Annotated in this window: 54 protein-coding genes and 1 pseudogene; 21 read left to right on the top strand and 34 right to left on the bottom strand. The window is 61.0% G+C overall.

What is annotated here, in order from left to right; genetic code table 11:
• Positions 1-8: 8 nt before the first annotated feature.
• From NTD89_RS16635 to NTD89_RS16625, 3 genes are read left to right on the top strand one after another with little or no spacing between them, the layout of a single operon-like run.
• Positions 9-1,544 (top strand): flavin-containing monooxygenase, encoded by a 1,536-nt coding sequence (locus NTD89_RS16635; RefSeq protein ID WP_262208666.1) that lies wholly within the window; start codon positions 9-11, stop codon positions 1,542-1,544.
• Positions 1,541-2,431 (top strand): SDR family NAD(P)-dependent oxidoreductase, encoded by an 891-nt coding sequence (locus tag NTD89_RS16630; protein ID WP_145164432.1) that lies wholly within the window; start codon positions 1,541-1,543, stop codon positions 2,429-2,431. The genes NTD89_RS16635 and NTD89_RS16630 overlap by 4 nt, the downstream gene beginning before the upstream one ends.
• Before the next feature lie 15 nt (positions 2,432-2,446).
• Entirely contained in the window at positions 2,447-3,295 is an 849-nt protein-coding gene (locus NTD89_RS16625; RefSeq protein WP_242197269.1) for a metal-dependent hydrolase, read from the top strand.
• On the opposite strand, the gene NTD89_RS16620 is transcribed toward NTD89_RS16625, so the two are convergent.
• Positions 3,292-5,364, bottom strand: coding sequence for a PTS sugar transporter subunit IIC/EAL domain-containing protein (locus NTD89_RS16620; protein ID WP_145164435.1), 2,073 nt, complete (start codon positions 5,362-5,364; stop codon positions 3,292-3,294). The genes NTD89_RS16625 and NTD89_RS16620 overlap by 4 nt on opposite strands.
• A gap of 248 nt (positions 5,365-5,612) precedes the next feature.
• Here NTD89_RS16620 and NTD89_RS16615 point away from each other — a divergent pair, with 248 nt between their 5' ends.
• The 3 genes from NTD89_RS16615 (at position 5,613) to NTD89_RS16605 (ending at position 7,019) form a co-directional block, all read left to right on the top strand.
• Positions 5,613-6,278, top strand: coding sequence for a serine hydrolase (locus NTD89_RS16615; RefSeq protein WP_262208663.1), 666 nt, complete (start codon positions 5,613-5,615; stop codon positions 6,276-6,278).
• Positions 6,279-6,399: 121 nt separating this feature from the next.
• Positions 6,400-6,639, top strand: coding sequence for a hypothetical protein (locus tag NTD89_RS16610; RefSeq protein WP_145164439.1), 240 nt, complete (start codon positions 6,400-6,402; stop codon positions 6,637-6,639).
• A 50-nt stretch (positions 6,640-6,689) separates the two neighbouring features.
• Positions 6,690-7,019, top strand: a complete 330-nt coding sequence (locus tag NTD89_RS16605; RefSeq protein ID WP_106577839.1) for a DUF6388 family protein — start codon at positions 6,690-6,692, stop codon at positions 7,017-7,019.
• A gap of 8 nt (positions 7,020-7,027) precedes the next feature.
• On the opposite strand, the gene NTD89_RS16600 is transcribed toward NTD89_RS16605, so the two are convergent.
• From NTD89_RS16600 to tssA, 16 genes are all read right to left on the bottom strand, one after another.
• Positions 7,028-7,870: a serine/threonine-protein kinase gene (locus NTD89_RS16600; protein WP_262208661.1), complete on the bottom strand. Its 843-nt coding sequence runs from the start codon at positions 7,868-7,870 to the stop codon at positions 7,028-7,030.
• Positions 7,867-8,598 (bottom strand): PP2C family protein-serine/threonine phosphatase, encoded by a 732-nt coding sequence (locus NTD89_RS16595; protein WP_262208659.1) that lies wholly within the window; start codon positions 8,596-8,598, stop codon positions 7,867-7,869. The genes NTD89_RS16600 and NTD89_RS16595 overlap by 4 nt, the downstream gene beginning before the upstream one ends.
• Positions 8,595-11,963, bottom strand: coding sequence for a type VI secretion system membrane subunit TssM (gene tssM / locus NTD89_RS16590; protein ID WP_262208657.1), 3,369 nt, complete (start codon positions 11,961-11,963; stop codon positions 8,595-8,597). Before tssM ends, NTD89_RS16595 begins: the two co-directional genes overlap by 4 nt.
• Before the next feature lie 16 nt (positions 11,964-11,979).
• Positions 11,980-12,840, bottom strand: a complete 861-nt coding sequence (gene icmH, locus NTD89_RS16585) for a type IVB secretion system protein IcmH/DotU (RefSeq protein WP_262208655.1) — start codon at positions 12,838-12,840, stop codon at positions 11,980-11,982.
• Between the two features lie 5 nt (positions 12,841-12,845).
• Entirely contained in the window at positions 12,846-14,174 is a 1,329-nt protein-coding gene (gene tssK, locus NTD89_RS16580; RefSeq protein ID WP_262208654.1) for a type VI secretion system baseplate subunit TssK, read from the bottom strand.
• A gap of 1 nt (position 14,175) precedes the next feature.
• Positions 14,176-14,661, bottom strand: coding sequence for a type VI secretion system lipoprotein TssJ (gene tssJ / locus NTD89_RS16575; protein ID WP_262208652.1), 486 nt, complete (start codon positions 14,659-14,661; stop codon positions 14,176-14,178).
• Positions 14,662-14,666: 5 nt separating this feature from the next.
• A complete protein-coding gene (gene tagH, locus NTD89_RS16570; RefSeq protein ID WP_262208650.1) occupies positions 14,667-15,857 on the bottom strand; it encodes a type VI secretion system-associated FHA domain protein TagH in 1,191 nt (396 codons plus the stop codon).
• Between the two features lie 17 nt (positions 15,858-15,874).
• Positions 15,875-16,006 (bottom strand): type VI secretion protein, encoded by a 132-nt coding sequence (locus tag NTD89_RS16565; RefSeq protein WP_145164452.1) that lies wholly within the window; start codon positions 16,004-16,006, stop codon positions 15,875-15,877.
• Positions 16,007-16,089: 83 nt separating this feature from the next.
• Complete coding sequence (locus NTD89_RS16560) at positions 16,090-17,622, bottom strand: sigma-54 interaction domain-containing protein (RefSeq protein WP_262208648.1); 1,533 nt, start codon at positions 17,620-17,622, stop codon at positions 16,090-16,092.
• Positions 17,619-20,057, bottom strand: a complete 2,439-nt coding sequence (locus tag NTD89_RS16555; RefSeq protein ID WP_262208646.1) for an AAA family ATPase — start codon at positions 20,055-20,057, stop codon at positions 17,619-17,621. Before NTD89_RS16555 ends, NTD89_RS16560 begins: the two co-directional genes overlap by 4 nt.
• Before the next feature lie 12 nt (positions 20,058-20,069).
• Positions 20,070-21,077 (bottom strand): type VI secretion system baseplate subunit TssG, encoded by a 1,008-nt coding sequence (gene tssG, locus NTD89_RS16550; protein WP_262208645.1) that lies wholly within the window; start codon positions 21,075-21,077, stop codon positions 20,070-20,072.
• The gene (gene tssF / locus NTD89_RS16545; RefSeq protein ID WP_262208643.1) at positions 21,041-22,828 is read right to left on the bottom strand and encodes a type VI secretion system baseplate subunit TssF; all 1,788 of its coding nucleotides are present in this window, start codon (positions 22,826-22,828) and stop codon (positions 21,041-21,043) included. Before tssF ends, tssG begins: the two co-directional genes overlap by 37 nt.
• A complete protein-coding gene (gene tssE, locus NTD89_RS16540) occupies positions 22,818-23,219 on the bottom strand; it encodes a type VI secretion system baseplate subunit TssE (protein ID WP_262208642.1) in 402 nt (133 codons plus the stop codon). Before tssE ends, tssF begins: the two co-directional genes overlap by 11 nt.
• 14 nt (positions 23,220-23,233) lie before the next feature.
• Positions 23,234-24,712 (bottom strand): type VI secretion system contractile sheath large subunit, encoded by a 1,479-nt coding sequence (gene tssC / locus NTD89_RS16535; protein WP_242197319.1) that lies wholly within the window; start codon positions 24,710-24,712, stop codon positions 23,234-23,236.
• Positions 24,713-24,739: 27 nt separating this feature from the next.
• Positions 24,740-25,237, bottom strand: a complete 498-nt coding sequence (tssB, locus tag NTD89_RS16530; RefSeq protein ID WP_242197322.1) for a type VI secretion system contractile sheath small subunit — start codon at positions 25,235-25,237, stop codon at positions 24,740-24,742.
• 32 nt (positions 25,238-25,269) lie between these two features.
• Entirely contained in the window at positions 25,270-26,823 is a 1,554-nt protein-coding gene (tssA, locus tag NTD89_RS16525) for a type VI secretion system protein TssA (RefSeq protein ID WP_262208641.1), read from the bottom strand.
• A gap of 477 nt (positions 26,824-27,300) precedes the next feature.
• On the opposite strand from tssA, the gene NTD89_RS16520 reads away from it, so the two are divergent.
• Positions 27,301-27,816, top strand: coding sequence for an Hcp family type VI secretion system effector (locus tag NTD89_RS16520; RefSeq protein ID WP_106577823.1), 516 nt, complete (start codon positions 27,301-27,303; stop codon positions 27,814-27,816).
• Positions 27,817-27,870: 54 nt separating this feature from the next.
• Here NTD89_RS16520 and NTD89_RS16515 read toward each other — a convergent pair whose 3' ends face one another.
• A complete protein-coding gene (locus NTD89_RS16515; protein WP_262208640.1) occupies positions 27,871-28,692 on the bottom strand; it encodes an aldo/keto reductase in 822 nt (273 codons plus the stop codon).
• A 106-nt stretch (positions 28,693-28,798) separates the two neighbouring features.
• Between NTD89_RS16515 and NTD89_RS16510 the strand changes: the two genes are divergently transcribed.
• Both NTD89_RS16510 and NTD89_RS16505 read left to right on the top strand, forming a co-directional pair.
• Positions 28,799-29,293: a DUF1543 domain-containing protein gene (locus NTD89_RS16510; RefSeq protein ID WP_262208638.1), complete on the top strand. Its 495-nt coding sequence runs from the start codon at positions 28,799-28,801 to the stop codon at positions 29,291-29,293.
• Between the two features lie 102 nt (positions 29,294-29,395).
• Positions 29,396-29,704 carry a hypothetical protein gene (locus tag NTD89_RS16505; RefSeq protein WP_262208636.1) on the top strand — a complete coding sequence of 103 codons (309 nt, stop codon included), beginning with the start codon at positions 29,396-29,398 and terminating at the stop codon, positions 29,702-29,704.
• A gap of 4 nt (positions 29,705-29,708) precedes the next feature.
• Here the strand turns inward: NTD89_RS16505 and NTD89_RS16500 are convergent, their stop codons facing one another.
• Complete coding sequence (locus NTD89_RS16500; protein ID WP_262208634.1) at positions 29,709-30,914, bottom strand: TPM domain-containing protein; 1,206 nt, start codon at positions 30,912-30,914, stop codon at positions 29,709-29,711.
• Between the two features lie 54 nt (positions 30,915-30,968).
• Complete coding sequence (dapF, locus tag NTD89_RS16495; protein WP_262208632.1) at positions 30,969-31,769, bottom strand: diaminopimelate epimerase; 801 nt, start codon at positions 31,767-31,769, stop codon at positions 30,969-30,971.
• A 109-nt stretch (positions 31,770-31,878) separates the two neighbouring features.
• Here dapF and NTD89_RS16490 point away from each other — a divergent pair, with 109 nt between their 5' ends.
• Together NTD89_RS16490 and NTD89_RS16485 are read left to right on the top strand one after the other, a co-directional pair.
• Positions 31,879-32,919 (top strand): alginate lyase family protein, encoded by a 1,041-nt coding sequence (locus NTD89_RS16490; protein WP_262208631.1) that lies wholly within the window; start codon positions 31,879-31,881, stop codon positions 32,917-32,919.
• 42 nt (positions 32,920-32,961) lie between these two features.
• Positions 32,962-33,501 (top strand): AAA family ATPase, encoded by a 540-nt coding sequence (locus tag NTD89_RS16485; protein ID WP_262208629.1) that lies wholly within the window; start codon positions 32,962-32,964, stop codon positions 33,499-33,501.
• 55 nt (positions 33,502-33,556) lie between these two features.
• Here NTD89_RS16485 and NTD89_RS16480 read toward each other — a convergent pair whose 3' ends face one another.
• Positions 33,557-35,143 carry a murein L,D-transpeptidase gene (locus NTD89_RS16480; protein ID WP_262208628.1) on the bottom strand — a complete coding sequence of 529 codons (1,587 nt, stop codon included), beginning with the start codon at positions 35,141-35,143 and terminating at the stop codon, positions 33,557-33,559.
• Positions 35,144-35,182: 39 nt separating this feature from the next.
• Here NTD89_RS16480 and NTD89_RS16475 point away from each other — a divergent pair, with 39 nt between their 5' ends.
• Together NTD89_RS16475 and NTD89_RS16470 are read left to right on the top strand one after the other, a co-directional pair.
• Positions 35,183-35,896 carry a murein L,D-transpeptidase catalytic domain family protein gene (locus tag NTD89_RS16475; protein ID WP_145164484.1) on the top strand — a complete coding sequence of 238 codons (714 nt, stop codon included), beginning with the start codon at positions 35,183-35,185 and terminating at the stop codon, positions 35,894-35,896.
• 30 nt (positions 35,897-35,926) lie between these two features.
• Positions 35,927-36,673, top strand: coding sequence for a creatininase family protein (locus NTD89_RS16470; RefSeq protein WP_119741790.1), 747 nt, complete (start codon positions 35,927-35,929; stop codon positions 36,671-36,673).
• Between the two features lie 131 nt (positions 36,674-36,804).
• Here NTD89_RS16470 and NTD89_RS16465 read toward each other — a convergent pair whose 3' ends face one another.
• Together NTD89_RS16465 and NTD89_RS16460 are read right to left on the bottom strand one after the other, a co-directional pair.
• Positions 36,805-37,146: a hypothetical protein gene (locus NTD89_RS16465; protein WP_145164486.1), complete on the bottom strand. Its 342-nt coding sequence runs from the start codon at positions 37,144-37,146 to the stop codon at positions 36,805-36,807.
• Between the two features lie 46 nt (positions 37,147-37,192).
• Complete coding sequence (locus NTD89_RS16460; protein ID WP_145164487.1) at positions 37,193-37,837, bottom strand: ATPase; 645 nt, start codon at positions 37,835-37,837, stop codon at positions 37,193-37,195.
• 143 nt (positions 37,838-37,980) lie between these two features.
• Between NTD89_RS16460 and NTD89_RS16455 the strand changes: the two genes are divergently transcribed.
• Positions 37,981-38,226: a hypothetical protein gene (locus NTD89_RS16455; RefSeq protein ID WP_145164489.1), complete on the top strand. Its 246-nt coding sequence runs from the start codon at positions 37,981-37,983 to the stop codon at positions 38,224-38,226.
• A gap of 4 nt (positions 38,227-38,230) precedes the next feature.
• Here the strand turns inward: NTD89_RS16455 and yfcF are convergent, their stop codons facing one another.
• Positions 38,231-38,863 carry a glutathione transferase gene (yfcF, locus tag NTD89_RS16450; RefSeq protein ID WP_262208627.1) on the bottom strand — a complete coding sequence of 211 codons (633 nt, stop codon included), beginning with the start codon at positions 38,861-38,863 and terminating at the stop codon, positions 38,231-38,233.
• 174 nt (positions 38,864-39,037) lie between these two features.
• Between yfcF and NTD89_RS16445 the strand changes: the two genes are divergently transcribed.
• The gene (locus NTD89_RS16445) at positions 39,038-40,471 is read left to right on the top strand and encodes a lipase family protein (RefSeq protein ID WP_262208625.1); all 1,434 of its coding nucleotides are present in this window, start codon (positions 39,038-39,040) and stop codon (positions 40,469-40,471) included.
• On the opposite strand, the gene NTD89_RS16440 is transcribed toward NTD89_RS16445, so the two are convergent.
• Positions 40,468-41,019 (bottom strand): DUF924 family protein, encoded by a 552-nt coding sequence (locus tag NTD89_RS16440; RefSeq protein ID WP_262208623.1) that lies wholly within the window; start codon positions 41,017-41,019, stop codon positions 40,468-40,470. The two genes, NTD89_RS16445 and NTD89_RS16440, sit on opposite strands and share 4 nt — an antisense overlap.
• Positions 41,020-41,137: 118 nt before the next feature.
• Between NTD89_RS16440 and NTD89_RS16435 the strand changes: the two genes are divergently transcribed.
• Positions 41,138-42,172, top strand: a complete 1,035-nt coding sequence (locus NTD89_RS16435; RefSeq protein ID WP_262208622.1) for a HoxN/HupN/NixA family nickel/cobalt transporter — start codon at positions 41,138-41,140, stop codon at positions 42,170-42,172.
• A 79-nt stretch (positions 42,173-42,251) separates the two neighbouring features.
• On the opposite strand, the gene metE is transcribed toward NTD89_RS16435, so the two are convergent.
• Together metE and NTD89_RS16425 are read right to left on the bottom strand one after the other, a co-directional pair.
• Positions 42,252-44,540, bottom strand: coding sequence for a 5-methyltetrahydropteroyltriglutamate--homocysteine S-methyltransferase (gene metE, locus NTD89_RS16430; protein WP_262208620.1), 2,289 nt, complete (start codon positions 44,538-44,540; stop codon positions 42,252-42,254).
• Positions 44,541-44,638: 98 nt separating this feature from the next.
• Entirely contained in the window at positions 44,639-45,244 is a 606-nt protein-coding gene (locus NTD89_RS16425; RefSeq protein ID WP_262208618.1) for a LysE family translocator, read from the bottom strand.
• A 178-nt stretch (positions 45,245-45,422) separates the two neighbouring features.
• On the opposite strand from NTD89_RS16425, the pseudogene NTD89_RS29550 reads away from it, so the two are divergent.
• The 3 genes and pseudogenes from NTD89_RS29550 to NTD89_RS16410 all read left to right on the top strand — a co-directional run.
• Positions 45,423-45,794: pseudogene (locus NTD89_RS29550) on the top strand (hypothetical protein); the annotation flags it as partial.
• Positions 45,795-45,827: 33 nt separating this feature from the next.
• Positions 45,828-46,214, top strand: a complete 387-nt coding sequence (locus NTD89_RS16415) for a GFA family protein (protein ID WP_262208617.1) — start codon at positions 45,828-45,830, stop codon at positions 46,212-46,214.
• Positions 46,211-46,693 (top strand): GNAT family N-acetyltransferase, encoded by a 483-nt coding sequence (locus tag NTD89_RS16410; RefSeq protein ID WP_262208615.1) that lies wholly within the window; start codon positions 46,211-46,213, stop codon positions 46,691-46,693. The genes NTD89_RS16415 and NTD89_RS16410 overlap by 4 nt, the downstream gene beginning before the upstream one ends.
• Positions 46,694-46,712: 19 nt before the next feature.
• Here the strand turns inward: NTD89_RS16410 and NTD89_RS16405 are convergent, their stop codons facing one another.
• The 7 genes from NTD89_RS16405 to NTD89_RS16375 form a co-directional block, all read right to left on the bottom strand.
• On the bottom strand, positions 46,713-48,032 hold the full coding sequence (locus tag NTD89_RS16405; RefSeq protein WP_262208613.1) for an OprD family porin: 1,320 nt from the start codon (positions 48,030-48,032) through the stop codon (positions 46,713-46,715).
• 137 nt (positions 48,033-48,169) lie between these two features.
• The gene (locus NTD89_RS16400; protein ID WP_262208612.1) at positions 48,170-49,003 is read right to left on the bottom strand and encodes a phosphodiesterase; all 834 of its coding nucleotides are present in this window, start codon (positions 49,001-49,003) and stop codon (positions 48,170-48,172) included.
• Positions 49,004-49,012: 9 nt separating this feature from the next.
• Complete coding sequence (locus NTD89_RS16395; RefSeq protein WP_262208611.1) at positions 49,013-50,044, bottom strand: ABC transporter ATP-binding protein; 1,032 nt, start codon at positions 50,042-50,044, stop codon at positions 49,013-49,015.
• A complete protein-coding gene (locus NTD89_RS16390; RefSeq protein ID WP_262208610.1) occupies positions 50,041-50,835 on the bottom strand; it encodes an ABC transporter permease in 795 nt (264 codons plus the stop codon). The genes NTD89_RS16395 and NTD89_RS16390 overlap by 4 nt, the downstream gene beginning before the upstream one ends.
• Positions 50,832-51,650 (bottom strand): ABC transporter permease, encoded by an 819-nt coding sequence (locus NTD89_RS16385; RefSeq protein WP_145164516.1) that lies wholly within the window; start codon positions 51,648-51,650, stop codon positions 50,832-50,834. The genes NTD89_RS16390 and NTD89_RS16385 overlap by 4 nt, the downstream gene beginning before the upstream one ends.
• On the bottom strand, positions 51,651-52,655 hold the full coding sequence (locus tag NTD89_RS16380) for an ABC transporter substrate-binding protein (protein ID WP_242197398.1): 1,005 nt from the start codon (positions 52,653-52,655) through the stop codon (positions 51,651-51,653). It abuts the gene before it with no gap.
• Positions 52,639-53,658: a LacI family DNA-binding transcriptional regulator gene (locus NTD89_RS16375; RefSeq protein ID WP_262208608.1), complete on the bottom strand. Its 1,020-nt coding sequence runs from the start codon at positions 53,656-53,658 to the stop codon at positions 52,639-52,641. The genes NTD89_RS16380 and NTD89_RS16375 overlap by 17 nt, the downstream gene beginning before the upstream one ends.
• A gap of 276 nt (positions 53,659-53,934) precedes the next feature.
• Here NTD89_RS16375 and NTD89_RS16370 point away from each other — a divergent pair, with 276 nt between their 5' ends.
• Both NTD89_RS16370 and NTD89_RS16365 read left to right on the top strand, forming a co-directional pair.
• A complete protein-coding gene (locus NTD89_RS16370) occupies positions 53,935-55,032 on the top strand; it encodes a carboxynorspermidine decarboxylase (RefSeq protein WP_145164522.1) in 1,098 nt (365 codons plus the stop codon).
• A gap of 28 nt (positions 55,033-55,060) precedes the next feature.
• Positions 55,061-56,305 carry a saccharopine dehydrogenase family protein gene (locus NTD89_RS16365; protein ID WP_145164524.1) on the top strand — a complete coding sequence of 415 codons (1,245 nt, stop codon included), beginning with the start codon at positions 55,061-55,063 and terminating at the stop codon, positions 56,303-56,305.
• The last annotated feature ends 110 nt before the right edge of the window (positions 56,306-56,415 follow it).

Below are 56,415 nucleotides of genomic sequence, written 5' to 3'. Positions count from 1 at the left end.
GACAAGCCATGAATGCCCACAGCGATTCAATCGACATCGCCATCATCGGTTCCGGTTTTGCCGGCCTGTGCATGGCGATCAAACTCAAGGAAGCCGGGCTCACCGACTTCTTTATCGCCGAACAGGCCGAGACGCTTGGCGGCACCTGGCGCGACAACCATTACCCAGGCTGCGCCTGCGATGTGCAGTCGCATGTGTACTCGTTTTCGTTTGCGCCCAACCCCAACTGGACGCGGCAGTTCGCACCGCAGGCGGAGATCCGCGCCTACCTTGAACACTGCGCGCAGCGTTTCAAGCTGACGCCCTACCTGCGCTTCAACATGGGCCTTGAACGCGCGGTGTTCGATGAACAGCAGCAACGCTGGCAACTGAGCTTCAGCGATGGCCGCAAGGTCAGCGCGCGGGTGCTGGTGTCAGGCATGGGCGGGTTGTCGCGCCCGGCGTTGCCGGATATTGCGGGGCTGGACAGCTTCAAGGGCAAGCGCTTCCATTCCCAGCAGTGGGACCATGAATATTCATTGAAGGGCAAGCGCGTGGCGGTGATCGGCACCGGCGCCAGTGCCATCCAGTTCGTCCCGCAGATCGCGCCGCAGGTGGCGCATCTGGACCTGTTCCAGCGCACGCCGCCCTGGATCATGCCCAAGCCCGACCGCGAAATTTCGCGCGTCGAGCGTTGGGCCTTCAAGCACCTGCCCTTCACCCAACGCCTGGTGCGCGGCGCCTTCTACTGGGCGCTGGAAGGCCGCGTGGTGGGGTTTGCCCTGCACCCGAGGTTGATGAAAATGGTGCAGAAAATCGCCCTGCGCCATCTGCGCAAACAAGTGGCGCGCCCTTCCCTGCGCAAGACCCTCACCCCGGACTACACCATCGGCTGCAAGCGCGTGCTGATCTCCAATGACTACTACCCGGCGCTGTCGCGCAGCAATGTCGAGGTGGTCAGCGACACGGTGCTGCGCATCGAAGCGGACGGCGTGATCACGGCCGATGGCATCAAGCACCCGGCCGATTGCCTGATCTTCGGCACCGGTTTCCAGGCCACCGACCCGCTGCCCCGCGATTGCATCATCGGTCGCGACGGCATCGACCTGATGGACGCCTGGCGCGACGGCGCCCACGCGTACAAGGGCACCACCGTGCCGGGTTATCCAAACCTGTTTTTGATCGTTGGGCCGAACACCGGCCTTGGGCATAACTCGATGATTCTGATGATCGAGGCCCAGGTCACCTACATCCTGGATGCCATTACGCAAATGCAGCGCCAGCGCATCGCCACGGTCGAGGTCAAACCCACCGTGGAGCTGGCCTATAACCAGCAGCTGCAAGCCCGGCTCAAGCGCACCATCTGGAACACCGGCGGCTGCCAGAGCTGGTACCTCGACCCGCGCACCGGCAAAAACACCACGTTGTGGCCCGGTTCAACCTGGCGGTTCAAGCGTGACACGCGGCACTTCGCGCTCAAGGACTACGTCGCCGAGCCGTTGCCCACCTCGACACCCCGCCCTGTTTCGGCGCCCCACTCCACCGCAGAAGGCAGCCTGTCATGAAGTCATTCAACGGCCGCGTGGCGGCAATCACTGGCGCGGCGTCCGGCATGGGTCGCGCATTGGCCCTGGCGCTGGCACGCGAAGGCTGCCACCTGGCGCTCGCGGACAAGAACAGCCAGGGCTTGGAACAGACCTTGGCGCTGATCAAGACCTCGACGCTGTCCCCGGTGACGATCACCACCCACGTGCTGGACGTGTCCGATCGCCAGGCCATGCACGACTGGGCCGCACGCTGCGTGGCCGACCACGGCCAGGTCAACCTGATTTTCAACAATGCCGGCGTGGCGCTGTCGAGCACCGTCGAAGGCGTGGACTACGCAGACCTGGAGTGGATCATCGGCATCAACTTCTGGGGCGTGGTGCATGGCACCAAGGCATTTTTGCCGCACCTCAAGGCCAGCGGCGACGGACACGTGGTCAACACCTCCAGCGTGTTCGGCCTGTTTGCCCAGCCCGGCATGAGCGGCTACAACGCGAGCAAGTTTGCGGTGCGCGGCTTTACCGAATCGCTGCGCCAGGAACTCGATCTGCAACGCTGCGGGGTGTCCGCCACCTGTGTACACCCCGGGGGAATCCGTACGGATATCTGCCGCAGCAGCCGCATCGACGCGAACATGACCGGTTTTCTGATCCACAACGAGCAACAGGCCCGCGCCGACTTCGAAAAGCTCTTCATCACCGACGCCGACCAGGCCGCCAAGGTCATCCTGCAGGGCGTGCGCCACAATAAACGCCGCGTGCTGATCGGCCGCGACGCGTATTTCCTCGACCTGCTCGCCCGTTGCCTGCCTGCCGCTTATCAAGCTCTGGTGGTGTTTGCCAGCAAGCGCATGGCGCCCAAACAGCGCACGCAGGTGTTTGAAACCAACGACGAACCTCGTCTCTGAACAGGAGTACCCACGATGCTGCCCATCCGTCGCGATATCCGTTTTGCGTTGCCTGCCGAGCGCATCAAGAACTGGCACGAACAAGGCCCGTTCATCACGCACTTCTTCAACGCACTGTCGCTGTTGTTTCCCCAGGGCGAACTGTTTTTCATGGACAGCGTGCGCCACTACCGCCAGCGCATCGACGATCCGGAGTTGAAAAAGGAAATCCAGGGGTTTATCGGCCAGGAAGCCATGCACAGCCGCGAGCACGTGGCCTATAACGACCTGATGCAAGCTGCCGGCCTACCGGCGCACACCCTGGACCGGCGCCTCAAATTCATCCTCGACCTGCAAAAAAAACACCTGCCACCGTCGTTCAACCTGGCGGTGACCATCGCCCTCGAGCACTACACGGCAATGCTCGCGGAAATCCTGCTGAGCGACCCCACGCGCTTTGGCGAGTCACTCAAGGGCTACCAGCAAATGTGGTACTGGCACGCCCTCGAAGAAACCGAACACAAGGCCGTGGCGTTCGATGTGTGGAACACCGTGATCAAGCCTGGTCCTGGGCGCTACTTGCTGCGCACCGGCACCATGCTGACCACCACGGTGTTGTTCTGGCTGGTGGTGATGGATTTCCACCTGCGCCTGCTGATTGCCGACCGCAAGGCCGGCGGGCACGTGAAGGGCTTCTGGCGCATGCTCAAGTTTCTCTACGGGCCCAAGGGCGTGTTCCCGCGCATGCTGCGGCCATGGCTGCACTACTTCAAACCGAGTTTTCACCCCTGGGACCACGACAACCGCGCGCGGCTGGCGCAAATCGACAAGCTGGTCGAAGAAATCGAGCAGACGCAGCGTGAATTCGCCGCCACGCCAGCTTAATCCCGAGTGGCCGCACGCTCGCGCACAAAGCGCTCCAGCTGATCGCCGGGCAGCGCCTTGCTGAAATACCAGCCCTGAACAAACAGCTCGGTGCCGGTATTGAGGAAGGCCAATTGCTCGGCGGTCTCTACGCCTTCGACCACCACCCCCAGGTTCAGCGCCTCGCAAAAACGCAGCATGCCGGTCAGCACACGGGCGCCTTGGGGGTCGTGCTGGGCCACCACAAAGCTGCGGTCGATCTTGATGAAGTCCACCGGAAACTGGTGCAGATAGCTCAACGCGGAAAACCCGGTGCCGAAGTCGTCGATGTAGACCTTGGCGCCGATCGCCTGCAATTTCTGGATCGTCTGGCGTGTGGCCGGGACATCGCGCACCAACGCATCTTCGGTGATCTCCACCGACACTTGCCCATGGGCCTGGGCGAGAATGCCCACCAGGCGCTCGCCATAGGCCGCATTCGTCAGGGTGGTACTGGAGATATTGATGGTCATCGGCAGGGCAAAGCCGATTTTCTTCCAATGCTGGTACTGGCGCACGGCCTGGGAGGCCACCCAGACATCCACGTCCGGCATCAACCGCGCCTGCGCCAGCCACTGCAGAAACTCCCATGGTGAGTGCACTGTGCCCTGGCTGTCGCGGGCGCGCATCAGTGCTTCGCAGCCGGTGCACAACCCAGTGCGCGTCGAGACCTGAGGCTGGAATTCGAGGTAGAACTCATAGTCGCTGATCTGCTGGATACGGCTCAGCTCGACGGCCTGGCGCGCCAGCACCTTGTGGGATGCCAGCACCGGGTCCAGTTCCAGCAGCCGGCCCTTCTCCTCCAGGCCGCGAAAGGTCATGTCCAGCGACTTGAGGTACACGGTGCTGCCGCCACTGGACTGGCGATGAATGGCGCGCACATAAGGCGCATACACCAGCGTGCCGATGCCCAGTAGCGCCACTTGCAGCACCACGGCCGCCAGGTCGCCGTGGGTACTGAGGTAGGCGTTGAGCAGCACCGGTGCAGTAAACGGCACGCTGGCCACCGCCGGTGACACCCAGCCCAGGTGTACCGCCGTCAGCGCCAGCATGGCATTGAACGCCGGCACCAGTAAAAAAGGAATGAACAAGCGCGGATTGAGAATGATCGGCAAGCCGAACAGCAGCACCTCGCTGACATTGAATAACGACAACGGCAGACTGGCCATCGCCAGCAGACGCATGGACTGGCTCCTGGAAAACAGCAGGATCGCCAGCAACAGGCACAGTGCACCGCCCGACCCACCGATAAACGCGAAACACCCCAGCAGGCCGCTATTGAGCGCGTATTTGATCGGCTCACCCGCCGCCAGCGCGGCGCCATTGAGCAGCACCGCCTGGTCCAGCACATCGAACAACGGCTGCAGGGCATACGCGCCGTGAATGCCAAAAAACCACAGCAGAGAATTCATCAGGGTCACAAACAAGCCGCTGCCGTAGGGCGATTGCAGCGCATCGAGCACCTGCGGCCCTTGCAGCTGCGCCACGGAAGGTATCTGCAACAGCAACGACAACATCGCCACCAGCGACAGCGCAGTGATAGTCCCCGGCACCACCATGTTGATGGTGCCCCGCAGGTTATGGCCCACCAGGTCTTCGTTGACCAGACGCGTCCAGCGAAAGCGATGCAGCCAGGCCACCGCCGGTACATTCAGCAACGGCGAGGCGATGGCGATAAACAGTACAAACGTCGCCGACGCCCGCGGGTAATCGCGCAAGACGAACGTGGCGACCACCACATGCGCCAGGCACAGGAACGCTACCGGCAATTGCGGCAGGCGATACTGGATCGCCAGCATGTAACCAATGGAGGCTGCCACCAACAGCGGGATCACCGAGCTGATCTGGTTATGCAGCCCAGACAAAAAGGCCACCACCTGCGGATCAAACCCCAGCGCCTTGGCGCACTCGGAAAGAATCAGGAAACCGGCCGACACCAGCAAACACGGCAAAATCCACAACAGGCCTTCACGGATGGCCCGTAACGATTCCGTGCTGGCCAAGGCCGCAAGGCGCTGGGTGAGGAAAAGTTTGAACAGCGTTTGCGCCATGACCCGTCCCCCTGCCCATCGCCCTCTGCCCGTGGTCGGCAGCCTCGAAATCCCCTGCAACGCTACACGGCCAGAGACCGGGAGCGAAAGGCTTTTGCCGTGACACGCGCAATTATTCAGAATTAATTTAACCCCCCTGATCCTTGTTGGTCAGGGTGAGTTAGCCCATCCTTTGCAGCTTAATTCTCAAACGGACTCGAGCCCAGGCCTTGCTCCCTGTGCTTTATACGCCATCAAGGTGCCTGCCGATGCGAGCAATCCTGCCGCTGACCTTTGTATTACTGGGTTTTTCAAGCGCCGCCGTCTACGCCAGCGTTACAGATTTTCCTGACGCCCAGGCCAGCGGTCCTGCTCGCCTCAAATGGATGGTCGGCGCCCCGCCGCCGCCGGACCGCACCGTGCGTTTTGACGATGGCAGCTATTTTCGCTTCCCCGCCATGCGCTGGAGCGTGGCGAACTGGAGCCGACCGGGCAGTGAACAGGACGTCTATTTCAGCGTGGACTCCATCGGCACACCGTTTGCCGGTGGCGGCTTGAACGCCGGGCTGCGGGACATGGCCCGTTTCGGTGAAATGCTGCGCAATGGCGGCCGCTTCAATGGCCAGCAGATCGTGCCTGAAAGCGTGGTCAAGGATATTCGCCAGGGCGGCGATAAAGAGGCTTTTGCCAAGGCAGGCTATAGTCAACTCAAGGGATGGAGTTATCGTGCCATGTGGTGGGTCACTCACAACCCCGATGGCGCCTATATGGCCCGCGGCGTCCACGGCCAGAGTATCTACATCGACCCCGCGGCCGAGATGGTGATTGTGCGCTTTGCCTCCCATCCGGTTGCGGCCAATGCCGCGGACGACGGTGTCACCTTGCCGGCCTATGCGGCCCTGGCACGCTACCTGCTCGAAAACCCGAGCACCTGAGCAACATCCATCATCGGGCAACATGATCTGCGCCAAGTCATGAGCCCCCCTCAAAATGTACTATCGGCGTGTTTTGGCTCCCGCGGGAAAAGGAGCCCGACATCAAGGAGAACTGTTCAAGATGCAATACAAGCTGTCCCACAACCTGCGTCCACTGATGTTCAACGCCCTGCTGTGGGTCGTGGGCGTCACCTTGCTGTTCATGGCCAGAAATGCCATCGAACACCTCACCGGGCCCGTCGAAGAAACCTGGCTGGACTTGGACCTGGCAGTGATGCTGGGTGCCTACCTGTTATTTTTCTTGCTTGAGCCGATACGAAATCGCATAAGCCGCCGCTTACGCAAATACCTGCGACGCTGAACACCTCACCACTGGCCCGCTACCGGCGCCCGAGCCCCAGGAGTTTTACCTTGTCCCAACCCGGCGATAACCACCAGCGCGCCCTGGACAGATTCTTGACCGAACATCCGGAGGTGGCCACGCAACTGGACACCCTGAACCCGCTGGCCGCTCAGGCCAAGCGCGAAACCCTGGAGCAGTATCGCGCCGAACGCCTGCATGAAGCTTTCGAAGCCGAAGCTGAACGACAGAACCTGTTTGCCTGGGAGCTGACACTCAAGTTGACGGCCGATTCACCCGAGGCCTTCGAAGCCCAGCGTCTTGAAGTGCACAAGGAAGTCGCACAAATGGCCGGGTTGAGCTGGGCCGACTATTGCCAACTGCATGGCCTGGCCCATTGAGCCCTGGGTTACAGCCACCCGCGTCGAGGGTGGCTGGCTATGGCCTCGCGTAACTCGGCGACGCTCAGCACTCGACGTTCAGGATCAACCGCCAGGGCCGAGCGCAAGGCGGGCCAGCAGCGCTTGGGCAGTTGCCGAGGCCGAACCAACGCGTGCATGGGCTGACGTCCACCCAGGCGTTGCCCATGGGCCAGCTCGTACACGACGCAAGCCACGCCATACAGGTCGGCGGCGGTGCTCAGCGCCCCGCCGGCGAGTAATTCCGGGGCAACATACGCGGGTGTCCACGCGTTGAAACGGTCGCGATTCAAACTCGGCAACCCCACCGTCCCCGGTACTTGCTGATGGCCCAGGCCGAAATCGAACAACCGCACACCTTCTTCGCTGACCATGACATTGGCGGGTTTGATATCGCCGTGCAGGACGTTTTGCTGATGGATGTAAACCAGTGCATCCAAAAGCTGTAGGACCATCGGTTGCAGTTCTCGCCAGGGCAACCCAGCGGGGCACTCGGGCAGCAGCCGGTCGAGCGTGATGCCGTGCATCAATTCCATCGTGAAAAACGCGGCCTGGCTGGTTGTATCAACCTCGAACGAAAATGCCCGCACCACACCGTCGTGGCGCAGGCTGCGGGTCAGGGCAAACTCGCTGTAGAGCAGCACATGCGCGTCCGGGCACTGAGACAAAGTCTCGCCCAAAAGCTTGATTGCCACGCTGGAGCAGGACGCGCCAAATTGCTCGTGCAACAAGTCACGAGCGCGATAAACCACGCCCATCCCGCCCCTGCCCAATTCGCGTTCGAGGCGATAACGCCCGGCGAGTAAGCCTGGCGCCATTGATGTGTCATTCATGGCTGTACCACCACGGCGGTCAAATCATCCCGCGCGGGCCTGCGCAATACCGTTGCAAATAAACGGTCCACCACCTGCTGCGGCGTGCCAACGCTCAACGCACGCCCCAGGTCTGCGTGACTGAGCGCCTGATACAACCCATCGCTGGCCAGCAGAAATACGTCCCCTGGCCGGGTGCTGAGTTCCAGCACCTCAAGCTGCAGCAGCGCTCGCGCACCGATGGCCCGGGTCAATGCCCTGGCCTCCGGGTGGGCCCGAGCTTGCGCCACACTCAATTGGCGCTCATCCATGAGGCGCTGCTGCAGTGAATGATCGCGCGATAATTGGTAAAGCCTTTGCTCGCGCCACAGATAACATCGACTGTCCCCCGCCCACACACAGGCGGCACGCCCCTGCTCAAGCAGCAATGCCACCACCGTACTGCCCATCGTGACGTCGCCGCGCGCGTCAGACCTGATACCCGCCTTCGCCAACTGCTGGCTGACGTGTTGCAAACGTTGCCGAGCCGCGTTGACGCGTTGATCAAGGTTACCTGTGGCAGACAGCGAAGCGAGACTGCGAACCACCCACTGGCTGGCCACATCACCGCGCTGGTGACCGCCCATGCCATCCGCCACGGCCCAACAGCTTTGTCGCGCACCGTCCAGGAACGCATCCTCGTTACGCGGCCGGGCCTGGCCCTGTTGTGTGCGCCCGGCACTGCGCCACTCAATAGGCCGACTGCTCACAGTTGCTCAGGCAGGCGGAAAGTGCGCCACGCCTCCATGTCAAACGGGCTGGGCGTACGCTGACTGGTCAACAGGTAATTGGCCCGCAGCCCGGCAAGGTCGGCCTTGAATATCAGCGCGTTCCTGCCGCTCGCCGGCTCTCGCTGCATCAAGTCAAAAAACCTGAACAACGACCAGGCGCCGGTATCTTTCTCGATACCCAGGGGGCGTTGCTCCGTGCCCCGCTCCAGTACCAGGCTGCTGCGACCGTTGTCGGCCACCATCGGCCAATCAAACACCATGGGCACGATGGGTCCATGGCGATATTCCAGCTGTTTATCGCCAAAGCGCAGGGTCGCCCGACTGACCGACTGATCCAGGCTGTAGGGCGCCACGGTAAATCGAACCGACACCTCACCCTGCGGTTCAGTGAAAAACACCTGGCGGATAACCTCGGCTTTCGTCAGTTGATCCAGCACCGAACGCGAGACCGGCAACCCACTGCCATCCAGACCACGCAACCTGTAACGGTTGCCGTCAACACTGACGAAAGGCCGCAGGTAGCTTTCATAAAAGCGCGCCATGACGCCCTGGGGTTTGAAGAACTCTTGAAAGTCATTGAGGGCGACATCGCTGCTCGCATGAGCATTGAACGGGTAACGCTGGCGGATCGCCTTGGCATACAGCCCATACACCTCACTGTGATAGCGCTGGTTGACGTGCGAATAGGCCCCGTCCAACAAGTGACGCCAGCTGTTGTCAGCCACCCCCTCAAACCAGCCTGCGAGCGGCAACGGCAACCGTGCAGCGGCGTCACGCAGAGTGCCGAGCACATCCTGCTGCCCCTCCATTCGCCGCTTTACCCGTTGAAAAGCCGCCTGCTCGGGCGAGCTTTCGCGGTTGAGCGCAGCCAGTTGCAGGTGCAGCTCGTCGAGCAAACGCAATGCCTGCGTCAACTCGACGCCAGGGTTGTGCTGCTCGTCGAGCAACTGGTGCAATGGCTCAAAGCGTCGTTGCAACGCTCGGCGGGCAGAGTCTGGAAGGACGACCTTCGCCCCTTCAGCCACAGCCGTCTGAGCGATCACCCCCAACGCTCCCGTCTGAGCGGGTACGTTGGCCAAAGGGTCATGACCGGGCAGCAAACGCGTGTTTTCACGCAACAGCAGCAACAAGTGCATCAGCGGCGACTGGGCTGACGTCAAGCCCGCGAGCTGTTCGGCATCCTGCCTGAGGCTGTCGCTCTGTTGCAGGCTGACGCGGCCAAGGGCGGCACTCCAGGTATCGGCATACTCACTGAAATAGCGCTGCTGCAGCTCAATCATCAGCCGCCGCAAATCCATGACACTGAGGTCGGCACCCTCCCCCAATACCCAGTTGTCCTGCGCAATGGCATTCACCAGCCGCGGGCCCTGTGCCTCAAAGTACTGCCAATACCTTTTGGTGTAGAAACCGGGAATAGGTGGATCAATGGCCGCGAATACCTTGCCCTCGACAAGCCGCAAAGGCTCGAGGTTGCGTGACTGTTCGCGCAACGCCCGATAAACCACATCCGCCAGGGACTCACCCCGCAGTGCTTCGCGAGCCTTGGCCACAAGGGCTTCATCGAGCGGCGCAATGAACGGTTGCTCAAGCAGCCGCGCCAAGTGTTCATTCAGGCGTTTGTGCACCGACGCGTCACCTGGATAACGCGCAGACCAATGGTCTGCAATATGCTGTGCCAGCCACCCGGTATCACGGCGCTCCCGCAGATTGAGCATCAGGTAGGCGCGCAGGTTTTCCAGCAGTCGTTCGCGATTGCCAAGGTTGGTGCGAACTTGCTCCTCGAGCAGCACTGTTAGGCGGTCCAGTAACAGCTGCTGCACGGCCAACTGATACGCGTGGGTCAAGGGTGGGCGGCTCAAATCACCCTGAAAAAGGCCAGCGCGCTCGATAAACCGTGCGTCTTCTGTTGCAGGGAAAACCTGCGTCGCCGCCCAGCGGGCATCCAACAGCGCCAGCAGTGTGAGGGTGTCGTCAGCATTCTGCGCAGCGGGTGCAGGTTGCACCGCCAGTGCAGCCACTTGCGCCAGGCGTTGCTGGTTGACGGTGTAGCTGTGCGTCCACAGCCACCCGGCGCTCCCGATAACCAGCACAACGGCGATGGCCAGTAACCCCTGGCGCAAATGGATGCGCCGTTGCTCCGGGGTCTGCAGACCGGCGAGGTCTGCCTCGGCAAAGATCACCCGACTGAACAGGCCCTGCACGAAATGACTGTGCCTGTCGCCGGCGCAGGTCAAATAGAAGCCCCGCAACCCGCTGATGCGCTGATAACGATGAGCGGAAAAAGCCGACTCCACGAACAGGCACAAACGCTCGCCGAGTTGCGCCGCCTGCTGGGGGAAGTCGAGCATAAGGCCACGGCGCTCGACATTACGCTCCTGATGCAATCGCGTAATCAATTCACCGCTCAAACGCTGCAGCAGCTCGTCGAACGCGCGGCGCACCTGTGCGATGTCAACGCCGCCCTTGCCAACATCGAGTGGCTGGCCAAGCACGCTTTCTGCCTCCTCTCCCTGGGGCGCATCGAAGAACTCGGCAAACCCCGGCACGCGGTCAGCCTGGGTCAGCACCAGATACACGGGAACGTCCACGTGCAACCTTTGCTGGACCTCTTGCAGGCGCGAGTGCACCTGGCGAGCCTGCAGGTCCAGATCGTGCTCGTTACGGCCCAACAATGTTTCGACCGACAAAGCCACCACCACGCCATTAAGCGGGCGCACTCGGCGCCGCTGCCTGAGCAGACGCAACAGCATCGACCAGCCGGCGGCGTCCAGCGTGCTGTCAGGTTGTGTCAGGTAACGCCCCGGGGTATCGATAAGTACGCTTTCGCCAGTGAAATGCCATTGCGCATGAGCCGTGCCTCCCACTGGCATTGCCTCTACGCGGTCAAACGGCAGTTGTAAGCCCGCCGCCGCCAACAGCCGCGTTTTGCCGCTGGCTTGCTCGCCGATCAACAAGTACCAGGGCAAGTTATTACGCCATCGCTGGTTATGCCCTGCGTATCGCGGCGAGGTTTTCAAGCGCTGGAGGGCCTCTTTGAAGCGACCGCGTACCTGTCGCTGCTCGCCCTCAACCCATCCCAGTTGCTCATGGTGTGCCTGGCGTTCAGGTCTCTTGAGCTCAGCTGCCCGGCGTACGCCGACGAGGACCATCGCCAGCCCCCACAGCAGAAACAACACGCTGATGGTGACCAGGCGAGCACTCGCGCCTTGCCAGAAGCGGTGATCATCCACGGCCAGCAACGGCCCGAAACACCACACCAACACCGCGCAGGAAAGCACCAGCAACAAGCTCCAGACCCAAATCGTGCCCAGCACAGTGCGCGCGTTCTTGAGGAATGCGTTCATTCATTGCTCCCAGCGTTTACAAGGGCGTCTGAGTCAGTTCCGACGCCGAAAATTGAAAGGGTTGCAGCGCCCTCGCGGCTTCTTCGCCCAGCCGCCAGGCAAATCCTGTGTACATCGCCAGCAAACAGGCCAGGGTAAAGACTGCGACCCAAGTCACCGGGATAACGGGGAGCCGTTTACGGCGCGCACGCCCTGCTCGCGTGGGCTGCAAAGGCGCCGACAGTGGCTCGCCTCGCACGTGCCTGATCTGTCGGTACAAGGCATCGCGTACGGCTTCAAGTTGGCTGACACCTCGCTCCATGATTCGGTATTTGCCTTCGAATCCGAGGGAGAGGCACAGGTACATCAGCTCCAGCATTGCCAGGTGCTTGACCGGGTCGCGGGACAGCCGCTCCAACAGTTGGAAAACCTTCTCCCCACCGAAGGTTTCGTTGTGAAAGCGGCTCAACAGGCTCATCTTCGACCAGTCGCTGCGGCTGCCCCACGCCGTAGTGACTACAGCTTCATCGACGACGCTGCACAACACATAACGGGCCGACATCACCTGGCTGCTCTCGACACCACTCTGCAAGGCGCGGGCTTCAAACTGAGTGACCGCCAATACCATTCTGTCGTTGACCGTGCCCAAGCTTTCGCGGCCAGAGGCGCTCTTGAGCTGAACCACTTGCGACAACAACGCCCATGCGGCCTCAACGAGAGGGTTGAACCCCATCTTGAAGCGCGGGGTACCTTGCTCGTGGGCGGCGTAGATCATTCGATCTTCCAACTGCTCAAAGCGTGGCGGCGCAGGGAAGTCCGTGATCGGGCCGTGGCCCGGCCCACGGCCCTGATGGTCGAGCAAAACAGTCTTTTCATCCTGCAGGTATTCACTGTCCATTGTGTTCAGTTCCTGATGGCCCAGAAGTTGAGTTCGAGCGCTGTAAATTCACCGCCTACATGGAAGGCAAACCCACCCGACTGCTCCAGCTGCGTGATGTCGCGGGCACTCAGATCCAGCATGAAATAGGTTTTGCCTGCATGAAACGGAATCTGCCGTGGCGCCACAGGCAACGGCCTGACCTTGATTCCCGCCAGGTGCAAGTTGACCAGCTCGCGTATGCGCTCCACCGGCCCGACCTTCAAATGCGAAGGCAGGCGATGGCGCAATTCCTCCGAATCACACTGAGCAGTGGCCGCCAGAATAAACGTCGCAGTGCCGAGCAATTTCAGGTCGCTCACCGGGCATACCAACACCCCGTATTGGCGTTGCTGCAACGTCAACTCGATGGCGTGTTGCTCAAGCACCATTGACAGCACGCCACGCACGCCCTCCATCAACCCGCGAAAACTTTCACCTTGGTCTTCATGTCGATAACGCACATCCAGGTGCGCGCGTTTGCTGTCGTTGGCGAACGTTGATAACTCACCGAACAGCGACAATAATGCCCGGAACAAGGCTTGCGGGCGCACGTGGGTCTGGCTCAGGCAGTGACGCAATTCCAACTCGGTACGATTGATCAATTGCAGCATCAGAAAGTCGCCTATTTCCGTACCTGCGGCGGTGCCTTCACCCCGAATACGCGCTGCAATGGCATCCCCACGGCTGGAGAGCAAGCTGATCACCTCCTTGAGGCACGACGGCAAATAGCCGTGGCCCTGAAGAAAAATGAAGGATGGAATGAAGTCGGCATCCAGGCTCACGCCGCCTGCATCGGTCGACTCCAGCACTTGAGCAACCTTGAGTTTGACGAAACTCTGCTCGCTTGGAGGGTCGCCCAGCAGCAGACGCAGGTCAGGACGCGCGCAACTGATGTGACAACGGGAGTCGACGCCGGCATTCGAATCCCCCACCTCAATGTCACACGCCAGATAGCGGGCCAGGACGTCGGTTTGCTGCTGGCGGCGAACTTCGCTCTGATTGCCGGTATCCAGCGGCAGCGCGAGATAAATCGGCTGTTTGCCGGCGTTGGGGGGCACCTGCAAGACCAGCGGCTCCATCGCCCCGTCCAACTCGAACAGACTACCGTCCGGCAATACGCCACTGGCCCGGTTGACCACCACCTTGCCGAAATTGAGGTATTGCAAATCGACTTCCAGCGTCAGAAACCCCCACGCATCGGCCCCCAGCAAGCGCGTCCGATTGAGCTGCTGGTGGTAATAGCGATCGTTGTGCTGCAAATGCTGCGGCCGTAACAGCATGCCTTCCTGCCAGATAACTTTATGAACCTGCATATCACTCGGACTCCTGACCATGCATGGACGACGAAACGCGAATACCGGCCTGGTCCAGCACAAGATCGGCACGGGTTAACTGCTGCGGGGTAATGGGCACGACCCACCGCCATTGAACATGGGGCAGATCTCGATAGGCTGCCAACACGCCCAAGAAACGCGTGCCGGGCTCGAGCCCGAGCTTGAGCGCCAGCCGCTCACCCGGTCGCAGTTCAAGTTCCTCACTGCGCAGCCAGTCCTTGGGCAGCGACTGCTCGGCATTGCTGTACAGACTGAAGAAGTCAGCATTTTCAAACGCCACGGCGTGACGCAATTCAATCAAGTGCACCACCACCGGAGACGGCCTGCCGTGCAGGTCGGGGTTGACTTGCTCGCTGGCGGCCAGCGCCATGTCCAACTTGGTCAAGGTAGAAAACGGCGATAGGCTGCTGCAGCCGGCCAACAGGCCGAGCAAAAGCAGCGTTGTTGCAAGCGCGGCTCGAAACATAATGTTCATCCTGGATAATCGACGTGCAGGGTTGAGATCAAGCGCACCTGCTCTTCGTAAGCCTTGGCGAAGTCACTGCCCGGCAGGCGATCGGTGAACTGCTCATCCTCGAGCAAACGCTGGTAGTGACGCTGGTAAGCCCGCCAATACCCACCGTCGGTGAAAAATCGGCGCCGTTGCCCCTGGTATTCGAAGCATGTCAGCAGATGACCCGGGGCAAAGGCGCTGCGCGTAGCGCGCAGTGCATTGCGGCAGGCCGCCAGTAACGCAACCTGATGGACTTGCATATCCCGATGGGCCTGGGTGATGGCGTGTTCGGCCGGCAACTGGCCAAGATCCTCGGTGCCCAGCAGCATCGCCATTGCGGCATCGGTTTCGACGCTGTCTCTCAAAGGGCTCCGGCGCCTTTGCAGCGTCTCGAACAGCGGCAGATTCAGCTCGCTTTTAAGCTCTTCGCAAATCCGCAGGCTTTGTTGCAGACCTTCTACCTCCATACGCAACAGGCGCGCTGCTCTGATCGCCAACGCCTCGCGACCCGTCGCATCAAGGGCTTCCAGGCTAATACCCAGTGCTGTCGCAAACCGCCCCCAAAAAACGTCGCTGCCCGCTGCTGGCATCGCATCGGAACGAACCGGGACGGCTTCCTGAGCGGGTTCGGCGCGTCGGGGTAACGTCAGATGGTCCCTGTTGGTCACCCGATCGTCGGCCCACGGACCCGACGTGCCGCCCCCATCTGCCAATGCCTCCAGGTCCTGCGACGTGGTCTGACGCTGCTGCTCGACGTCGAGCGCTTGAATTGGGTCCAGCGCCAGGTAGGCATCATCGGGAATCAGCCCTGTGTTGGCGTCCCATTGCTCACCGCAAGACTGCGTCAACGCCACCAGTTTTGCCCGAATCGACAAGGTTCCCAGTTGAAAAATGTCGCCATCACTGATCAATCGCGCCTGCCCCTTGCGCAGACGTTCGGCGCTGCCGGCTACACCGATTCCGTTGCTGCTGATATCCGTCAACAGGTACTGGCCCTCACGATAGGCGACCAAACCATGGTGGCTGGAGAGCAGACGGCTGGCGTCCGGAATCACCCAGTCACACCCGGCACCACGACCGATCACGCCGCCTGCAGCGCAAAATAGCTTGCGCGCCGTGGGTGCGCGGCTTCCGTCCTCGGTACCCAAAAGCTCAAACACAAGTTGCATGGTCAGCCTCTCCCCTTTCACTGGCCACGATTGATCGACTTGGGCTCACCCAGCGGGCGGTAATCAGCGTCGTCAAACACGTAATTGGCGCTGCAGCCACTCAGCAGACACAACACAAGCACAACGGCTTGCCACGGACGATCAGGCATCAGGTTTCTCCCACAGAAATAAGGTTGCCCAGCTCGATACGGCACAGGCGTCGGTCATGCATGGCAATGCACAAAAGCACACTTCAGCCCTCGCCTCTGGCATCGTCGAAAGGAATGTTCAGGCGCGCGAGACGATAGAGCAGCGTGCGCCGAGCAACCCCCAGTTCACGGGCAGTGCGGGTTCGATTGCCACGGTTCTTGTGCAAGCAATCAATCAGAAATACGCGTTCCACTCGCTCCATACGCTGGCGTAGCGTCACATCAACGGCATCGGTCGCATCCGGGGCCAGTGGCAACGACAAATGCGCCGGCAGAATCACACCGTCGTCACACAGCAGCACTGCGCGTTCCACCAGACACTTGAGCTCGCGGACATTGCCGGGAAAGCCATGGCTCGACAGTTGATCAAGGGCGGTATTGGACCAGTCGACAGGCGCCCGCCCCAGCGCAGCGCACGCCTTGTCGGCGAAGTGCCGCGCCAGCTGCAACACATCGCCATCGCGTTCACGCAAGGCAGGCAATTGAATAGGGAACTGTGCGAGCCGGTAATAAAGGTCTTCACGAAAACTGCCTTGCGCCACCATTGCAGCGAGGTCGCGGTGGGTCGCGGCAATGATGCGCACGTCAACCTTATGCGCGACGCTGGCGCCCAACGGGCGGATCTCACCCTCCTGCAAGACCCGCAGCAACTTGGCCTGCAATGACAGCGGCATGTCGCCGATTTCATCCAGCAGCAACGTACCGCCATGCGCGGCGTCGAACAGCCCCGCGTAGTTGCGCTCGGCACCGGTGAATGCCCCTTTGCGGTAGCCAAACAGTTCGCTCTCGAGCAAACCTTCTGGAAACGCAGCGCAATTTTGCACCACGAATGCCTGGGCACTGCGTGGCCCGGCCGTGTGAATCGCCCGCGCCACGACCTCTTTGCCGGTGCCGGTCTCACCACGCAACAGCACCGTATAAGGGGTCTGCAGGACTTTGCCGATCAGGTGGCAGGTTTCTTCCATCGCAGCGCTGTTGCCGATCAAGCCATAGGCCCCTGCAGTCGACCCACCGCGCGGTGAACGGGCAATGGCTGGCGCCGGTTGCATGCGACGCAGCATAAGCAGTTGGTTCACGGCGAAACTGCCGAATTGACCCAGCGATGGCGCGTAACCCAGCAGTGGCGTCACACGCCAGCTCGCGCACAGGAGTACGCCTGTGACCGCATTGGTGCGGTTGAACAGCGGAACACACAATAGCGCACGCCAGGGCGCCCGCGCCGCCGGCAAAAAGCCGCTGTCATAGAGGCTGCTTCCGACGTCATCGAGGCCCAGGCAACAACGCGTTCTCAGGACGTAGTGCAACAGCTGTTGGTTTTGCGCTGCCGGACGTGAAGTCGGTTCGCCGCCCGGCAGCGCCTCAGACAAATGTTGAGCAATAAGCTCGAATTGGCCAGTCACCTCATCCACCAGGTACAGCTGAGTGAGCTCGCACTGGCTCAGGTGCGCAGCGTTCACAGCACATAGGCCTGGCAACATCGTCGGGTCACTTTCCTGGCTCACGCGCGCGAAGCCGTCCAGCAAGGCGGCGGCGTACACCAGCGGTTCGGCCACTTGGGTAAACATAGCGTTCGTCATTGGCCGAACTCACAGCTGGGCAGGCCATTGCCATCCAACCCTGCATGCACCCACGACAAGGACTCATCCGTGGTCATGGCACTCAGAACGCGATCGACCATTTGCGGCAGCAGGTAGCGCTCGATCCATTGATCGATGTACCGCGCACCACTGTCACGGTCCGCGCAGCGCTCGGCCATGTGCGCGATCAGCTCAGGGGACCACGTCAGGGCCAACTTGCGCCGATGCAACCGCTCACCGAGGCTTGCCAGTTTGAGCCTTACCACCTCATGCAGGACTGGACCGGCAATCGGGTAATACGGCACGACACGCATCCGGGCCAGCAGGGCCGATTTGAAGTGGCTACGCAACACGGGCTGTATAGCGTCCTGCAACACCTGGGCCTCAGGCCGCCGACCGTTTTCACACAGTTCGTTGATGCAGTCGCTGCCAAGGTTGGAAGTCATCAGGATCAGCGTGTTGCGAAAATCTATTTCTCTGCCTTCACCATCGTTGGCGCGGCCCTTGTCAAAGACCTGGTAAAACAGGTTCAACACCTCGGGGTCGGCTTTCTCGACCTCGTCGAGCAGTACCACTGAGTAAGGCCGCTTGCGCACAGCCTCGGTCAGGACTCCACCTTCGCCATAACCGACGTAGCCCGGTGGCGCACCGATCAAACGGGACAGCGCATGCTTTTCCTGGTATTCCGACATATTGATGGTGGTCACGAACCGCTCACCGCCATACAAAAGCTGCGCCAATGCCAGCGCTGTTTCGGTTTTGCCGACGCCACTGGGGCCCACCAGCAGAAACACACCCACCGGCGCATCCGCTTTGTTGAGGCCCGCGGCAACCGCCCGCAAGGCACGATCAAGCACCTGCACGGCATGCTCTTGTCCCAGAATGCGCGTGCGCAGGGCAGCGGCAAGGCTCAATACCTTTTCGTTGGGCTCCAGCGCCAGCTGCTCAACCGGAATGCCGGTCCAGGCACTGACCACCTCGGCGATCAAACGCGGGCACACCTCAAGTTTGTCCGATGACTGGCCAGCCTGTTGAATCCGCTGCTGCTCCACTACCTGACGTTCCTGCTCGATGGCGTCCAAGCGTCGGCCCAGCGCTTGCAATGCTTGAGAATCCACCGGCAGCCCCGCCTCGGCGTCCCGGCTTAACGCCTCATGTTGCCGCGTGCCTTCCGCCCGTTCCGCGTGCAGGTTTTGCAGCGCCTCAGGGGGCATTGCCTGACGCGTGCGCACTCGTGCGCAGGCGGTGTCCAGCACATCCACGGCCTTGTCCGGCAACTGGCGGCCCGCCAGATAACGAGCGCTCAGGTGTGCCGCCGCTACGACGGCATCATCGCGGACGTAGACACCATGGCTTGCCTCATACACCGGAACCAGACCGCGCAGGATCGACACGGCTTCCTCGACACTTGGCTCACCGACCAGCACTGGCTGGAAACGACGCGCCAATGCCGGGTCTTTCTCAATGTATTGCTTGTATTCCGACCAGGTGGTGGCCGCAATGGTGCGCAGAGCGCCTCGAGCCAACGCAGGCTTAAGCAGATTGGCCGCGTCGGAACCGCCTGCCGGGCCTCCTGCGCCGACCAGCGTATGGGCTTCATCGATAAACAGGATCACGGCCTGCGGCGAGGCGTTGACTTCATCAATCACGCCTTTGAGCCGCCGCTCGAACTCGCCCTTGAGGCTGGCACCCGCTTGCAGGAGCCCCATGTCCAGGGTCAGTACGCGAACAGCCTTGAGGGCATCGGGCACCTGCGAAGCGACAATTTTCAGCGCAAGGCCTTCGACAATCGCTGTTTTGCCTACCCCGGCCTCCCCGACCAGGATCGGGTTGTTCTTGCGGCGTCGCACAAGAATGTCAATCAGTTGCCGAATTTCACCGTCGCGACACAGCACCGGATCAATCAGACCTTCACGCGCCTGGCCTGTGAGGTCATGCGTAAAACGCTGCAACAACGATTCTGTCGCCAACGGATCAGCCGCAGATTCCTGGCTGGCGAGAAAATCCCGTACACGCTCTGCATCCAGGCGGCCCAGCACGGCCTGATAGCCAGCACCGGCGTACTCCAGCGGATGACGCAACAGCGCCAGCAACAGGGCGCCCTCATCCACAAAGCGTTGCCCCAGCTCGAGATGGGCAACCATCAACGCTTGTTGCAACCAATGCACCAGCGCCTGAGAGAAGACCGGATTACGGGTTGCACTCTGCTCACTTCTTGGCTGCAACGTTGCTTGCAATTCGCTCATCGGCACATCAGCGTCGGCCAGGGCCTTGGCCAGCAGGCCGCCGGGCTGCTCAAGCAAGGCAAGTAGCAGGTCTTCGACGAGTACTTCTCGGCCACCGCGGTTTACACAACGTTCCGAGGAACGCTCCAGGTCGCGACGTACCTGGGTTGTCAGCGTGCGTACAAGCTGTTGCAGGTCCACATTGATCATAATCACCCGTCCCTAATGAAAGTTGCCAGCAAACGTGACCACACCGTCGGCTTGCTCATGGTCCAACCAACTGGTCCAGCCCAGGCGACAGACATTGCGCGCGCCAATGTGCAGGGCTCTGATTTCACCGGCGGCAAGCACCAGGCGCAGGTCGTATTCCAACGGGTCTCGCGTGGTTAACCGCACCAGTGAACACAAGGGCTGGTAGCCCTTCCCCGTGGGCAGGAACGCGTGAAACTGCTGCCAGCTCAGCGCCAGGACATGCACCCTGAACTTCCCGCTGCGGTCGCTGACCTGATGCCCCAGCACCAGGTCCTCACCGAGTTCGCAGCGGGTGATACCGAGGCTATTGCGCTGAAAATGGGCAACCTCCACACGGCGCTCAACCCATTGTTCGATGAACACCGGGGCATGCTTGAAGTAGTACCGCAGCACGGCTTCGATCAAGGCGGCCGAATGCACGCGCAAACTCAACAGCCCCAGGTAAGGCAACAGGCGTTTGCAGTCCAGTTGCGTGGTACCTCGTATCGCGTTGCCACCCAGTCCGATCAGCGCAAACATCTGCTCCGAGAACGCATCGCTCGCGCCAGTCTGGAAACACGCTCGATAGCGATATTTACGCCAGATCGGCCACACCAGCCGATGCAGTCGGTGGTGGAATAGGTCGAGGAAGTCGCGAGTGGGGTTACCGCCGGAAAGCTCGCCAAACGCCTGCTCTGCATAGAACGCTGGCAGCGGTGACCCGGCCCCGACCAAACCCAATATGTTGAGCCGCAGGCGAGCGCGTAATTGCCCGCGCTCCATAAAGAACGCCACGCGATCGATATCGTGTCCGGCAAACCCCAGACCTGGATTGGCCTGAAATTCCAACAGGTCGTACAGCGCGTCTTCATCCATCAGCGGATGAGCTTCGCGCAATCGCTCAATCACCTGCTCAATTGCCTGGAACAGTGTGTACTCACGAATGCCGCAACAGAGCGCATTCAAAGCAGGGGCTGTTGCCCCATGCGGGATGGCCATAGGTACACGTCTCCTTGTGTGCTGATGACTCGTAACTCGTGATAAGAGTTGAGGCTGGCGTAGAGCGCAAAGAACTCATTGAGGACCGAGGCGAACACAAACAGATCGCCCTGACCGAGAAACCCCTGGGGGTCGACTGTCAATTCCACACGTAGGCCGCGAATGGGTAACCCACGGTGCAGTCGGTCAACCGGCTCATGGCGAATGGACTGCAGCGCATCGAGTCTTGTCTGACTGACCTTTTGCGCCTGCCGATCGTGATAGCGCGGCAGGTCATAGGTTTCGAGAATCACTTTCAAGGCATTGATATCGGTCAACGACAGATAGTTGAGCGACATATTGCTGATCAGCTTCCACAGGAAATCCTGGTCCAGCGGCGGCGCGAAGCTCGCCGTTGGTGCGGTGATGTTGCGAAACGTCAGTGATTCCGGTGCCTGCTCGCAGGGTTGGTTGATGTCGCCTGGCTGCAACTGCCGAGGCAGGTTGCAGTTGGTGCAAGTCATTTCGATCGACAACGTTTCCTGGACTTTACCTTCGCGACTGCCAAACCCCATCCAGGTGTCGAGCCCTCCATGCTGCTGCGACGAGCGCTGGCGAATGCTGTAGCTGGCCGGCGCTGTAGATCGGTCAACCCCCCAGTCATGCTCAAAGGATTCGAACGGCACATAGGCCTGGTAACCCAACCCGCCAGGGCGCCAGCCAGTGACACTGTCGACGGAAAACACGGCGGCATTGCCCGGGGTATATTCCCCCGGCACCAGAAGGTACTCATCCTCTTTTCCATTCAGGCGAATGGGGACCGCATCATGTTTGAACAGGTTGGCAATGGGCGTGCAATACAACTTCACGTTGTCCAGCGTGGGCTGTTGCAGTGCGTGCCCATGGGTGCGCAGCTCAAAGCGCAGCACCATGCCGCGGACCTGGCCGAGCCGTTCAGGGGCAAGTGTGTGCAGCACACCCAGCCCCTCGATATCGACAAACAGGTACTTTTCGGGAAAGGCGAAGTACTCCTGCAGATGGCGGTAACCGCGAAACGTATTCTGTGGATACGGTATCAACGCCTCGTCTTGCGAAAACCCCACCGGCTTGACCTGGGCAGCGCCCAGCCGCACCGTCATTGGTTGCCCATCGTTGCCCTTGACCGGCCCCCCTTCGCCATCCAGTAACAGCAAGTGAATGCCATCCAGATGTCGCAGCAAACTGAGGTAGAGCCCCTGGCTGATGTAGCGGTCGCCCGACAGGTGCAGTCGCAGTGATTCAAAGGTTAACTGGCCGAAGTTACCCTCGACACTCATGTCCAGGTGCAAATCCAACCATGCCCCGTCACCCTGGCACTTGAAGTCCAGACCTGTGAGTTGCAGTGGCATGACATCAGTGGTGTAGCACGTCCTGAAGCGACACCGCTCACCCTGGATAAGAACACTTTCTACCGCCGTATCACGGGCAACCCGAACGGCGGGACCTGCACGTTTCAATGGGTCAAATTGCAGGATGCTGAAGGCGGGTATTGGCCGCATGTAATTGGGCCACAGCAAATGCATCAAGGAATGCGTCAGCTCCGGCAGCTCGTCGTCCAACTTCTGGCGCAGGCGACCGGTCAGAAACGCAAATCCCTCCAGCAATCGCTCAACATCCGGGTCCTGGCCGCTTTCAGCCAGAAACGGCGCCAGTGCGGGATTACGCTCGGCGAAACGCCGCCCGAGGTGCCGCAGGGCGCTGAGCTCGCTTTGGAAGTAACGGTTAAAGCCCATCGGCGCAGACCTCAACCCGCCCGCCATCCACCAGGCGCGCCTGGAACACAACGGGCTGTGTGACACCGTCAACGATCAGCGCGGCTTCGATCGCAAAGGCCAGGGCCAGAGGTTCAGTAGCACGCGGCAGCACCTTGACCTGTACATTTGCCAGTCGCGGCTCGTAGGCACGGATGAATCGCTCGATCAAGGCGCGTGAGCGGATCAAGGACTCGTGCAGGCTAAGCCGCATGTCATTGAGATCGGGCAAACCATAGTCGGGCAGTGTCTGAACACTGCCTGCCCGGGTGCTGAGCATTTTCCCCAGGTGTGCGGCGACGGACGCCACACTGCACCGCTGGGTTGATGCATCGCCTTCGAGGCGTTCGAAAAGGCTCACGTTATGGGGCATCCGCCGGCTTCTGCTCATTCTTTATCGAGCTTGCCGACCAGGGACAACGTGAAGTCAGCCCCCATGTACTTGAAATGAGGGCGCACACTCAGGTTGACCCGATACCAGCCTGGCTCTCCGTCGACATCACTGACGACAATGCGTGCTGCCCGCAATGGCCGGCGACCGCGCACTTCGGCACTGGGGTTTTCCTGGTCGGCCACGTATTGGCGAATCCACTTGTTGAGCTCCAGCTCCAGGTCCGTGCGTTCTTTCCAGGAGCCCAGTTGCTCGCGCTGCAAGACCTTGAGGTAGTGCGCCAGACGGTTGACCACCATCATGTAGGGCAATTGGGTGCCGAGCCGGTAATTGAGTTCGGCTGCCTTGCCCTCTTCACTGATGCCGAAGGTTTTGGGTTTCTGGACCGAGCTGGCCGAAAAGAACGCCGCGTTGTCACTGCCCTTGCGCATGGTCAGGGCAATAAACCCTTCTTGCGCCAGTTCGTACTCGCGCCGGTCCGAAACCAGTACCTCTGTAGGAATCTTGGTTTCGATCTCGCCCATGCTCTGAAAATGATGCAATGGCAAGTCTTCTACCGCGCCGCCACTTTGCGGGCCGATAATGTTCGGGCACCAGCGAAAGCGCGCAAAACTTTCAGTCAGGCGCGTGGCAAAGGCGTAGGCCGTATTACCCCAGAGGTAGTGCTCGTGGCTGTTCACCACGTTCTCTTGGTAGGCAAAGGTTTTAACTGGGCAATCAATCGGATCGTAAGGGGTTCGCAGTAGAAAGCGTGGCACAGTGAGGCCGATATAGCGGGCATCTTCGCTCTGACGAAAACTTTGCCATTTGGCAAACTGCGGGCCTTCGAAATGATCCCTGAGATCCTTGAGGTCAGGTAATCCAGTAAAGCTTTCTAATCCGAAAAAAGCCGGCCCCGCAGCAGCGATAAAGGGTGCGTGGGCCATGCAGGCAACGCTTGAAGCGTATTGCATCAACTTCACATCAGGCGCACTGGGTGAAAGGAAGTAATTGGCGATGATCGCGCCCACCGGTTGGCCACCAAATTGTCCGTACTCAGCGCTGTAGATATGCTTGTACAGCCCGGACTGGGTAATTTCCGGCGAGTCTTCAAAGTCATCCAGCAGGTCTTGACGCGAGACATTGAGCAGCTCGATCTTGATGTTTTCTCGAAAATTGGTGCGGTCGATCAGCAACTGTAGGCCTCTCCAGGAAGCCTCCAGCGCCTGGAAATCCGGATGATGAAGAATCTCGTCCATTTGCTGGCTGAGCTTGGTATCAATCTCGGCGATCATCCGGTCAACCAGGCGTTTCTTAACTGGCTCAGCGCTGTTATGGGGTTTGAGCAACTCTTCGATGAAGGCCGACACGCCGCGCTTGGCAATGCCGTAGGCCTCGTCATCGGCGCTCAATAATGTCTGGGCGATGATAGTGTCGAGAATGCTGTACTCGCCGCCAGCCTGTGCCGGCTGCAGGTTCTGTTGAGTGGTCGTCATGGTGTCAGTGTCCTTTTACTGAAGGGTTCAGGTGGTCGGGCCGCTCAGCCCCAGCTCGGCGAGTACGCGCGCACGAGACTCGTCATCGGCCAGCGCCTGCTCAATGGCTTTGCGAAAGCTTGGTGTGTTACCCAGCGGCCCCTTGAGTGCCATCAACGCCTCACGCAACGCCATCAACTTTTGCAATTCGGGTATTTGTTCAACCAGGTTTGCGGGGTTGAAGTCCTTCATCGCGTTAATCCGAACCTCGACGGATAGCTCCTCGATGCCACCCTCCTCCTGCAATCGATTCGGAACGCTCAATGTCAAGCTCAGCGCTTGTTTGGCCAACACCTCGTCAAGGGTGTTTTTGTCGATAGCAATGGGCTTTCGATCCTCAAGTTTGCGCAGATCTTCGCGCTGGCTGAAATCGCCCAGCACCAGTAACTTCAGTGGCAGTTCGACTTCCTCCTGCACACCGCCAATGGCAGGTTTGAAGGTGATATTGATACGTTCCTTGGGTGCTACCGAACCGTCTTTGAGCATGGTGTTTCTCCTTTTTCGGTGGGCTCGCGAGCCTAATCAAGCACCGCTTCAAGATCGAAGTGGCACAACCTGCGATGGGTGACTTCCTTGCGCTCGCGCACGGCATGGTCTTGTGGCAAAAGGTCATAACAGCGATACAGGAGCCGGGAGACTTGAAAGGCCAGTTCTGGCTCCCAGCGCTCCAGGCCCGCCTGTTGTAATTCAAGGTCCAGTTGTTCGAGCTGGATCCTGCCCAGTTCGTGTTTGCCTGCTCGTATGCATAATCTGGCCAGCGCCAATCGCCAATGAAAGCGGGTCCGGTCGCCGCGGGCGGCGTGCAGTCCTTCTTTGAGCGTGGCAATCGCCGCCTTCAGGCCCTCTTTGCGCAGCCTGGACATAACGGCCTGCAAGGCCGTCTCCCAGGGCTCGTTTCCGGCGTCAATGACGGCGGTTGAAGGCTCGGCTTTATGTACGTGGCGAAGGACGTGGAGCGTGATCCAATCGCACGTCGCGGGGTCGGCAAATGGGGTGCCGTCATCAAACCTGAACTCCGGCAGACTCGGCAGGCGCTGCAGCAACAACGCAAAATTCATTTCCAGCTCGGTCATGGCCCACTCTGCCTGCAGGGCTTCGAGGCACTCCCAGGCCATACGCAACCCGTCAAACCAGAACAACGCACCGGCCAGGCTCGCTTCAAGCTCAAGCAAAAGGTCGGCGTGATGACCTTGGGTCAGACGGTTCTGGTAGCGTTTGAGTTTGTCGTGAGGAAGCCCGCGCAAAGCGGTTATTCGCTCACTGTTGGCGTCGGGATAGTTGGTAAGCGCCAGCCAGGCCAGGGTGCGGCTCAGGCGCAAGGCACGCAGATCAGTGGCACTCTGGCGCAGCCACCAGGCGCACAGTGGCCGAGCCTGCTCCTGCAATGCCCGCAACAGTTTTTGCGCGTCTTTTTCGTTGTTGACCGGCTGTTCAGGCCTCAGCAGCTGCGTTGCCACCTGCTTGACCTGAGCGATGGCACCCGCAACACCACGTGGCTCGGAACCGCCCTGCAGGGCAAGCGCCAAACGCTCCGACAGTTGCCTGCGGATCGGTAACAACAAGGGCGCGTCGTCCCCCAGATGTTCACGCCACAGCTCGTCGAGACTTTCCAGGTGTTCCAAAAGCGCCTGAAACAATGGCACTTGATCGGTAAGTGAAAGATGCTTCGTGAACAGGGGGTCAAGCCGCAACACCAGCCAACCAAACGCAGCCATACGCGTACGTGATTTAGCAGGGTAGACAATCGCCCAGTGATGCTTGCACAGATGAAGCAGTACGCCGAGGCCTGCCAGAAGCCCGGGGAATGAATCGCGCTGGTGCAACGCCCAAGTCAACCAGACGGCGACGCGCAGATCCTTGGAGTGCTCACGCAAAACCCGCTCGCCGAGCTCGCTGACGCGCTGCCAATCCGGCACGCCTGCACCATGTATCGAATGTGCCTTGCCGAGTTCGGACTCCAGGGCTTCATACTCACTCGAAAAACGCATATCACAGCCGGCAAAGCCCCCTGACGAACAGGGTAAGCGCGCAAGTTCAAGGTGATAAGCGTAGAGCGTGTCTGAATAAACCATTCCGGTCCGCACATAACTGTTCAAGGCAAGGGCGACAAACTAACCGCAATCCACATACGCATTAGAAGGCCAATTAATCTTCGTTCAGCACGTGACGAAGTAGGCGAACCTTAGCCATACAACAATCAATCATCAAGCGGTCAACCCGCACTTAAGTATTTTCCTACAAAGCCAATAAAAACGGGCCTGCGCAGCTATTTGCGCACTTCAAGCGCATTGATAAAACCGAATACCTTGCGCACCCGTGTATTCATTTAATAAAACAACATGAGCAACTAACTGCGCACACTCGCGCAAACATCAACACGAAAATAAGCGCCTATCGACGACAACTTTCATATATTTAAACCAACAACCCTCCCAACCCCTTTATTCCATTGGCTCTCATTATTTCAGGCACGCTTTTTGTTATAGGCAATTGCCCGATGGCAAACACGCCGTCGGGATTACCTACTCAATCAGGCAAGGAAACCAGTCATGCCAACACCCGCGTACCTCACTATCACCGGTGTCAAGCAAGGCTTGATCACGGCAGGCACATTTACTCAGGACTCGGTAGGCAATATTTATCAGGAAGGTCATGAGGATCAGATCCTCGTGCAGGCGTTTGCCCACCAGGTGATCATTCCCCGCGACCCACAATCGGGCCAGCCGACCGGCCAAAGGGTTCATAAGCCTCTGATGGTCAGCAAGGTCTTCGACAAGTCTTCACCGCTGCTCTTCAGCGCGCTGACCACGGGTGAAGAAGTGTCATGTCGCCTGGAATGGTTCCGTACCTCCTCGGCTGGCACCCAGGAGCATTACTTCACCACCGAACTGGAAGGCGCAACCATCGTGGACATTCAATCGCGGATGCCCAACTGCCAGGACCCGGACAACGCTCATTTCACTCATTTGGAGGATGTGTATTTCACTTACCGCAAGATCGTCTGGACCCACGAAGTCGCCGGCACTTCAGGCTCGGACGACTGGCGTAGTCCGGTAGCCGGCTAACATCGGCTCAGGCAGAAGCGGCCGCCAGGGACGGCGCCGCGCCTGCTTGGTTGGCTAGACCATTGCCAGCGGATGCTTGCGCTTGGGTGCGCCGAACACGCGATCGATCGCGTCCAGATCGTGCTCATCGAGCTTGAGGTTCGCGGCACCGGCGTTGAGCCGCACATGCTCGGGCGTAACAGCCTTGGGAATTGCGATCACGCCGTCCTGACGCAACACCCAGGCAAGGGATACTTGAGCGGGCGTGACCTCATGGCGACGGGCGATCTGCTTGAGCGTCGGGCTGGACAACAACTCACCCCCCTGGGCGATCGGGCAGTAAGCCATCAGCGGCAAATGGTGCTGTTGCCACCATGGCAGCAAGTCGAACTCGATACCGCGCTCTTCAATGTTGTAGAGCACTTGGTTGGTTGCACACGCCGGGGATGCAAGTTCCTGCAGATCTGCCACGTCAAAATTGGAGACGCCCCAACGGCCGATCTTGCCGGCCTGACGTAATGTTTCGAAGGCTTCGACGGTTTCTTCGAGGGGATACTGGCCCCGCCAGTGCAACAGATACAGGTCGATGTAATCGGTATCCAGGCGCTGCAGGCTGGCTTCGCAGGCACGGGGCACGCCCTTGCGACTGGCATTGTGCGGATAGACCTTGCTGACGAGGAACACCTGATCACGTTTACCGCGAATGGCTTCGCCGACCACTTCCTCGGCTCCGCCTTCGCCATACATTTCGGCGGTATCGATCAGGGTCATGCCCTCGTCGATACCCAACTGCAACGCGGCAACCTCGGCGCTGCGCCGGTCCGGGTTTTCACCCATGCGCCAGGTCCCCTGGCCGATGACAGGGACGGGAACGCCGGCCAGATCGATGGTGCGCATGACAACCTCCTGATGAGTTCGCGGATTAACAATGTGGCATTGGGCGGACAAAAGGGTTCAATCGAAGTATGGTTGCCCTCTGAAAAGTCGCCAGGAAGGACCTGCAATGCTGTTTGTCGTGATGCTCGGGGGCAAGCACCCGCGGGCCAGAATTGAAGTTCACGATGTGGTGTTCGCTGTAGCGAACACACTGCAAGACACCTACCCGCAATTGCGCGATGGTTGGTTCGGCAGCCCCAAGAGTGTGCACATCGACTCATGGATGGCAGTGGATGGCGTTGATGGCTGGAAAGTTGAACTCAGCCACTTGGCCCCGCCTGCCGGCGCGCACCATCTGTACTTCATCAACCTGGGCGGCTACGAAGCCAACGCTTTCGGCGAAGCCCATCACTATTTGCTGGTGGTCGCCCGCGACAAAAAGGAAGCGAAGAGCAAGGGGAAACAGCAGATGCTGCGCCATTGGTCCCAGGCCCATACCGACGGCGTGATGGATATTGACGACTGCCTGCCCATCGACCTGGTCGACGGTCGCTACCTGCACTTGGTGCAAGGTTCGCACAGGCCAATCGTGCAACAGAACGACTACATCGTCCTGCCCTGAGGTTATCCCTACCCGAACGGGGTATGGCGCCCACCCTCGACCTGCCTGACAGTGCAATCAGTCCCCGACCTGATAACACGCACAACTCAAGGTGGGTCCGCCATGCATAAAGCCTTTATCGCCCTGTTCAGCGCCTTATTGCCGGGCGCGCCGCTGATCGTGGCACACCACAGTTTCCCGCAGGCAGCGCAGGAAAAAGCCCGTTGGCTGAAACGCTACGCCGCGTTTGCCGTGGACTGCGGCGTGCCCGCGGCGGATGCCGAGCGGGCGATAGCGGCGATCAGCGCACAGTTGCCGGTGCTGTCTCCCGAGGAGGACGCTGCCTTGATCAGCCGAGCCGGCTTCGAAGGCGTGGAGCTGTTCTATACCGGCTTCAGTTTCAAGGGCTGGGTGGGCTACAAGCCGCGCTAACGGCTTACCAACTGCCCGACGCACCACCGCCGCCACTGGAACCGCCGCCACCGGACGAGCTGCTGCTGGAGCTGGAACCGGAGCTGCCGGAACTCGAACCAGACCCTCCGCCCGACCCCGAGCCGCCATCGGAAATGCTCTGGATAAAGACAATGAACGCCACGACCGAGGCCGCCGGTATCGCCAGGATCCAGCCCTGGTAGCCGTGCCCAAGCATAAAACCGACCGCCACATAAACCGCCGCGACGGCCAACGCACGCACGAAAAAAAAGCGTGGTTTGGTCTTCCAGGACTCGCGGATGACGAAGAACAGCCCCACGTACAACGCCAGCACCAAGGCGCCGCCAAACGGCAACGCCAGCCAGTGTACGAAGTTGACCGCCACAAAGTGGTCCACCACCAGCAACCCGACGATATACGCCAGCGCGCCCACCACGCAGTAAAACACCGCGCGCGCCAGCCACAGGGCGCCGAACGTGGCGCCGCCGATCAGCAGGGTCAGCGCAAGTACCAGCAGGTATAGCGGCCACTCATGACCGCCGGCATAAATCGTCAGCAACACCGTCACCACGACGGTGGCGATCAGCGCACGGCGCCAGTGCAGCTTGCCGGCAGCGATCAGCACACCGCCGATGGCGCCCGCGATAAATGCCAGCAGTACTGCGATGATCTGCGGGTTAACCTGCGGCGCGGCCTGCTCTGGCAGGTCGCCGCCGTCCACCAGCACAGTCAAGTCATTGACCGCTTGTTGCACGCCGCCCGCGTAGTCGCCCTGGCGAAACGCCGGCGTGATGTGTTCTTCGATGATGCGATGGGCCAACAGATCGGTGACCGTGCCTTCCAGGCCATAGCCCACCTCGATGCGTACCGTATGGTCGTCTTTCGCCACCACCAGCAGGATGCCGTCGTTGACGTCCTTGCGCCCCAGCTTCCAGGCGCGGAACAGTTGATTGGCATAATCCTCGATACTCGCGCCGCCGGTAGTGGGCACCAGCAGTACCGCGACTTGCGCGCCTTTGCGCTGTTCAAGGGCGGCGAGTTGGTCTTTGAGGCGCGTGGTGATGCTGGCGTCGAGGGTATTGGTGAGGTCGATCACCCGCTGGTCGAGGGCGACGCCGATGGGCGAGGTCTGCGCCTGGGCAGTGCTCAGCAGGCCGATGAACATCAGCGCCAGTAGACTCAACACGGATTGCCGCAGCATCGCCATCATGTTTGATACCTGAAGTTTCATCCTGAAGGCGCCGACTTTACCTTATTGAAACGTTCACACGTAGGCCGTGCCCTGCATGATCGGCTGCACGCTGCCGGTCAATACCACACCGCCCTGCCCGTCCCACTGCACCGTGACCGTGCCGCCGTCGCACTGCACCTGCACCGTGTCATCCAGCAGGCCGCGCCGGATCCCGTTGACCACCGCGGCGCAGCAACACGAACCGGAACCCAGCGGCACGCCGCCGCCGCGCTCCCAGATGCGCAGACGAACATGCGCGCGGTCCAGCACCTGCACGAAATGCACATTGGTCCTGGCCGGGAACAGCGCATGGGTTTCCAGCGCCGGACCTACGGCTGCCACGTCGATGGCGGCGAGGTCATCGACAAAAAACGTACAGTGCGGGTTGCCCATGCTGCACGCCGCCGGGTCGCCCTTGATCGGCAAGAGAAGGGTCTGCATAGCGGCGGCCAGCGGTACTGACGACCACTCCAGCGACGGCGCGCCCATGTCCACCGACACCCGCTGGCCCGCCGCGCGTACGCACGTCAGTAGGCCACGGTCGGTGCGCAGCACAATCGAATCGGTGCCGGCTTCGTGCATCAAGCGGTCGGCGACACCTCGCGTGGCACTGCCGCAGGTTTGCAGCGGCGTGCCGTTGGGGTTCCAGAATTTGATACGCGCGGCGGCGTCAACGCCGTCGAGGATCACCGCCAGCTGATTGAAACCGATGCCGGTGTGGCGGTCGCCCAAACGGCGGGCGACCTGCGCGGTGATCGGGTCGTCCTGGCCACGGCGGTCGATGATGATGAAATCATCGCCATGGGCATGCATCTTCACAAAGGGCAATGTCATGGGTTGTCCGGTGGGTGAGTGCGATGGGAGGGTGAGCATACGGCAGTTTCATCCAGACCGATTCGACCGCATGTTAGCGTGTGTGCGTTTTGATCCGGCAGAGCCCGCCATGAAAAAAAACCTCTTCGCTTTGACCGCACTGCTGCTCGCGTTTTCCCACGCGACCCTGGCGGCCACCCAGCCTCCCAGCCTGTGCCAGCCGAGCGCCTCGAAGTCGACGGCCAAGGCGCTGCTGGCCGCCGCAGAACGGCACCTGGCTGACCGTCCCAACCCCCTGGCCCATGTGCACACTGAAGGCACACTGCCCCACCACGGCATTCGCGAGCAAAGCATTGCCGCCGAAAAAGACTGGCCGGTGATGCGCCAGGCCGCGCTGGCGTGGCGGTTGAGCGGCGACCCACGTTACCTCAGGCAAGTCGACGACTACCTTGGCGCCTGGGCCGATGTGTACCAACCGGACTTCAACCCGATTGACGAAACCAACCTCGACCAGCTGATCAATGCCTATGCGCTGACTGCCGATAACCTGCGCCTGGAAACCCGCGCAGCCAGCCGCCGCTTGATCAGTGATCTGGGTAACGGCTACCTCGCGCGTATCCAGCAGTTCCACGGCCAGAACAAAGGCACGCAAACCAACAACTGGCAAAGCCATCGCGTCAAGTTGATCACGGTGGCCGCCGCTGCACTGGGCGACCGGACGATGCTCGAGCAGGCCCACCAGGTGTTCAAACAGCAGATGGCCGACAATGTGTTGCCCGATGGCTCGGTCACCGATTTTCACGACCGCGATGCCCTGCACTACGTGGTCTACGACCTTGAGCCTCTGGTGCAAGCTGCCCTGGCGGCCAAACCCTATGGCGGCGACTGGCTGAACCTCAAGGCCAATGGCGCGTCCCTGGGGGCCGCCCTCGATTGGCTGGTGCCGTATGCCAATGGCCAGCGCAGCCACCAGGAGTTCGTGCACACCCACGTGCAATTCGACAAGGACCGCGCCGGGGTGGGCGAAGCCGGCTACAGCGGCACCTGGGAGCCCAAAAGCAGCGCCACGCTGTTCTGGCTGGCGGCGCAACTGGACAAGCGCTACCTGCCTGTGGCGACGCAATTGGCCGCCCACCCGGCCGATTGGATCAGTGCCTGCTATTTGCCGTAAGCGCGGCTAGACTGGCCGGGTTGCTCTTTCAAGGGATTGACCATGCTTGTTGTATTCAGCGGCCTGCCCGGCACCGGCAAGACCGCGATTGCCAGCCAACTGGCGCGCCAGATCGGTGCCGCCTACTTGCGCATCGATGTGATCGAACAGGCGCTTCGGGACGCGGGCGTGTTAGCGCAAGGTGTAGGTGCCAGCGGCTACGGCGTGGCCAATGCGCTGGCGTTGAGCAATTTGCGCTTGGGGCACACCGTCGTCGCAGACGGTGTGAACCCGGTCAGGGAAAGCCGCGAGGCGTGGAAAGCGGTGGCGATTCAAGCAGGCGCCGCGTGGGTTGATATCCAGGTGATTTGCTCTGATGAGCGAGAACATCAACGCCGTGTTGAACAGCGTGCGGGGGATATTCCCGGCCTGACTCCGCCCGACTGGCGGTCCGTATCGGCGCATGAATATGAGGCCTGGGATCAAAAGCCACTGACGGTCGATACCGCCCATGTGACAGCAGATCAGGCGGTGGCGTTGATCCTGGCGCACCTCAAACCCGAGGCGAATGCGCTGGCGCCCGATGGGGCGCTAAAGGGGTGACGGCCGCGCAGTCCAACCAAGGGCAAGCGCCCTCGCCCTGCGTAGGTGGCATTTTTTAAAGCACTGCTCCCATCGCCTTCATCAACACTGGATCGCGCCCATAAATATCCGGCGCGTAGACCAGGCCGCCCTGGCGATCGACTTCGACTGTCCAGTACCCCAGCAACACCGGCACCGGCGTGGCGAGCCTGAACTCATGGGTCACGCCGGTTGCCAGCAGTTCATCGGTGCGAGCGCGTTCGGCCGGGCTCACCAGCAGATCACGCAGCAGCAACGGCTGTTCCACCCTCACACACCCCGAACTGAACGCCCGTGGGCCTTTGGTGAACAACGGTTGGCTGGGCGTGTCGTGCAGGTACACCGAGTACGGGTTGGGAAAGCGCATCACGATCTTGCCCAATGGGTTGCGCGGGCCGGCCTCCTGGCGCAGGAGAATGTTGCCGGGGCGCGACCAGTCGACTTGATCGGGCGCCAGGGGGTGACCCTGGGCGTCAAGCACTTGCAGGTTTTGCTGGCGCAGGTATTCGGGGTTCAGACGGATAGCCGGGAGCTTGTCCTCGCGCATGATGGTGGGCGGGATGGTCCAGGTGGGGTTCAGCGTCAACCGGGTGATGCGCGATTTGAGCAGCGGCGTCTGACGCTCCGCGCGCCCGACTTGCAGGCGGGTTTGCCACACCGGAATGCCGCTCTGGTAAACGCTCAATTGCGCGGCGGCTACGTTGACCAGCACGCCTTCAGGCTCAAGGTCCTGGGCGAGCCAGCGAAAGCGCTCCAGGTTGATACGCAGTTGGTCGCGGCGCATCGCCGGGCTGATGTTGAGTTCGGCCACGGTGCCGGCGCCGATCACGCCGTCGGCCTGTAACGAGTGGCTGGCCTGGAAGGCCTTGACTGCCTTGACCAGCTCGTCGCGGTATTGCTTGCCAGTGCCGCTGGGCACTTTGGCCAGGTAGCCACCGCTGTGCAGGCGCCGCGCCAGTTCCGGCACGCGCGGGTCTTCCATGCCGGGACGCAAGAGTGGCCCGCTGGCAACCGGGTCCCAATGCGGCAACGGTTGCAGGCGCACCGAGGCATAGGCATTGCGCAGGCTGCGGTACAGATCGGCGCTGGGCCGCGCCTGGTCAAAGGCTTGCGCCATGTCTTGCAGGCCGGCGCCGGCGAAGGCCAGCACGTCGGTATTCGGGTCGCGGGCGGGTGGCTGGGAATGCCACAACGGCTCGAAGCGCGATTGCTGCAGGCGCCCGTAATGCAAATCCTGCAGGGCTTGCAGGTACTGGCGGCTGGTGTCGATGTCGCTGCACAGCACGTTGGCCGTGGCATCCGCCGTGGGCAGACTATAGTGGCTGGGGTCCAGGCCGTCGTCGGCCAGCGTCAGCAACTGGGTGTGCAAGGCTTGGCGGCGTTCTTCGCCAGACCACAGCGGCCCATCACCCTGCTGCTGATAGAACGCCTGCAGGCGCGCCAGGGCTGCGGCGTCGATCTGCGGGGCGAGGCTGGGGCACACACTGGGCAACTGCGCGAGGGCCTGTTGCACCGGACTGACGGAAATAACCGGCACGGCGCCCATCGGCAGCTCATCAGCCGTCGCGACCAGTGGTGCAACGAGCAGGCAAATGCTCAAGTAACATGCGTGTTTTTTGAACAATTGACTTGGCTCCAATCCACAGCGGGGGACGCTTTGTAGATGCTGACTTTTATGTGTCGCTTCGGTTTGATCACCGTCACGCTGGCAACGTTGAGCAATTTTGCGCTCGCCGCCAATGGGAATCCTCCTAACTTGTATAGCAGCCTGGCGCGCTCGGCTCCAGAACTCAATCCCGCCGTACTGAAAAGCGCCCTGAGCGCGGTGCAGTGCGCGGTCAATAACGGCGAGGAACGGTCAGAGCGCCTAGCGGTTATTGACTACTCCCAACCCTCGACCGCCCGTCGGTTATGGATTTTCGATTTGCGCAAAAAGACCCTCGTGTTGCGCGACCTGGTGGCCCACGGTGCCAAGTCCGGGGAAAACTTCGCCACGCAATTTTCCAATCTCGAAGGCAGCCATCAGTCCAGCCTGGGCTTGTTTCGCACCCAGGAAAGTTACCTCGGCGCCCACGGCTACTCGTTGCGCATGGACGGCCTGGAGCCCGGTTTCAATGACCAGGCACGCGACCGTGCGCTGGTGATTCATGCCGCCGACTACGTCAACCCGGCGTGGAGCAAGCGCGAAGGCCGCATCGGCCGCAGCCAGGGTTGCCCGGCGGTGCGCCCGCAAGTGGCGCGCCAGGTGGTGGATAAACTCAAGGATGGGCAGTTCATGTTTTCCTGGTACCCGGACCAGCGCTGGTTGAAGTCATCGACGTATCTGAACTGCAAACCCCAACAAGTGGCGAGTAGTCGTACAATCCGTGGTGGTTAGCCTGTCCCCACAGATAAAAGAGAGCGCCGCATGCTTCTACATACCTCCACCTGGATCGAGATCGGGCAGTTTCTGGAACGCAGCCGCACGGTGGTGATTCCCATCGGATCCAACGAACAACACGGCCCCACCGGCCTGCTGGGCACCGACTGGATGTGCCCGGAGATCATCGCCCACGAGGCGCAGAAGAACGCCGACATCCTGATCGGCCCGACCTTCAACATCGGCATGGCCCAGCACCACCTGGGTTTTCCCGGCACCATTTCCCTGCGCCCTTCCACCTTTATCGCCGCCATTGGCGACTGGGTGCGCTCGCTGGCCGGGCACGGTTTCGAGAAGATCCTGTTCCTGAATGGCCACGGCGGCAATATCGCCACCATTGAAGCGGCGTTTTCCGAGCTGTACGCCGAAGCCAGTTTTGCCCGCCGCCCCGCCGGTTTCGCGCTCAAGCTGGTGAACTGGTGGGACCTGGAAGGCGTGCACGATTTGGCTCAACGCCAATTCCCGGTGGGCCACGGCAGCCATGCCACGCCGTCAGAAATTGCGGTGACGCAGTGGGCGTACCCGCAATCGATCAAGTCCGCCGAGTATTCTCCGCAAATCGCCAATACCGGGCCGATCCGCGAAGCGCTGGACTTCCGCGCCCGCTTCCCCGACGGGCGAATGGGTTCGGACCCGGCGCTGGCGACGGTGGAAAAAGGCGGTGAGTTGGTGGCGTTGGCAGCCAAGGGGCTGGTCAAGACCGTGAACACCTTCAGCAGCGAAGCAAAACCCTAGGCCCGGCCCATCGCAAATGTGGGAGCGGGCTTGCTCGCGAAACGGTGGATCAGTCAATAAATGTATCGACTGATACGCCGCCTTCGCGAGCAAGCCCGCTCCACACATTCAAACCCCCAGGCGTGCCTGGATTATTTGCAGTCCTGCGCCGCCAGCTCCAGCCGCGACGGTTTGATTGCCGAGGCCAGTGGCTTGCGCTCGTACAGGAACACCTTGGTGCCGTCCTGGGACTTGTAGGCCTCCAGCACATCATCGGCAGCAATCTTGCTGGTCAACACCACCTTGGCGTGGCGCGAGTTCTGCGTCACCGTCGAGGTGATGCCGCGTTTTTCAAGCTTGGGCACTACGCACTGCACATAGCCTTCAGGGGTTTTGTCGGTTTGCAGGGTCAAGCTTGGAGCGTTGGGAGCCGTGATACAACCGGTCAGCAACAACGAAGCAAAAGCCAGGGCCGGGACGAAAAAAGAGCGCATAAACATTCCTGAAAATAACCAAATAGGGTTCACAACGATCCGCGCGTCATCCCGCGCGGACCAGGGCCTTTAGCGACGCATCAAACTGCTTCAAGGCATCGAGCTGTACATCACGCTGTTGTTCAATCTGCGCGGCAATGTCCGGGGCCGCCTTGTCATGCACCCATACCGACGGCACCTGTTTGTGCACCGAGCCTTCAGCCTTGGCGATGTATTGCAGGTCGGCGTCATAGAACCGCGCCACAAAACGCGCCTCGACCTGATCGTTACGCTGGGTCAGCAATTGGTTATGGGTATCGAGCATCACCACCACATCCGGGTGAGCCTGCACCAGCTCATCCAGGCTGCTGTAGACCGTGACGATGCGAAACGTGCCCTGCAATGAACTCATCAGCCAATCAATCGCCAGTTCCGGGTCGGAGCTGTTGACGAACGCCTCGCGGATGCGCCCGTCAAGGGCATCCTTGGCGCCGTTCATGGCCATGGCGTGGTAGCGTTCAAGGTAACTGAGGTTGTCGCGGGTGTTTTCGCTGTACAGCACACCCACCGACTGCGCGCGCTGCAGGGAGTCTACGCTACCGACGAGTGGCAGCAAATGGCCCGTAGGCAGATCATCAGCAAATGCGGGGCTGGTCAGAACCACACTGCCGAACATCAGCATCATTAAACCCAGTTGGATAATCGTCCTCATCGCGCATTTCCTTGATCAGCGTCTCGATGCGCTGATTCTGCGCTTTTGGCATAAAAACAGAACTTGCGATGCTTGATGGTGACTATCATTTGAACCGATAGTGTCGCGTCTCCCGACCTCTATAAAACTATAAGGACCACGCCATGAAGCCCCACCAGAAAACCTTCGACCGCATCCGCGAAGCCGTACTGCCGGAGTTTCGCGAGCGGGTCGCCGATTACCTGGTCGATTATGAAGACGTGCTGCAGGACGAGGCCGCCGACGCCGACCAGCGTTACGCCAGCGCCCAGCAATTGCGCGGCTACCTGCGGGGCTTGAACACCACCCGAGTACTGGGCATGGCGGACTGGGAAGACCTCGACCGGCGCGTGTCCCAGGAATGGATGTAAACCCTTAGAGCGCTGGGCGTTGCAGGTTGACCCATGCCTGCACTGACGGCCGCTGCCATTGGCGCTGCGCGTAGTCCACCCATTCGGTGGGCACACTGTCACCGTTGAGGATCAGGCGATTGAGCATCACCGCCAGGTTAAGGTCGGCAATCGACCACTCGCCGAACAGGTACGGTGGGTTGCCGGCCAACAGCGTCTGCGTCGCACTGAACAACTTGCGTACGGCCGCTTCGGCGGCGGGCGACAACGGCGGCATCTTCTGCCCGTAAAACACCACCAGCGTCGAGCGCTCCTGACGGATCGCCAGCAAATCACTGCGCAACCACGCCTGAACCTGCCGCGCCCTCGCCCGCTGCTGTGGGTCAGCCGGGTACACCGGCGTTTCGGGATAGACCTGTTCCAGGTATTCAGTGATAGCGCAAGATTCCGACAGGGCAAACTCGCCTTCCACCAACGTCGGCACACGCTGGGTCAGCGACAGTTGGGTAAAGTCCGCCGTCTGGTTTTGCGCGGTGTTCAGGTCCAGGGTGAGCATGTCGAACGCCAGGCCTTTTTCGCGCAGGGTGACAAACACCGACATCGCGTAGGGGCTGGTGAACTGGGAATCCACATAGAGGCGTAACGGGTGCGGGTGCATGGCAGGTCTCCTTGGGTGAGCACCCACGCTACGAGAGGCGGGGCAATAAAGACAATGGCGGTTTTTTATGGGGGCATTCCTGGCGGGAATAGCCTCGATAGTGGCAATATCGCATCGATTCGCTAGTTTGCGAAAACGCCCCGCCATTCGAAGCTTTCAAGGAACGATCAGCTTATGAAACAAGCAGTTGTCGTCATACACGGCATCGGCGAGCAACGCCCGATGGACACCCTGCATGGCTTTGTGGATGCCATGATTCCCGCCGACACGCCCGACGGCACGCCCTTCTACTGGAGCAAGCCGGATCGGCTGTCACGCAATTTCGACCTGCGCGTCTTGAAGTCGTCCGGCCGCACCAGCACGGATTTCTACGAGTACTACTGGGCCCACAAGATGCAGGGCACCAAAGTCGGCCACCTGCTCAGTTGGCTCTGGGACATCTTCAAGCGCCCACGCCGCGATATTCCCGACGCCATCGTGCCGATCTGGCGCACCACGCGCTGGACGGTGATGCTGCTGGTGCTGCTGATCGCCAGCGGCACCCTCGCCACGGCCTGGGGCCAGTTCGATCACGGCGACAACCCGTTCGCGCTGGTGCCGTTGCTGCTCGGCGCTATCGGCCTGGCGCTGCGTTACTCGGCCCTGTCCTACCTGGGCGACGCCGCCCGTTACCTGAGCCCCAACCCGCAGAACGTGGTGGTGCGCGAGCAGATTCGCGCCGACGGCGTGGCATTGCTGCGGGCCCTGCACAACAAAGGCGATTACGACCGCATCATCGTGGTCGGCCACAGTTTGGGCAGCGTGATCGCCTACGACATCGTCGGTTATCTGTGGCACGAACATCACGATCAGCTGACCCAAGTCATTCCAAGCAACCGCGAACTCGCCAGCCGTTATGCCAATCACGAAGCGCTGCAGCCGGTCATCAAGGACACGCTGCCCAACGCCGGCGCCGCGCTTGACGGCAGCCTAGGCAGCATTTTGAAATTTCGCGAGCAGCAGACCGAAGCCTTTATCGAGCAGCGCGGCCTGGGCAACCCGTGGCGCATTACCGATCTGGTAACCGTCGGCAGCCCGATGGCCCACGCGAGCCTGTTGCTGGGGCGCAGCGTCAGTGACTTCCAAAAACGCATGGAGCGCCGCGAAGCCCCCGCCTGCCCGCCCACTCAGGACGAAAAGGGCTACGGCTACAACGCCCGTCATCCGGTGATGCTCGGCCAGAAACCCTTCACGCCCCAGTATTTGCACCACGCGGCAGCATTTGCAGTGACGCGCTGGACCAACCTCTACTTTCCCGCGCCCTATGGCCTGTTTGGCGACATCGTCGCAGGCCCGGTCAGCCCGGTGATGGGCGCAGGCGTGCTGGATTTGCCGGTAACCGTGGGCTCGCGCAAAGGCTGGCTCGCCCGCTCATGGCTCAGCCACACCCACTACTGGAGTGAGCGCGGCGGTGCCCAAGGTTACCTCGGTGCGCTCTCCACGGATGAGCACGCAATCACCCAGGGTCCGCGTCCGTCAGCCACCGAAGCGTTGCGCTGGGCCGTTGACCTCAAGGGCCTGCGGCGCTTGCGCCCGGCGCGCGCCAAGGAAAGCCTGACGCAGGCTTAGCCGGCAAAACCGCCTTTATCGAGAAACTCACGCTCTTGCGCCGTGGTGCCCCTGGCCAACACTTCATTACGGTGTGGAAAGCGCCCAAACCGCTCGATGATCGCGGCATGCTCCTTGGCCCAATGGTAGGTGCTGGCATCCAGCTGCTGGTTCAGCACCAACGAGCGCTGCTGATCGGCGGGGTCTTCCGAATGCTCGAACGGCAAGTAACAGAACGCCCGCAGCTCGGGCGCGATCAATTGGTCCAGGCCAGCATCGACCATCCGCCGCGCGTACAAGCGCGCCAGCGGGTCGGTGGCAAACATGTGCGCGGTGCCACGAAAGGCATTGCGCGGGTATTGATCCAGCAGGATCAGCAAGGCCAGCGCGCCGTGTGCCGAATCCAGCCAGCCCTCCAGTTCGCGCCGGGCCGCTTGCATATGCGTGGCATGGAAGGTGTCGCGAAAGGCCGCGTCAAACGCGTCGTGCTTGGCGAACCAGCGCTTGGGGCCTGCCTGCTTCCAGAACTCGATCACCGCCTCGGCCGGTTGCCCGTTGATGCTCGACATCATTACCTCCCATTGGCTTGCAGATTTCATCATTGACGCCGGCAGAATCCATTAAGTTTCCGCTCTGGAGCCGCTCCTGCTTCGCAGCGGTCGTGCCATCGCACATAGGGTTTACCGGATGATTCACCGTCTTGCCCAGGTTTTCAGTGATTCCAATGGCCACGTGCGCACCAAGCTGTTTGGCATTTACGGCATTTTGGTCGCCATTAACGTCGGCGCCTGGCTCTGGGCGCTGGCGGCGTTTCATCAGCACCCCGTGTTACTGGGCACTGCCCTGCTCGCCTACAGTTTCGGCCTGCGCCACGCGGTGGATGCCGATCATATTGCCGCCATCGACAACGCCACCCGCAAGCTTATGCAAGAGCACAAACGCCCGGTGGCGGTGGGGTTCTTTTTCTCTCTGGGGCATTCGTCGGTGGTGGTGCTGGCCTCCATTGGCGTGGCACTTACAGCCGCCCATGTCGAGGCGTTCAAGGCGGTTGGCGGTGTGATCGGCACGTCAGTGTCGGCGGTCTTTTTGCTGGTGATCGCGCTGATGAATCTGGTCATCCTGCGGTCGATCTACAAGGCCTGGCGCCACGTGCGCGAGGGCGGCGCCTACGTCGATGAGGATGTTGACCTGCTGCTGGCCGACCGCGGTTTCATGGCGCGAATCTTCCGCCCGCTGTTTCGCCTGATCAGCCGCAGTTGGCACCTGTACCCGCTGGGTTTTCTGTTTGGCCTGGGGTTTGACACCGCCACCGAAATCGCCCTGCTGGGCATCTCCGCCACGCAGGCGGCGCAGGGCTTATCGCCGTGGTCGATCATGGTGTTCCCGCTGCTGTTCAGCGCCGGCATGTCGCTGGTTGACACGCTGGACGGCCACTTGATGCTCGGCGCCTACGGCTGGGCGTACATGAAGCCGCTGCGCAAGCTCTACTACAACATGAGCATTACCTTGGTCTCGGTGGTCGTGGCGGTGATCATCGGCAGCATCGAGGCGCTGGGGCTGATGGCCGACCAGTTGGAGCTCAAGGGTGATTTCTGGGGCTTTATCGGCAACCTGAACGACAGCTTCGGGATGCTCGGCTACATCATCATCGGGATTTTCGTCGCCAGCTGGGCGGCGTCGGTGTTGCTGTACCGCTTGAAGGGCTTCGACCGGCTCGCCTGAAGTCGAGAAGCAGGTCAGCCACATTCGGGACTGACACACTGCAATCGCGGGCAAGCCCCTCCCACATGTTTAAACCGCGTTACGCCAGCTCAGCGCGCAGTTGACGCGCCGCGGTGACCATATGAACCAACGCCGCTTCTGTCTCCGGCCAGCCGCGGGTTTTCAAACCGCAATCCGGGTTGATCCACAGGCGCTCGGCCGGAATCCGCTGGGCGGCCTTGCGCAGCAAGTTGGCCATTTCCGACGCATCCGGCACGCGCGGCGAGTGGATGTCGTAGACGCCCGGGCCGATGTCATTGGGGTACGCGAACGCTTCGAACGCGTCCAGCAACTCCATGTCCGAGCGCGACGTCTCGATGGTGATCACGTCGGCGTCCATCGCCGCGATGGACTCGATCACATCGTTGAACTCGCTGTAGCACATGTGCGTGTGGATCTGGGTTTCGTCACGCACGCCGCAGGCGCACAGGCGGAACGCTTCGGTGGCCCAGTCCAGGTAGTGTTGCCACTGCGCCCGGCGCAACGGCAAGCCTTCACGGAACGCCGCTTCGTCGATCTGCACGATCTTGATGCCGGCCGCCTCCAGGTCAACCACTTCGTCACGAATCGCCAGCGCCAGTTGACGCGCCTGCACTTCGCGGCTCACGTCTTCACGCGCAAACGACCACATCAGCATGGTCACCGGGCCGGTCAGCATGCCCTTCATCACCTTGCTGGTCAGGCCTTGGGCATAGCGAATCCACTCCACGGTCATGGCGTTCGGGCGGCTCAGGTCGCCGAAGATCACCGCCGGTTTCACGCAGCGCGAACCGTAGCTCTGCACCCAACCGAAGCGGGTAAACACGTAGCCGTCGAGTTGTTCGGCGAAGTACTCGACCATGTCGTTTCGTTCGGCTTCGCCATGCACCAACACGTCCAAACCGAGGTTTTCCTGCACTTGCACGGCGTGCTTGATCTCGCTGTGCATCGCTTCGACGTACTCGGCTTCGCTCAACTTGCCGGCCTTGTACGACTGGCGCGCCAGGCGGATCGAGGCGGTTTGCGGGAACGAACCGATGGTGGTGGTCGGCAACAGCGGCAGGTTCAGGCCGGCACGTTGCTGCTCGATACGCTGGGCAAACCGCGACTGGCGCTGACTGTCCTTGGCGGTGATCGCCGCCACGCGGGCTTGTACGGCAGGTTTGTGAATTCGCGTTGAAGCCGCGCGAGCCGCTTGCACGGCGCGGCTCTGCGCCAACGCGGCGCGTACATTCGGCGCCTGCGGCGCGTTGACGGCCTGGGCCAGCACCGCCACTTCCGCGCACTTCTGCACGGCGAAGGCCAGCCAGCTTTTCAGCTCGGCATCCAGCGTGTCTTCACGGCCCAGGTCGACCGGGCTGTGCAGCAGTGAGCAGGACGGCGCCACCCACAAACGATCACCCAACTTTTCATGTGCGTGCTGCAAGGTCGCCAAGGCTTTTTCCAGGTCGCAGCGCCAGACGTTGCGGCCATTGACCACGCCCAGGGACAACACTTTGTAAGCCGGCAGGCGATCAAGAATGGTCGGGTACTGCTCCGGTGCACGCACCAGATCGATGTGCAAACCATCGACCGGCAGGTTGGCGGCCAGGCCGAGGTTTTCTTCCAGACCACCGAAGTAGGTGGCCACGAGCTTTTTCAGCGGGTCGCGCTGGATCAGGTTGTAGGCGCGCTCAAAAGCGTTTTTCCAGTCTTGCGGCAAGTCCAGAACCAGAATCGGCTCGTCGATCTGCACCCACTCAACGCCCAGGTCAGCCAGGCGCTGAAAGATCTGGCCGTACAGCGGCAGCAGGCGATCGAGCAGGTCCAGCTTGTCGAAGTCACCGCCCTTGGGCTTGCCCAACCACAAGTAGGTCAGCGGGCCGATGACGACCGGCTTGACGTTGTGGCCCAGGTCACGGGCTTCCTTGACCTCTTCAAACAGCTGTTCCCAACCCAGGTGGAATTGCTGGTCAGCACTGAATTCAGGCACCAGATAGTGGTAGTTGGTATCGAACCACTTGGTCATTTCCTGGGCGTGGGCACCGCCGCAGCAGTTGTCGCTGACGCCACGGGCCATGCCGAACAGCGTGTGCAATGTGGCTTGGCCGTCGGCTGGGCGGAAGCGCTCAGGGATCACGCCGAACATCAAGGAATGAGTCAGGACCTGGTCGTACCAGGCGAAATCGCCGACCGGCAACAGCTCGATGCCGGCCTGCTTCTGCAACGCCCAGTGAGTGTTGCGCAGGTCACGGCCAACGGCGCGCAGGCCGGCTTCGTCGAGTTCGCCCTTCCAGAACGCTTCCTGCGCTTTTTTCAGTTCACGATCGCGTCCAATGCGCGGAAATCCCAGGGAATGAGCGACTGCCATGACTTACAACTCCAATGTCGATATTTGATGGCAGCCATTGTCGACACCCACTCATCGTGAGACAAACTCATTCTATTCCAGATGATCACAAGATTCGTTCATGTTGAAGCGACGTGGAGATAGAACGCGTGAAACATGAAATACGCACAGCCGGCCAACGCCAGTCCCATGCAGCGGTTGAATACGGTGAACGCCGACGCGCCGTTAATCCGCCGCCCCAACACCGCGCCCAGCAAGGCGTAGACCCACGGCGCGCCGACCGCGCCCAGCCCCAGCAAAGCCGAAACCCCGGCGATGGACGCGCCGGTGATATGCGCCGCCGGAAACATCACGCTGGTGATCGGCAAGACCGCCACGATGCCCTTGGGGTTGAGCAACTGAATCACCAGGCCATTCCAGAACGTGAGGGCCTTGCCGGGCGTGCTTGAAGTTTCTTCAACCACCGTGCGGGCAGTGAACACCTGATAGGCGAGGTACAGCGTGTACACCCCGCCGACCAGCGAGATATACGGCAGCGCCGCCTGGGAAATGATCGCCTCGCCGGTGTAGCCAAACAGCACGAACATCAACAGCATCGCGCAGCCCACGCCGAGGTAGAACCCGCTGGAGCGACGGAATTTGCCGGTAAGCCCGGCGTTCAGCCCCATCAGGTTCACAGGGCCGGGGCTGTACATGACGCTAAAGGCGTAGAGGAAAATGTCCATGGAGAAACCTGCCGTAGAAGAAGTCCGGCGAGTCTACTGAGGCGCTTTGCGCTGAATCTTGTACGTTTGTGGTTCAGCGTTGCGCCTGGTGGGCGAACCACGCCATGACCATGCTGCAGCCTGCGTGGGACTGCCTGCGGTTGCACACACAGCGCGTACACCCCGCCCGTCGCCAATGGCTCGCACCCAGGCCAATGCCGACCTGCCGAAACTGGCCACGCACGACGCACTGATCGACGCCGACTATTTCAAGCGCGTCAACGACACCTACGGTTACGCCGTCGGCGATGACGTGCAGTGGGCTTGCTGTGGCAAACAGGCTTCCTGTGGCGAGCGGGCTTGCCCCGCGTTGGGCTGCGCAGCAGCCCCGATAAGAGCGCCGCATTCAGTCAGGCACATCGCGCCAGCCGGGTTCAGGGCGGCTTCGCCCCCCAACGCGGGGCAAGCCCGCTCGCCACAAGAGGCCCGCTCGCCACGCAAAGTCGATTTGCCACAAGCGCCCTGCTCACCCCAGCAACTCATTCACCCTGGGCGTGGCGCACTGGAATAAACTGTGGCGGTATTTACTGGGAGGCACCAAAACATGGATGCAGTGACCCAAGGCAGCTGCCTGTGCGGCGCAATCAGTTATCAGGTGTCGACCCCTTTGAAAGCGGTCATCCACTGCCACTGCAAAAAATGCCAGAAAGCGCACGGCGCGGCGTTCGCCACGTATGCCAGCGCCCCTCGGTCAGCCGTCAGTATCAACGCCGCTGCGGATGTGCTTCGACGCTATGAATCTTCAGCGGGCGTCACTCGCCAATTCTGCTCGCGGTGCGGATCATCGCTGTTCTGGTCTGACGCCCATGGACGTTTTCCAGAATGGATATCTATCGCGGTCGGCACCCTCGATAGCCCTTTTACTGCGCACAAGCAGACGCACAGCTGCATTGAATCCAGAGCTGCGTGGTTTTGCGGAGAAACGGTGTGACCCACGCCAGCGAAGACGTTGCGATACGCAAACTGGAAGAGCTTCCCGAGCAAATCCACGCGCTGCAAGCGCAGGCTGTCGCCGAAGGGTTCAGGTTCCTGACGCGGCTTATCAGCGAATGGGAAAACCGTACGAATCGGTTTGATCAGCCGGGTGAATGCCTTTTCGGTGTGTTTCGCCACGGCCAGTTGATTGGCGTCGGCGGTGTGTCCTGTGACCCTTATGCGGGTCCCGGGGTCGGTCGGCTACGCCGGGTGTACATCGCGCCCAGCATGCGCGCACAGGCAATCGGCAAAGCCTTGGTCAAACGGCTACTGGCGCACGCGGCGGCGCATTTTCAGGAAGCACGGCTCACTACCGATACGCCGCAAGCCACGCAGTTCTATCTGCGTTGCGGTTTTCAACGTATCGATAACGACCACGCGACGCACGTAATGTCACTGATCGCGCTGAAAGCACGGGCCTCAAAAGAGCCATGAGGCACCGTGCATCGCGCACTTACAGCAACGGAATCGAATAACTCACAAACACCCGATTCTGATCCTGGTCGCGCGCCACTTCACTGCGCGACACGCCGTTGCGCCAGCCAAACCCGACGTTTTTGAACGTGCCACTCTGCACCACGTAATCCAGGGAGATGTCCCGTTCCCATTCGCTGGCAGTGTTGCCGGCGGTGGTGAGGATATGGTCGCCTTTCAAATACATCACCGACGCCTTCAGGCCAGGCAGGCCCAGCGCGACAAAGTCGTAGGCGTATTGCGCAAAGGCGGTGCGTTCGCCGGCCTGGATGAAGGTTTGCACGGTGCGGTCGGTGTAAAGGTACAGGCTCGAACCGCCCTCGCCTTTGTTGACCAGGCCACCCTGGTTGAGTTGGGCAAAGTTGCTGTCGTCGGAAACTTGCTGGTAACCCGCGGTGATCGCGTGCGGGCCCAGCGAGTAGATGAACGCGGCGCTCCAGGTGTTGTTGTCGATTTCGCCGTTGCCCTTCCGGGTATAGCCGCTGAACTTATAGCCTTCGGCACGCCCGGCGGCAGTGCTGTTCTTGCCGTCGGAGGTGGTGTTGAAATAACGCAGGTCGGTTTTCAATGAGCCGTAATCGCCCAACGGCAATACATGGATCAACCCGGCAAAGTGCTGTTGGTAATAGTCTTCGAGGTTGGCGTAGTAGTACTGGACCAGCAGGTCCTTGTTCACTTGGTAGTCGAAACCTGCGTAGTTGAATTTATTGCTCTCTTGCGTGCCACCCGCGGCCGCCAGGCCACTGCGATCGCTGGAGCCACGGCCGGTGGTGTGTTGCAGCTGGCCGCCGATCAGCGTCAGGTTGTCGATGTCTTTGCTGGTGACCTGCGCGCCCTCGAAGGATTGCGGCAGCAGGCGGCCATCGTTGCTCACCAGGATCGGCAAGTTCGGGCGCAGGTAGCCGTAGCGCAGTTCGGTCTTGGCAAAACGCGCCTTGGCCGTCGCGCCACCGCGCGCCCAGCTGTCGGCTGCCTTGCCGTCATCGGTGGGAATCATCGAGCTGCCCACGTGGCGGCCAGCGCCGCTGTCGAGGGTTACGCCGAGCATGCCGACGGCGTCCAGACCAAAACCGACGGTGCCGTCGGTAAAGCCCGACTGGTAGTTGAGGATAAACGCCTGGCCCCACTCTTCGGTCTTCGACGGTGCGGCGGCGCCGTCGCGGTTGTCGTTATTGAAGTAGAAGTTGCGCAGGCCCAAGTTGGCTTTGCTGTCGCTCAAAAAATCAGCCGAGGCCAAGGGGCTCAGGGCAATACCCAGGCCGCCGGTTAATACACTCAGTACATTCAAAGTAGCTTTCATCAGGACGAACTCCGGCGCGGAATCCAGGTTCCGGGCGCGTAAAAAGGGCAGCAGGATGCACGCGACCAACTTAGGTTGGCCGCCGCGTTAACCAACGTTTAAGTGCTTAGTTGAGTGAAGTGAACCTCCGTAAAACCTCAGTCAATCAATCCATGAGCGTCATAAAACGGATACGGCCCCGGGTAGTCCCCGAACACGCCGTTGTGGCTGATCAACCCGTGCTGCGCATCCCAGCGGTGCAGCAGGTAGCCGGCCGGTTCCAGGTTGAAATGCGCAGGCGCGGCGTCTTGCAGGTCAAGCACGATCTGGTGCGAGGTGCCGGGGCACACGCAACTCAGGCTGCCGCCAAAACGCCGTTGCATCGGGCGGTGCAAATGCCCGCACAACAGGCGCTCCACGTGTGGGTGGCGGGCGACGACGCGCTCCAGGGCGGCGGCGTTGATAAAGGGTTCGCGGTCCATATGGCCGATGCCGCTGCTAAACGGCGGGTGATGCAGGATCAGCAAGGTTGGTGCCTCGGGGCGCAGCGCCAATTGCGCGTCGAGCCACTGCAATTGGCTGTCGAGCAGTTGGCCGCCGTGACCACCGGGAATGGTCGAGTCCAGGCCGATCAAGCGCAGCGGATGCTCATCCACGACCCAATCCAGCGGGCCGTCTGCCGACGTCGGCAGATAAGCGTGATCGCCGAACGCATCCAGTAACGGCCCGCGCGTGTCGTGGTTGCCGGGCACCAGGTAGCACGGCATGTGCAGGCGCGCCAACTCCGGGTGCAGCACGGCGTATTCATCGGCGCGGCCAAAATCCACCAGGTCGCCGCTGATCACTACGATATCGGGCCGTGGGTGACTGGCGTTCAGATGGTCGACGGCGCGGCGCAGTGCCCCCAGGGTATCGACCACGCCATAGGTCAGGCGGTTACCGGCTTTAAGGTGCAGGTCGCTGATCTGCGCAACAAGAAACGGACGGTTCAAAATAAGCTCTCACGCATTCAGGGTGAACACCACGTGCGGCGCGATTGCCAGGGCAATCGGCGCGCCGACGCGGTGCAGTTGGTTGTCGCTGCTGTCCACCAGCAGCAGTTGCGGGCCGCCCACATCCACCAGCAGGCGGCTTTGTGCGCCCTGGAAGAACTGCGCGACCAGATGGCCGTGCAGGTGCCCTTCGTCTTCCATCACGCGCAGGTGTTCGGGGCGGCAGTACACGGTGCTCGGTAAGTCGGCGCCGTGCCACGGCAGTTCGCCGCCGCAGACTTTCAGGCCGTGGGCAGTCCGCGCCAGCACAGAAAAGGCATTGAGGTTGCCGACAAAGCCTGCGACAAACGCATTGGCCGGTTGCTGGTAGATCTCCCGAGGGCTGGCCAGTTGCGCGATACGCCCCTGCTCCATCACCAGGATGCGGTCGCCCAGCGCCATGGCTTCGCTCTGGTCGTGGGTGACGAACACCGAGGTGATGCCAAGCCCGCGCAGCAGTTGATCCAGCTCGCTGCGCAGGCGCTCGCGCAATTGCGCATCCAGGGCGGCCAGCGGCTCGTCGAGCAACAGCACTTTGGGACGCGGTGCCAGCGCGCGGGCCAAGGCCACACGCTGACGCTGGCCGCCCGACAGTTCATGGATGCTGCGCTTGCCGTGGTGCTGCAAGCCCACCAGTTCCAACAGTTCCTCGCAGCGCTTGTTGCGCTCAGGCGCCGACACGCCGCGAATCTTCAGGCCGTAGACGATATTGCCGGCCACGTCCAGGTTGGGAAACAGCGCGTAATTCTGGAACACCATGCCCACATCACGGCGCTCGATGGGCAGGCGCGTGACATCTTGATCGCCGAAAAACACCTGGCCCACGTCCGGGCGTTCCAGGCCGGCAATCAGGCGCAAGGTGGTGGTTTTGCCACAGCCGGACGGGCCGAGAATTGCCAGGGTTTCGCCGCCTTCGACGCTCAGGTTCAGGTCATGCACGGCCACGGTGCCGTCGGCGAATGCCTTGCGACAGCCCTGCAGGCGAATAGTGATAGCGGTCATCGACGCTCTCCACGGGACAAACGAGCACTGATGGCCTGCAACGCAATCAGCAGCGGCACGATCATCAGCAAAAAGATAAGGGTGTAGGCGCTGGCGATTTCCAGGCGCGCCGAGGCGTAGCTGTCGGCCAAACCCACCGGCAGCGTCTTGGTCATCGGCGTGTGCAGCATCCAGGTCAGGTTGAACTCACCCAGGCTCAGGGTGACCACCATCAGCACGCCGGCCAGAATGCCCGCCCGGCAATTGGGCACCACCACGCTGAAAAAGCGCTTGATCGGCCCCGCGCCGACGCTGGCGGCAGCCTCTTCCAATACCGGCAGTTGCTGACGTTGCATCACCGCCATCACCGGGCGCACCAGGAACGGCAAGGTGAACAGCACATGGCCGACAAGGATGAACAACCAGCTGCTGCGGAACGTGCCGAATTGGCCGTAGGTCAGCAGCAACGCCAACGCACTGGCCAAACCCGGCATCGCCACCGGCAGCACCATCAGCTCTTCGAAGGCTCGGCTGAAGCGGTTGTTCATGCGCACCAAGGCATAGGCCGCCGGCACGCCGACCACGCAAACGCACACTGCACAGGCCAGGGCCAATTGCAGCGACAGCCAAACCGTGGGCGAATAGGCCTGCCACACCTGCACCAGCCAGTCGAAGGTCAAGCCGCTGGACAGGCCGACGAAGAAGTTACGCGTCAGCCCGGCCAGCAACGACATCAACACCGGCACCAACATGAAGGCGCACACCAGCAGGGTAAACAGCAGTTGCACCACAAACAGCGATGAGCGCTTCACAGGACCGTCCCCGCGTTTTTCACCAGGCGACGCGTGAGCAGCAACACCGCCCAGGTCACTGCACCGAGCACCACCGACAGCGCGGCGGCGACGGCAAAGTTGGCGTAGTTGGTGAACACGTTGTAGATCGCCACGGGCGTGACATTCAGCCGCGTGCCCAAGGTAAAGGCGGTACCGAACGCGCCCATGGACGTGGCAAAACAAATCGCCCCGCACGAGGCCAACGCAGGCGCCAGCCCCGGCACGATCACGTCGCACACCACGCGCCAATGCCCGGCGCCCAGTGAGTGCGCGGCTTCTTCCAGGCTGCGGTCGAGGCTTTCGCACGCGGCCATCACCGTGAGGATCACCCGCGGGATCGAGAAGTACAGGTAGCCGACAAACAACCCCGCCAGCGAGTACGCGAAAATCCAGCGCTCACCGGCCAGTTGCAGGCCCAGGGCCGCAAACAGGCCTTGGCGACCGGCCAACAGGATCACCAGAAAGCCCACCACCACGCCAGGAAACGCCAATGGAAAGGTGAGCAATGCCACCAATGCCGAACGCCCGAAGAACTGCTGCCGCGCGAGGAATACACCACTGATGCCGCCGATCAGTAACGCGGTGAGCGTCACAAACACGGCCAGCACGCAGGTTTGCGCCAGGCTGCCCAGGTACTGCGTGCTGCTGAGCACCTGCCAATAGCCGCTGCCGTTGCTGTCGCGGCGCTCGGTGCCCAGCACGATCAAATGCGCCAGCGGCAACAGCCAGAACGCGAACAGCACCGCAAAGGCCGGGGCCAGTGCCCAGGCGGCATGTTTTGCCGAGGTTGCCACTTACTTGACCTCGCTCAGGTAACGGGCGGCGAAGGCTTCCTGCACAGCGGCCATTTTTTCGTAGTCCACCACGCCAGCGCGGGCGTAGTCGCTGTCGGGCAGGAACTGCGCGGCGACGTCGGCCGGCATTTTCATTGCGCGCACCGGGCGCAGGTAGGCCTTGGCCCACAGTGCCTGGCCTGCATCGGAGAGCACGAAATCGAGGACCTTTTCAGCGTTGGCGCGGTGCGGCGCGTTGGCCACCAGGCTCATCACGTACGGCACGCTGATGCTGCCTTCTTTGGGAATCACGAAGGCAACGTTGGCGTTGTCCTTGTAACGCGCGCGGTAGGCGTTGAAGTCGTAGTCCACCAGAATCGGCAGCTCACCGGACAGCACCCGCGCATAGGCGGTTTGCTTGGGCACAATGGGCGCGTTTTTGGCGAGCTTCTGGAAGTAGTCGATGGCCGGGGCGAAGTTATCCAGGTCGCCGCCCAAGGCGCGGTTGATCGCCACGGCGGAGACGTAGCCGACAAACGCGCTGGACGGGTCGAGGTAACCGACCATGCCTTTGTACTCAGGCTTGAGCAGGTCGGCCCAGCTTTGCGGCACGGGCAAGCCGCCCAGTGCATCGACGTTGACCATGATGCCCAAGGTGCCGGAGTGAATCGCAAACCAGTGGCCGGCCGGGTCTTTCAGGCCGGCCGGAATCTGCTCCCAGCCTTTGGGCTTGTAGGTGCCGACCACGTCGGCTTTTTGCGCCTGCAAGCCGAAGGTCACGCCGTAATACACCACGTCGGCCACCGGCGCGGCTTTCTCCGCCACCAACTGCGCCAGCGACTGGCCGGAGTTCTTGTTGTCGAGCGGCACCTGCACGCCGGTATTGGCGGCGATGGCCTTGAGTTGGCTGCCCCAATCGGCCCAGTCGGGTGGGCAGTTGTAGCAAATCGCGGTTTCGGCGGCCTGGGCCAAGCTGGCCATGCCGCACAGCAGCACGGCTGCCAGGGTTTTACTGAACGCGCGCATCAGGTGTCTCCTCAAAGGGTTGAGTGCTGTCGCCGGGCCGGATATGGCACGGCAGGCAATGGGAAATCGGGGCGTTGCCGGCGATCTGCGCCAGCAATTGGTCAATCACCGTGCTGGCCAGCAGGCCGATGGGCTGCACCACGCTGCACAGCGTCGGGTGCATCTGGGTGCCGAGGGCGATGCCGTCAAAGCCCATCACCGAGAGTTGCTCGGGCACATTCCAGGCGTTGCGGCGCAACTCGGCGATCAGGCTGATGGCCAGAAAATCGTTGGAACACACCAGCGCGGTCGGCGCCTGCGGGCCTTGGAGGAACGGCTCGATTGCCGCGAACTCGGCCTGGGTGTGAGCCGGCATTTCAATCACCGCGCGGCTTTTAAGCCCGTACTCGCGCATCGCGTCGCAATAGCCGGCGTAACGCAGGCGCGCACGGTCGGACTGCAACGCGGGGCCGGCGACCATGCTGATGCGCCGGTGCCCGGCTTCGAGCAAATAACGCGTGGCCAGGGCCATGCCCGCGCGGTTGTCGACCGACACGGCGCTGTAGCTGGGGTTGCTGGGTTGGTGATACGCCAGCACGAACGGTGTTTGTTCGCTGACAAGGCTGTTGAGCACGCTGTTGCATTCGGCGTCGGTCACGGTTAACACCAGCCCGTCGACGCGCTGGCGCAGCAACTCTTCCACCACAATGCTTTCGCGTTCGCTGCTGTAGTCGGTGGTCGCCAGCAGCAGGCTATAGCCGCGCAGCCGGGCGGCACGCTCCATGGCCTGGAACTGCTCGGCGAACACCGGGTTGAGCAGGTTGGGCACCACCACGCCAATCAGCTGGGTGGTTTGCAGGCGCAGTTGGCGGCCGAGCAGGTTCGGCCGAAAGCCCAGCTCGCGGGCGGCGGCGAACACTTGCTCACGGGTCGCCGGGCGCACCTGGTCGGGGGAAGCAAAGGTGCGGGCGGCGGTGGCGCGGGATACCCCGGCCAGCTGCGCAACGTCTTTCAGGTCAGTCATGGTCACTCGCTTGAGATCGATCTCATTGGCGAGGACAGTAACGGCGGAATATGGCAGTAGCGTGGTGCCAAGATGACGGTTTGATGGCAGCGCCCCCGTGCTAAATGTGGGAGGGGGCTTGCCCCATCAGATCGGTGTGTAGCCACAGATAGTCATACTCCGCGGGTATGCTTGGAAACCGGCGCAGCAAAATCCGCCCGCTAACCTTTCGATCTGATCCAAGTGCGGGCACAATGCGTGTCCTTTTTTGGCAGGCACCGCCGCAGGCTCTCAAAAATGATCAAAACGCCGTACTACCTCATCGATAAACAGAAACTTCTGGTCAACATGCAGAAGATTGCTTACGTGCGCGAACAGTCCGGCGCCAAGGCTTTGCTGGCGCTCAAGTGCTTTGCCACCTGGTCGGTATTCGACCTGATGCAGCAATACATGGACGGCACCACCTCGTCGTCGCTGTATGAGTTGAAGCTGGGCCGTCAGAAGTTCGAAGGCGAGGCGCACGCCTACAGCGTGGCCTGGGCCGACGATGAAATCGAAGAGATGCTGGAGAACTGCGACAAGATCATCTTCAACTCGATCAGCCAGCTGCAACGCTTTGCCGAACGCAGCGAAGGCAAGACCCGTGGCCTGCGCGTGAACCCACAGGTGAGCAGCTCCGACTACCTGCTGGCCGACCCTGCGCGCCCATTCAGCCGTTTGGGCGAATGGGACCCGGTGAAGATCGAAGGCGTCATCGAGCAGATCTCCGGTTTCATGTTCCACAACAATTGTGAGAACGGCGATTTCAGCCTGTTCGACAAGATGCTCGGCACCATCGAAGAACGCTTCGGCGCGCTGCTGCACAAGGTCAAGTGGGTCAGCCTCGGCGGCGGCATTCACTTCACCGGCGAAGGCTATGCCATCGACGCGTTCTGCGCCCGTTTGAAAGCGTTCTCCGAGAAGTACGGCGTGCAGGTTTACCTGGAACCGGGAGAAGCGGCGATCACCAACAGTGCTTCGCTGGAAGTCACCGTGCTCGACACCCTCTACAACGGCAAAAATCTCGCCGTGGTAGACAGCTCCATCGAAGCCCACCTGCTGGACCTGCTGATCTATCGCCTCAACGCCAAGCTGGCGCCGAGCGAGGGTGAACACACTTATATGGTGTGCGGCAAATCCTGCCTGGCCGGGGACATCTTCGGCGAGTATCAATTTGATCGTCCGCTGGCCATCGGCGATCGGCTGTCGTTCATCGACACCGCGGGCTACACCATGGTCAAGAAAAACTGGTTCAACGGCCTGAAAATGCCGTCCATCGTAGTGAAACAACTCGACGGTACTGTCGAGGTGGTTCGTGAATTTGGTTACGACGACTACCTGTCCAGCCTTTCGTAAGCTGGCGGATAAAGGAGAGATAAAGCAATTGAAAAAGAACGTTCTTATCATTGGTGCAGGAGGTGTCGCCAAGGTGGTGGCCCACAAGTGCGCGCAGCACAACGACGAACTCGGTCGTATTGCTATCGCGTCGCGCAACATCTCCAAATGCCAGGCCATCATCGACAGCGTCAAGGCCAAGGGTAGCCTCAAGGTGCCCGCCGACATCCAAGCCTTCGCGCTGAACGCCCTGGACGTGGAAGCGACCAAGGCCCTGATCCGCGAGACCGACTCGCAGATCGTCATCAACGTAGGTTCCGCCTTCCTCAACATGTCGGTGCTGCGCGCCTGCATCGATACCGGCGTTGCTTACCTTGACACCGCCATCCACGAAGAGCCGGGCAAGGTCTGCGAGACCCCGCCGTGGTACGGCAACTACGAATGGAACCACCTGCAAGAGTGCAAACAGAAGAACATCACCGCCATCCTAGGCGTGGGCTTCGACCCGGGTGTCGTCAACGCGTATGCCGCGCTGGCGCAGCAACAGCATTTCGACCGCATTGATTCGATCGACATTCTCGACGTCAATGCCGGCAGCCATGGCAAATACTTTGCCACCAACTTCGACCCGGAAATCAACTTCCGCGAATTCACCGGACAGGTGTGGAGCTGGCAGAACAGCCAGTGGACCAGCAACACCATGTTCGAAGTCAAACGCACCGACGACCTGCCGGTAGTCGGTTCGCAAAACCTGTACCTGACCGGCCACGATGAAGTGCACTCGCTGTCGAAAAACCTCGACGTGCCCAACGTGCGTTTCTGGATGAGCTTTGGCGAACACTACATCAACGTGTTCACCGTGCTGAAAAACCTCGGCCTGCTCTCCGAAAAACCGGTCAAGACCGCCGAAGGCCTGGAAGTGGTGCCGTTGAAAGTGGTCAAGGCCGTACTGCCCGACCCGTCTTCGCTCGCCCCTGGGTACACCGGCAAGACCTGCATCGGCGACCTGGTCAAAGGCAGCAAAGATGGCCAGCCGCGTGAGATGTTCATCTACAACGTGGCCGATCACGAAGAAGCCTTTGCTGAAACGGACAGCCAGGGCATCTCCTACACCGCAGGCGTACCACCGGTGGCCGCAGCGCTGCTGGTTGCACGTGGCGAGTGGGATGTGAAACACATGGCCAACGTCGAGGAGCTGCCGGCTGAGCCGTTCCTTAAAGCGCTGGACGTGATGGGCTTGCCGACTCGGATCAAAGACGAGAACGGCGACCGTGCGTGGGATGCGATTGCCTGAACAGGCGATTGCTGACTGAACAAAAAAATGCGCCCTTGGGGCGCATTTTTTGTTTGGGCATATACAGACCCGGAATCCAATGAAGATTCAAAATGTGGGAGCGGGCTTGC

It is taken from the genome of Pseudomonas sp. 14P_5.3_Bac1, assembly GCF_025466135.1.
Taxonomy (GTDB): domain Bacteria; phylum Pseudomonadota; class Gammaproteobacteria; order Pseudomonadales; family Pseudomonadaceae; genus Aquipseudomonas.
Note: the sequence above shows the minus strand (reverse complement) of the source record. Positions and strands in the feature narration are given on the sequence as shown.

What these genes read in the sequence shown, in the direction of transcription:
- NTD89_RS16625 (WP_242197269.1), top strand. Translation starts at nt 2,447, where the DNA reads ATGCTGCCCATCCGTCGCGATATCCGTTTTGCGTTGCCTGCCGAGCGC.
- NTD89_RS16515 (WP_262208640.1), bottom strand. Translation starts at nt 28,692, where the DNA reads ATGCGCACCATCGATCTGGCCGGCGTTCCCGTCCCTGTCATCGGCCAG.
- NTD89_RS16395 (WP_262208611.1), bottom strand. Translation starts at nt 50,044, where the DNA reads ATGACCGCTATCACTATTCGCCTGCAGGGCTGTCGCAAGGCATTCGCC.
- NTD89_RS16500 (WP_262208634.1), bottom strand. Translation starts at nt 30,914, where the DNA reads ATGATGGCGATGCTGCGGCAATCCGTGTTGAGTCTACTGGCGCTGATG.
- NTD89_RS16555 (WP_262208646.1), bottom strand. Translation starts at nt 20,057, where the DNA reads ATGATCAATGTGGACCTGCAACAGCTTGTACGCACGCTGACAACCCAG.
- NTD89_RS16615 (WP_262208663.1), top strand. Translation starts at nt 5,613, where the DNA reads ATGCGAGCAATCCTGCCGCTGACCTTTGTATTACTGGGTTTTTCAAGC.
- tagH (WP_262208650.1), bottom strand. Translation starts at nt 15,857, where the DNA reads ATGCAACTTGTGTTTGAGCTTTTGGGTACCGAGGACGGAAGCCGCGCA.
- tssK (WP_262208654.1), bottom strand. Translation starts at nt 14,174, where the DNA reads ATGCAGGTTCATAAAGTTATCTGGCAGGAAGGCATGCTGTTACGGCCG.
- tssE (WP_262208642.1), bottom strand. Translation starts at nt 23,219, where the DNA reads ATGCCCCATAACGTGAGCCTTTTCGAACGCCTCGAAGGCGATGCATCA.
- NTD89_RS16510 (WP_262208638.1), top strand. Translation starts at nt 28,799, where the DNA reads ATGCTGTTTGTCGTGATGCTCGGGGGCAAGCACCCGCGGGCCAGAATT.
- tssB (WP_242197322.1), bottom strand. Translation starts at nt 25,237, where the DNA reads ATGCTCAAAGACGGTTCGGTAGCACCCAAGGAACGTATCAATATCACC.
- NTD89_RS16425 (WP_262208618.1), bottom strand. Translation starts at nt 45,244, where the DNA reads ATGGACATTTTCCTCTACGCCTTTAGCGTCATGTACAGCCCCGGCCCT.
- NTD89_RS16470 (WP_119741790.1), top strand. Translation starts at nt 35,927, where the DNA reads ATGCTTCTACATACCTCCACCTGGATCGAGATCGGGCAGTTTCTGGAA.
- NTD89_RS16600 (WP_262208661.1), bottom strand. Translation starts at nt 7,870, where the DNA reads ATGAATGACACATCAATGGCGCCAGGCTTACTCGCCGGGCGTTATCGC.
- yfcF (WP_262208627.1), bottom strand. Translation starts at nt 38,863, where the DNA reads ATGCACCCGCACCCGTTACGCCTCTATGTGGATTCCCAGTTCACCAGC.
- NTD89_RS16375 (WP_262208608.1), bottom strand. Translation starts at nt 53,658, where the DNA reads ATGACTGACCTGAAAGACGTTGCGCAGCTGGCCGGGGTATCCCGCGCC.
- NTD89_RS16380 (WP_242197398.1), bottom strand. Translation starts at nt 52,655, where the DNA reads ATGCGCGCGTTCAGTAAAACCCTGGCAGCCGTGCTGCTGTGCGGCATG.
- tssF (WP_262208643.1), bottom strand. Translation starts at nt 22,828, where the DNA reads ATGGGCTTTAACCGTTACTTCCAAAGCGAGCTCAGCGCCCTGCGGCAC.
- NTD89_RS16490 (WP_262208631.1), top strand. Translation starts at nt 31,879, where the DNA reads ATGAAAAAAAACCTCTTCGCTTTGACCGCACTGCTGCTCGCGTTTTCC.
- NTD89_RS16455 (WP_145164489.1), top strand. Translation starts at nt 37,981, where the DNA reads ATGAAGCCCCACCAGAAAACCTTCGACCGCATCCGCGAAGCCGTACTG.
- tssA (WP_262208641.1), bottom strand. Translation starts at nt 26,823, where the DNA reads ATGGTTTATTCAGACACGCTCTACGCTTATCACCTTGAACTTGCGCGC.
- icmH (WP_262208655.1), bottom strand. Translation starts at nt 12,840, where the DNA reads ATGGACAGTGAATACCTGCAGGATGAAAAGACTGTTTTGCTCGACCAT.
- NTD89_RS16415 (WP_262208617.1), top strand. Translation starts at nt 45,828, where the DNA reads ATGGATGCAGTGACCCAAGGCAGCTGCCTGTGCGGCGCAATCAGTTAT.
- NTD89_RS16405 (WP_262208613.1), bottom strand. Translation starts at nt 48,032, where the DNA reads ATGAAAGCTACTTTGAATGTACTGAGTGTATTAACCGGCGGCCTGGGT.
- tssM (WP_262208657.1), bottom strand. Translation starts at nt 11,963, where the DNA reads ATGAACGCATTCCTCAAGAACGCGCGCACTGTGCTGGGCACGATTTGG.
- NTD89_RS16620 (WP_145164435.1), bottom strand. Translation starts at nt 5,364, where the DNA reads ATGGCGCAAACGCTGTTCAAACTTTTCCTCACCCAGCGCCTTGCGGCC.
- dapF (WP_262208632.1), bottom strand. Translation starts at nt 31,769, where the DNA reads ATGACATTGCCCTTTGTGAAGATGCATGCCCATGGCGATGATTTCATC.
- NTD89_RS16505 (WP_262208636.1), top strand. Translation starts at nt 29,396, where the DNA reads ATGCATAAAGCCTTTATCGCCCTGTTCAGCGCCTTATTGCCGGGCGCG.
- tssG (WP_262208645.1), bottom strand. Translation starts at nt 21,077, where the DNA reads ATGGCCATCCCGCATGGGGCAACAGCCCCTGCTTTGAATGCGCTCTGT.
- NTD89_RS16635 (WP_262208666.1), top strand. Translation starts at nt 9, where the DNA reads ATGAATGCCCACAGCGATTCAATCGACATCGCCATCATCGGTTCCGGT.
- tssJ (WP_262208652.1), bottom strand. Translation starts at nt 14,661, where the DNA reads ATGTTTCGAGCCGCGCTTGCAACAACGCTGCTTTTGCTCGGCCTGTTG.
- tssC (WP_242197319.1), bottom strand. Translation starts at nt 24,712, where the DNA reads ATGACGACCACTCAACAGAACCTGCAGCCGGCACAGGCTGGCGGCGAG.
- NTD89_RS16370 (WP_145164522.1), top strand. Translation starts at nt 53,935, where the DNA reads ATGATCAAAACGCCGTACTACCTCATCGATAAACAGAAACTTCTGGTC.
- metE (WP_262208620.1), bottom strand. Translation starts at nt 44,540, where the DNA reads ATGGCAGTCGCTCATTCCCTGGGATTTCCGCGCATTGGACGCGATCGT.
- NTD89_RS16445 (WP_262208625.1), top strand. Translation starts at nt 39,038, where the DNA reads ATGAAACAAGCAGTTGTCGTCATACACGGCATCGGCGAGCAACGCCCG.
- NTD89_RS16520 (WP_106577823.1), top strand. Translation starts at nt 27,301, where the DNA reads ATGCCAACACCCGCGTACCTCACTATCACCGGTGTCAAGCAAGGCTTG.
- NTD89_RS16485 (WP_262208629.1), top strand. Translation starts at nt 32,962, where the DNA reads ATGCTTGTTGTATTCAGCGGCCTGCCCGGCACCGGCAAGACCGCGATT.
- NTD89_RS16435 (WP_262208622.1), top strand. Translation starts at nt 41,138, where the DNA reads ATGATTCACCGTCTTGCCCAGGTTTTCAGTGATTCCAATGGCCACGTG.
- NTD89_RS16610 (WP_145164439.1), top strand. Translation starts at nt 6,400, where the DNA reads ATGCAATACAAGCTGTCCCACAACCTGCGTCCACTGATGTTCAACGCC.
- NTD89_RS16465 (WP_145164486.1), bottom strand. Translation starts at nt 37,146, where the DNA reads ATGCGCTCTTTTTTCGTCCCGGCCCTGGCTTTTGCTTCGTTGTTGCTG.
- NTD89_RS16475 (WP_145164484.1), top strand. Translation starts at nt 35,183, where the DNA reads ATGCTGACTTTTATGTGTCGCTTCGGTTTGATCACCGTCACGCTGGCA.
- NTD89_RS16440 (WP_262208623.1), bottom strand. Translation starts at nt 41,019, where the DNA reads ATGTCGAGCATCAACGGGCAACCGGCCGAGGCGGTGATCGAGTTCTGG.
- NTD89_RS16560 (WP_262208648.1), bottom strand. Translation starts at nt 17,622, where the DNA reads ATGACGAACGCTATGTTTACCCAAGTGGCCGAACCGCTGGTGTACGCC.
- NTD89_RS16565 (WP_145164452.1), bottom strand. Translation starts at nt 16,006, where the DNA reads ATGCCTGATCGTCCGTGGCAAGCCGTTGTGCTTGTGTTGTGTCTGCTG.
- NTD89_RS16630 (WP_145164432.1), top strand. Translation starts at nt 1,541, where the DNA reads ATGAAGTCATTCAACGGCCGCGTGGCGGCAATCACTGGCGCGGCGTCC.
- NTD89_RS16460 (WP_145164487.1), bottom strand. Translation starts at nt 37,837, where the DNA reads ATGAGGACGATTATCCAACTGGGTTTAATGATGCTGATGTTCGGCAGT.